This window comes from Rhizobium sp. PDO1-076 (genome assembly GCF_000247475.1).
Taxonomy (GTDB): domain Bacteria; phylum Pseudomonadota; class Alphaproteobacteria; order Rhizobiales; family Rhizobiaceae; genus Allorhizobium.
Map to the genome: position 1 here is coordinate 1 of NZ_AHZC01000221.1, position 43,820 is coordinate 43,820.

Consider the following 43,820-nt stretch of genomic DNA (forward strand, 5'->3'; position numbering starts at 1 on the left):
CGAGCTTGCGGCCGATCTCGCGGAATGCGGCCTGTTCGCCGGGAGAAAGGCCGTCACGGTTGCGCGTGCGGTGCTCTTCCAGCTGGACGATTTTCTGCGGTCTGGCGACCGGGCGAACCGGCTCCATGATGCGCAGCACCGGCGGCTCGACGGATCGGAACGGAGCCGACGGGATCAGGCTGAGCGGCTTTGTCAGGTCCTCGGCATCGGCATCGGTATCAGGCTCAATCACCTCGTTTGCCGTGTCTCCGGTCTGACGGTCGTCCGCAATATGATCCTCGGGCGCGCCGCCATCGATGTCGCCGGCCTTCGCCAGTTCCTCAACCGCGTCGTCAGCCGCCTCGGCTTCCGTGAACTCTGCCGGGGCCTCATCGAGCGCTTCGGCCTGCGTTTCGAGAAATTCCGGCGTCTCGTCTTCGAACTGGTAGGCGCGGAACTCGTCCTCGTCTTCCTCTTCCTCAACGGTCGTTTCAGGGGCAGCGCTCGCAAACACCGCCGGCGCATCCGCAACGATTGCGGCCTCGGGTGGCTGCGGCACGAAGGTCAGGCCGGTGGCATGCGGGTCCTCGACCGCATCGCCGACGCGCACGATGCCGAAGCCGCGGAAGCCGTCGAAATCGCGATTGCGCGTATAGGTCGGCAGGGCGGCCAGATCGACGGGAACCATCAGGCTGGTACCTTCGGCCGGCCAGTAGATCGTCTTGCCGGACCAGGTGTCGCGCTTTTTCAGCAATTCGCCGATCTTGCCGTCGGGGTCGAGATTGAACAGGGCGGCGAGATCGGAAAAGGCTACGCCGTTGATATCGGCCGCATGTGGGCCGACGGCCTCGGCGAATTCGCCCGACACCTCGCTGAAGCGGCCCTCGGCATCGATCTTCCAGACAAAACGCGAGGCGCGGCGCGCACGCGAGAAGACGAAGGGACCGTCTTGCGAGACTTGCGAGTTTTGCGGGTCTTCGGTCGCGACGACCGGGGGCTCGCTCGTGTCGGCGGGCACCGGTTCGGCCGCAATCGGCCCGCCCGGCAGATCCGCCGGTGAAGGTACGAAGACCGTGTCGTTCGACGCAAGGGCGCCGGAATGCTCTGCCGTTTCGACGGCTTCCGCAAAGGCTGCTTCTTCACGCGACGCGTCGTCCGCCGCGATCTCGGTCGCCAGAGCGACCGGCGGCGCGTCTGCCGCTTCGACTTCGATGCCGACTTCGGTTTCGCTTACCGTGTTGCTTTCCACGTCGCTTTCCACGTCGCTTTCCACATCGCTTTCCGCGTCGCTTGCCATGCCGGCAGCCTCGTCACCGATCAGCGGCTCCGCCAGATCCTCAGCAACACCCTCGCCAACATCGTCCACGACGGCCTCGGCCTGGGCGTAGCCTTCAGCCTCGATTTCATCGGCAGGCATGTCGGATGCCGCATCGCCAATAACATCGCCAACAACATCATCAGCGGTCGTCACTTCGGCGGGCGTCGCAACGTCGCCGGACAGTTCATCACCATAGCTCTCGACGGAGCCAAGCGCGTCGGCTTCGATTTCCTCGGCCGAGACCTCGATTTCCTCGATCGTGCCGATCGCGGCAATCACGCTGTCGAAGGGTGCCGAGGCAAAGCCGCCCGTGTCGGCGGCCGCAGGCAGCGCATCGATGGCCTCGGCGCGGGCGGTTTCTGCGCCGATGTCCGTGGCGCTGTCTTGCGCTGGCATTTCGGCATCCACGAAGGACGTCGCCGCAACCGGTTCGAATGCCGCTGGGCTGGCCATGTCTTCGGCGATCGCCACAGGCTCCGGTGCGACGGCTTCGTCGATGGCAGGCATCGAGTTGGAAGGCATCGAGTTGGAAGGCATGTCGCCGGCAGTCGCTTCCGCGGCAATCTCTTCTGCAGACGTCTCTTCCACGGCAGGCACCGCGGTGACCGGCTGCGCCGGGGCGGGCTCGGGAGCGGTAAATTGCTCCACCACCGTCTCTTCGACGACGGCAGCCTGCACGACTGCTGCTTCCACGATCGCTGCTTGCGCCACCTCTACCGGCCTAACCTCCACTTGTGCGGCAGGCTCGGCAAAATCGGCGCTCGGGTCCATCTGGCCGAGAATGGTCTCGACGGCAAACAGCAGATGCAGCGCCGGCGCGTCCGAGATCTTGCCGATCGCCGCCGGCAGATAGCCACGGCCTGTCGGGATCGGCCGCTTGACCAGACGGTCGCTCTCGCTCGATGTCAGCTTGACCAGAGTCCGGGCCGTATGCGGTGTAATGCCGAGAGCGGCGAACTGGCTGGACGAGGCCACGACGTGGCCGTCGCCGTCGAACACTGCCATATGCGTGTCGGGATCGTCGAAGCCGGCCATCAGTTCCTGCGCCAGATCGACGAGGCTTGATGGCTTGCCGATCGGCGGGATCGCCACCAGCACGACCGGCTCGCCGCGTCTGATCTCGACAAGTTCGGCCACCGCCGTCACCGGCACCTTCTGGAAGCCCGATGTGATGCGCAGCATCAGGTTGCGGCTGTCGCCGGTCTTTGCCAGTTGCCGCGCTGCCGCCTCGATCTGGCGAAACGTCACATCGCTGCGGTTCGGCCCTTCCTCGAGAAAATCATAGATCGAGGCGCTGCCGAAGAAGCGCGCGCCGGCGCCATTGGTCCACAATACCCGTTCCAGCTTCGGCGAAAACACCATCAGCGCTTCGCCGCGCGAAAGCCGCGGGCGGATCTTGTCGTTCACGGCGACATCGATGAATGGGTATTGAGCTGGCATCAGCGGACCTGTCGTTTCCATTGCCTTCAGGCACAAATTAACAGATTTTTAATAGCTAGCGAGGCCCCCCGGGTCCAGCAACGCGGTTTTGTTTCGGAAGGTAAGGTTAATCCGTAGGCATGTTCGCACGGAAAATTTCATATTGCAGTGCACAATAATATTGCAATGCACCATCGAAGGTGCTATATAAGCAATATCAGTGCAAAAGAGGGGTCCGCAAAAACCCCACCAGATGAGGAAATGCGATTATGACCAAGGATATCTTCTCTTTCACCGCCTTCGATCCGTCCAAGATGCAGGAAAGCCTGCGTGACTTCGCCGAAAAGGGCGCCGCCCAGTCGAAGGACGCTTACGCCAAGCTGAAGACCGCGACCGAAGAAGCAACCAAGACCGTCGAAGCCACCGTGCAGACCGCCCAGGCCGGCACTGTCGAGATCGGCCTCAAGGCCATCGACGCGCTGCGCACCAATGCCGAAATGTCGCTCTCGCACATGGAAGCGCTGCTCGGCGTCAAGTCGGTTGCCGAACTCGTCGAACTGCAGACCTCCTTCATCCGCAAGCAGGCGGAAGTGACGGTCGAACAGGCCAAGTCGATCCAGGAAACCGCCAAGAAGGTCGCCGAAACCGTGACCAAGCCGGGCAAGGACGCCGCCGAAAAGGTCATGTCGACCTTCAAGGCCGCCTGATCCAGCCGATCGGGCGATTTCATCGCTTGAAATAATTCTGAAGGGCCGGGCAGTGATGCCCGGCCCTTTTCACATCCCCCAGCCTTTTTCGCATACCCGGGCCTTTTCACATTCGATGCAGAAAAGGCTTGAAAAAGATTCCGTCTGCTCGTATGTGACCCCTCGACGGCGTCAGCGACGCAGTCATGTGCGGTTGTAGCTCAGTTGGTTAGAGCGCAGGTTTGTGGCACCTGAGGTCGGAGGTTCGAGACCCCCCAACCGTACCATTTTTCTCCACTGCTAAGTCGATATTTCGCAATGGCTTACCGGGTGTAGCTTGCCGCGCGAATTTGCAATTTTGACAGCTCAAACTGCAAAAACCACTTTTTGCAACTATATGTCAAACTGACGTTCCTCAAAGAACTGTTCGACCCGACCAGATGCGGCTTGAAGCTCGCCATCGTGACATCTTCTGCATGCCAGATCGGAGGTCGTCCCCTGCCGGAGTACATATGGCAAGCGCACTCAATAGAATGTAGGTTAGGCGAAACATTCAATCTTGTGGGCCGGCCATCATGAAGCTGACATTGTCAAAGAAATGCGCGTCCCTGTCACCCTTCGAAGCCAACCTTCCCACCTTCACCCTGGTCACCGGCCTGAATGGCAGCGGTAAAAGTCAACTTTTATCCGGTATTTCCTCAGGTTCTATCTTCAACGACGTCTCCCCGGTTCCATCAGATCGCTTCGGAAGTCCAGCTCCTGAATACCGGACACCGATCGCTCTCTTCACAGCTGAAAGTTTTTCGGGACATTTGTCTCAGAGAGGAACGGATGACTTCAATGGCCTGGCTCGACGCGAGCGCATAGGTAGAAAAGTAGCACTTACTTTCAAGCAAATCCGTGAAGAGTGGGTTGCATGGGGGCGATCGCGAGGACTGGACACCGATGAGCTCAAAAAAATCACGATTCGTGCGCATTACCATTCGCGTGAAAAATCGGTAATTGCGCGGCATCCGGTGATCGAGGGACCGGAGACAGAAATTTTGCTACTGCTGTCAGACCTGCAGGCTAAGGCTGTCCCAAAGGAAACCATTGAGCCCAACACAGGACCTGATTTCGGCAATGGCCTAATCGGAAATGCGGAGGGCAGGTTAGGCCTGCCGTATTTTCTATTAAGCGAAGAGGACATAACTCATAAAGCCCTAGATCCCACGCCCTTCTTTCGGTCTTCAATCGGACCACTGTTCACACGATACCGCAATCTTCAGCTCCTAAATCTAATGAGGCGATTGCAACAGGAGGAAGGAGAGGAAACCGAACTGCCCCTTACACCGGACGCGTTCAATGAGCGATACGGACCGGCTCCTTGGAAGGTAGTAAACGACACCTTACGCCAGCTCGGCGTTGACGCTACCATCGCGAGCCCATCCCCCACGGAATTCGATGAATACATTCCAGTGATGACCACTCAAGATGGAGCAGTGTTTCCTCCTGACGCAATGTCGACTGGAGAGCGGGTTATACTCAATCTGGCACTGTGCGGGTACCAGGTCGGGAATACTAGCGAAAACATCGAGCCATCGAAGTTGGTTTTGCTAGATGAGGTCGACGCACCTTTGCATCCCGCAATGGTCAAGATCTACTTGGATATCATCGATACGGTCCTTGTCAGGCACTTTCACATGCACGTTATTGCTACGACACACTCCCCGTCTACGGTCGCCCTTTTTCCTGGAGATACCGTTTACGTGATGAAGAAGGGAGTCTCTGGCCCTCAACCTGTAGCGAAATCAGAAGCGATTGCAGATCTAGTCTCTGGCGTGCCTACCTTATCCGTGGCCCTAGAAGATCGTCGTCAGGTCTTCGCGGAGAGTCCTGTCGAAGCAAACAACTTGGATCAGCTTTATCAAATACTTCGTCCCACGCTGAAGTCGCCGATATCCTTGCAATTCATCGCGACCGGCTCCAAGCACGACAATAGCAGTAGAGACAACGTTCAGCGCATTGTGCGGAGCCTTGTTGACGCAGGGAACAAAACAGCTTTCGGGTTAATTGACTGGGACTTAAAAAACATCCCCACCGACAGGGTCAAAGTACTCGCTCCTGGCCGCCGATACGCCTTAGAAAACCTAATACTGGATCCCCTAATCATAGCCTTGGCGATCTATAGGAAGCATCCCGACGTCACCGATTACTACGGCTTCGATGAGAGCACCAGTTTCACGGATCTGTGGCGACTTGATCCGACCATATGCCAGTCAACCGCCGATAAGGTCACTGAAAGGGTTCTGGGTTCCGCTCCTGAAAAATGCGTCGAATGCAGATACTGTGGCGGCCTAACGCTTCAAATCGACGATCGATATCTCCGGATGAATGCGCACAAGTTGGAGAGCGATGTGGCGAGAGCGTTTCCGGTTTTCGATAGTTTGACACGAGGCGGATCCGGGAAGCTAACAAACCACATGATCGAACTAATTTTGCGGGAACTTCCGGCAGTTGTTCCGTTGGAGGTGAGCGAAGCGTTCTTATCGCTCATCCACGCACGATAACGCTCCTGTCCTCTACCTTGCATTTGGCCAGCTCCGTTGAGCTGCCGCTATAACGCCAATCTCAGGTCGTCTCGGTGCAGCTTGCTGCGCGAAATCGGAACTTCGACACGCTGATCCGGAATTACAAAAATTCCGAACGCGTCGTCGCAGTGTCTTCAGCATACTCTTGAAGACAGTTTACGGCTGCCGGAATATCGAAAAAGATTAGTAGTTCATCGTGCATTGCCTCAAAAGACACGGCGCAGAGGTGGGCCACGGCGCTGTGGATGACGAACTGCGGCGCAGTCCCGTTCTTCAAAGTAACGTCAACCAAGGAACCTTCGGCTGTTCTGACCATCGAGTGCTTCACCCAACGGTTGGGGTGGATGCGTAGCCATCCTTCGACAAGCGTAGCACCGACGAAACTAGCAACATATCTACTCGCATTCTCATGGCATTTGCCCTCAATGCAACCCCATTCGATCAGGGAACTTACATTGGACATGTCGTAGACTTCTGCCTTCCCTTCGTTGAGTGCGCGCTCCAGTCCCTCAACAATTATGTCATTCGGTGTCGGCATTGGGAACACTCCAACTACCCGCCCGGCGGGTAAAACTTCACCTGCCACATCAACATGGGACCGTCGATTTTACTGGCGAAGACCAGCTACCGAGGTGGGAAATCCGGTGGATAATAAAGTTCCCCAACCCTGTTGTCCGGCAGCAAGGCGAACACCCTCACGTCGCGTCCGACAGCGTCGGGCAATGTAAAGCGGAAACCAGGTCGGTGGCCATCAAAAAACGTAACGCCGTCTTCTACAGCACGGAATTGATGCATCGGCGCCTGCGCTTGGACAAGCTTGCCATCGACAAACACAAGGACCGACAACGCAGTCCGATTGCGGACCCGGTCCAGCGCCCAGCCGCCGATCTCTAATAATTCGCCGGTTGCCCTGACTTTGGAAACCCAGCCTTGCCGCTCATCAGTCACCGAAAGCCGAACACCGTTCAGATTCAGGATAGTGTTCGGCCCGGCCTGCTCGAGACTGCCGTTGTTGCTGTCGAATGCAAATGCGGTCGGGATGATCTGGTCATAGGAGCGCGTGAGAACTGCTCCACCGGCAATTGTCAGTAGCAAGCAGGCGGCGACATAGCCGAAGCTTTGGGAATTGTTACTCACTCCCCTGAAGGCTGCCAGGATCGGGGCCTCGACGTACCGATACACAAGCCAGCCAATCAGAATCGCTGCCAATATCAGCAACGCGGCATAGATTGCGTGAACTCCAATCGTGTGCGGCATGTCAGCCAACAATCGACGCAGGGCGAGGAAGGTAGCCAAGTGGGTCAGGTAGATCGAGTATGAGGCGTTTCCGAGTTCAATCAGCCATGGTGGAAAGTTACGTTCTCCCATCTTCATCTCCAGAGCCACCATTCCGTAGACAATGAAGATGGAAGCAAATCCAAATTCGATGACACGGTGCCAATCGAGGTCGACACTCAACCGGCCGGTCGCGTTCAAGGCGATTGAAACGGCAACCCAAGCGAGTCCGAGCACCAGGGACGGCACTGCGAATCTAGTTTCGTGGCGAAGGGCTAACACACCGACGACGCATCCTCCGATGAACTGTAGGTTCAGAGGGCTGAAGATGGCCAACTGTTCCAGAAAAGGGAGGTCGAGGGCGTGACCCCCCAAGATGGAGCACGTCCAAAGAATGAGGACCGGTGCAAACACCTCCCGTCTCACAAAAAAGAAGAGCAGAAATGAACAATAAAATAGTAGCTCCCAGGAGAGGCTCCATGCCTGTGGCACGAAGCAATTGTGTATGTCTGGGATCACAAGATTGGTCTGAACCAAAAAAGCAGACTGGAAAAGATGCCAGAATGCACCGGTATCGACGCAATAGTCATCCTTCAATAGGCTGTAACTGATCCAGGCGGCAGCAATCCAGACCACCCAGTAGACCGGGAAGAGACGGACGAGCCGCTTCCGAAGATAGGATGCAGCGCGTGTTCGATCACCTAGTTCACGATGATGAACCCAAGTTATGATGAAGCCTGAGATCACAAAGAAAAGATTCACACCGCCATACCCGAAAAAATACAGCAGCGAAAAAAATGGTGTCTCGACCTTGTCCCCAAGGTATATTTCCACAGCGTTGAAGTGGTAGATCACCACCACAATCGCAGCTATGGCCCTGAGTGCCTGAATGCTGTTAAGCCGGACCATTCTGTCCCAATCCCGCATGCTGTTCGTTTGTGTGCCTTATCCCATGCCATAGGCACACCGCAATAAGCGCTATCCGCAATGGGAGGCGCATCAAGGCCAGTTGATGTCCTCAAACGCTACCATGGCCGCGTGTGCATCGACTGCTGCCGTGATGTTGACCTTCGCGCCCAGACGAACCGCTTCGATCTTGGCACCAATGACCAGCCATTGCTTGTGCGCAATGTTAACGACAGCGGCGACGCCAGCTATGTCGGCCGCAGTAATCCCGACCTCTGCGGAAAGCAGCGGATAGTCACTTGCCAAAGGTGTCGCTGCCGCGATGAACCTTAAAGCTTCGTCGGCTTTTTGCTGGTAGGTCATTGCCTGCCCCGCTCCCATGGTAATGTACTTCAGCCGCTCTTTCTCGGCAGCATTGTCAATTGCGAGCGTAAGGGAGGCTTTCAGTTTCGCAAGATCGACCGTAGGTACACGGGCCTGCGGGAGGCCGCTGTCACCGGCAGTGATTTGGGCACCGCCATTCTGCGCGGAAAGTAACGCATCATGTTCGGTATCCGTTATCGCGACGACATCAGTTGGAATGTCAGAATTGACGCGGGAGTGATAAAACCCACCTGTAGAAGGGGAATAGTAGTACCCATTAATCATCTCAATACCCCATCGCTATCCAATAGCCAAAGTCGGCAACCGCAGTCGAAAAGTTGTTGGTAGATATGCATTGGAAGGTGCTGGTCGTGATGTTGCCAACGCCAAAAACGGCGACCTGAGATGCCTGAACCGGCGCACTTTGATCAGACACCACAAGGGAGCCGACTACTGTTGGGAACGTGACTGGGAAGGTTACTGTTACGACTGCAGACGCTGACGTAGCAACCGTTCCCCACTGCATAATCAGTCCGTTACCGAGCTTCGTCCAGCGCGAAGCCGGGGAGCCAGAAACCACATTCGCCGGGGATGTGAGGCGCCAGTAAGTCCCATCATAATTGAACTCGTTGATGCCAACGCCGATATCTCCCGGTGAGAGCGAATTCTCAAAGGGACGGTAGATGCTGATCGCGCCGAGTCCATTGACGTTGAGGGTTGCGAGGGTTGCGGTGTTTGCATTGATGACGTTCAATCGGATGGTCATCCCAACCGTCAGCGCCGCAAGAGCCGGGGTGAAGGTCGCTGTCAGAGCGTTTGCTGTTCCACCGGCTGTGGAGTAGGTCCACTTTCCAGACTGCGCGTCGAGCGCGAGTTTCTCGACGTATGCGCCGGCTACTCGTTCGAAGACGCGCCCGTCCGGCAAGCTGACGCCATGCCCGTCAGGTGTCGTTGTGTAAGCCCAGGCGGAACCGTTCCACTCGGCGATCTTGCCGACGTTGGTCGCCCATATGCCCGTAGCACCGGTCGGGATGAGATAGGTATCACCGGCCACCGGTGCGCCAGGTGCCGAGGACAGCGTCATAGAGATTACAGAGGTCCACCGACGAGTCCGGCTCCCGAAGGAAAGACCCATCAGTTGCAGTGCCTGATACAACTGGGTCCAATCTCCCGGATCGAGCACCAGCCCAGCTGCCTCGATAACTTTGATCACTTCCTCCTGGGCCATATTGAGCCAGAGTGCCGTTACCTCGGTTCCCTCCTGACCGACTTCGAGATCTTCGTCGATGAAACCGCGACGACCGCCGCCGATATCGATGGTGCCAGCGCCATTAACTCGATCCATCAGGATCCTCCATATGAAAAGACAACGGTAGTATGAGCCGGCTTTAAGCGCCGGATTTCACACTCGATCGAAGAGACGGCAAAAGATCCGAGGCTGTGTCCGGCACGGCTGGCGCCGGCCTTGAAGTTCACGACGGAAACGAGACCAGGGATGTTGACCTTCCATACGAACTGGCATCCCTCCGGACGCAACCGCTGGCCAGCGCGAAGCCCGCCAGCCCGTGACGGCCAGTATTCTTCGACCGTTATTGCGACGCCGAGGCGCGCGGCCAGCGAGACGAAGTAAGGGATCGACTGGCCACCACGAGCAGTCCAGCGCTGATGTGCCAGACGGCGGCGCTGATCCACATTCAGGTTGCCCTGGTCACGGCCGCAAGGGTCCGGCCCAAGGCAGCGCTCGAAGTCGGTGAGCAGCGCATTGGCACTGCGAGGATCCGTCTCGCGCATCAGATCTTCTGCGCCCTGCTCGACGTCTGCGAGTGCGGCTGCGATGGCCTTGAACAGGCTGTCTCTCACTCCGCCGCGCTTGCCCAGGCCCCAGCCGGTGGCAAACTTTCGGATCAGGCTTGCGGTGATAGCATCGACGGTGCGGCTCATGCCGGCACCCATGTAATGACGCCTGGAACCGGCTGATGTGTGCTTGCGAGCGTGTAGCTTGCGGCCGGCACGACCAGGTCATGGGCATATTCGCCGCTGGCGGCCGAGATCGCTTCGGAAATCCGGCTGTATTCGATCAGCGCGCCGATCGGGCTGTCATTTTGACTGTCGTCATCGTCGCCGATCGTGGCGATGTAGCGGGTAAAGGCTTCGGTCACGGCAAGGCGGGTCGCTGCCGTGTCCGGACGCAGACGAACGGACAAAGGCACGGCCTCCAGCTCGGCCGGGATAACAATAGCTTTCGCGGTAACCGGACGCACACCTGTCGCGCTGGATTGCGGGCCGAGGTGGGTCTGCATTGTCTCGATTTCGTCTTCGGTTGGCACACGCGCCGCGCCGTCCTCGTCCTTCATCACGACGACAACGCCAACCGATCCGCGCCCAATCCATTCAGGAATGACCTTCACTGCCAAAGCGTCGGCAACTTCCTTCACCCAAACCGGATAGTCACCGGCAGCGCCGCCATGCGGCGGATTGCGGATGCGCTCAAGATATGCCGCCTTCAGCTCATCCGGCGTGAGTTCATCGGCTCCACCGGCAAAGGCCGTCGATACGGTCACTTTCGTGATTTCTGGATAAGCGACCACGGTGGAGAGCCTGATGCCTGCCTCCAGATTGCCGGCAAGGCCGGCAGTGGTAGCGACCGCCGAAACGACGATGGTTCCGCCTGGGCCGATAGTGGCTGCAGCCGTCGTCTCGTAGAGCTGGCCATTGCCGGCGGATAGCGCGATACCGGACGGCAGCGCCGTGGTCGGCACTCCCTCGATCAGCACCGAGCCGACTGCGAGGATTGCCGGACGCCCATCGACACCCCAGACCGATGAATGCCGGCGAATGTATGTTTCGTCGTCGGCACTGTCGGGCATGTACTGGCGAGCCCACCAGGCCTGATGGTCGTGAACCTCGCGGATCTCCGGCGCAACAGCGCGCAGGATCTGGGAGAAGACACCCGATTTCGAACGCACGGCTAGCGAAACCTTGCGCGGGTCAGCATCTGGCCTGAGGACAAGGATATTGCCCTCAAGGGCGGATGCGATGCGCTCGAAGATGGATTTCGCACGTGGGATGATCCAGGGCATCAGTCCGCCACCCTTCTGGTCAGGGAGACACTCGTATCCTCGACCATCACACGGTAGCCCAGCACGCCGGCACGGACCCACTCGACCTCAATCTCGGCTGGCTGGCCTGTCTCTGCTTCAATCCAGCTCAAGGCCTCTTCAAGCCATGCTTCACAGAGCAGCCGCGTGGTCTCGGTCTGCTTGGCGCGGTCGAGCAGCCAGAGTTTGGATCCGGTCAGCTCACCATTCGGGTCGAAGGCATCGCCGATCGCGCCCCGGCGCTCGGAAAAGTTGGAAGGAGCTAGAAACTGCGATCGGCCTTCCGGCAGGGGATCATCCGGATCGGCACGGCGATCGAGGCCAACTGACATGATGATGGCCGGGATCGGGGTGAGATCGAGCACAAGATCGAAGTCGTCGCCGAGCGTGAGGTCGCAGCGGCGGGCTTCCGGATCATAGTTGATGGCGAGATCGCAAAACATGGCGCGAAGCTATCGCGCGCGCGGGGGCCTGATCATGCCCGCCTAGGCTGGCGGCATCAGCTAACCGGAACCTCGGTGAAACCGCTGCCTTCGACGATCCCGCCATGGGTATGCGTATCATCAACGCGAACGCCATTCACCTTCAGGTAACCGCCATCGATGTCAACGCCGGCATTAGTGATCGTAAACGTCAGACCGCCAATCGTGCAGGTAAAGGAAGACGCTGCCTTGACCTCGATCCCCCCTGACGCACGGACAACGATCAGGTCGCCACCCGCATTGTAGAGCGCGGCGTCTTTCGGACTGAGGCCGCCCAGGCGCTTCGACGGATTGGCAATCTGAAGCAAGACCATGTCGCCTTCATCGCCCCCCAACTGCCAGGGCGATGGCAACAGCGCCATCCTCCGGCGCACTGGTCGAGACGCCATATTGCTGCATTACCTCGACATCGGTGCGCCAGATCCCGTCGGCCACCTCGATCGAGGCCGTCTGGGTTTCGCCATCGTCCTTGATGTCCTTGACCGTGACGCGGCGTGCCATGCCCCGGAGTTTGTCGTCAGTTTCCTTGCTCATAGGGCAGACGCCGTTCCGTCGAGCTTGCCGGACGCCTTGGCTTTCGACTTGCTGGACTTGTTCTTTCGGCGATTTCCTACTGGTTCCTTGTCGAAGGCTTCCGGGCTTTGATAGGTCAGATCGGTCGCAATGCCGGCGCTGTCTTCGCGGTAGACGACGCGCGAGATCAACAGATCCCGATCGACATCGAGGAAGGCATCGGAGACCGATGCGATCTGGTTGACCGTCCAGAGCTGGCCGCTCGCCTCGTGGCCTTTCACCGTGTGGGTGAACTCCTCGCCCTCCGCACGGGCCGTCCGGTTGAACCAGTCGGCCTCGTCCTGGGCTGACACGTTGTCGGCCTTTGAGCGGGCCAGATAGACGATCGGGCGATGGCGGGTGATTTCGTCATCCTTGCTGCGGCCGGTGGCAACTGTGCCCTTGCGCTCCTTTTCGGTCGCAGAACCATCTCCATCCTCGCGATCGTCCGCGCCGATCGGCTCGGCAGTGGCGTCCAGTGCGGCAGCGCCACGCTGCTTGCCGGCCTTCTCGCCCTGGCCGCGCACGATGGTTTCGCTGTAGCGCCCTTCGTGGCTGAAGGTTCCTCTTGAGAACAGGACATTGCCGGGAAAGCGCAGCTCGGCCGGCGCTCTGGTCTGGCCGGTGCGGGTGATCACGATGCCGCCGACGCCGTCCGACAGCACCAGCGCGTGGCGGGAGCGCGCGCCCTTCTCGATCGCCGAGAAGCCGGTTTCAGCAAGGTCGAGGCTGTAGCGCTGGAACGGTTCGCCGGTGTCGATCTCGGTGCGCACCGACAGGCCATAGGGCTTGGCAACGCGCGCCGCCGCTTCCTCAAGCTTCACATTCTTGAACTCGGCCTCGTCTGCCATGGCAGCACCATCGATCAGGTCGCCGGTCATGTCGCGGCCGCTGATCGTGATCGAGGTCTGTCGTTCGCTGGCTTCTGCCTCTACACGCTCGATCGCGCCTTTGAGCACCAAGCGTCGGCCGATCTTGATCTCGACGGAAGGCCCCGGCTTCAGTTTGCGGACGGCCGCGTTGGACGCAAAAGGCAGCGCGTTCATCGAGCGCTCGGGATCCCTGAACGTGAAACTGAAGGCACCGGCAAAATCCTTCAGGTCTCGCGTAACCTCGCCAGACAGCCACTGGTCATAGGCAACGCCGTCAATGGTCAGCTTGATGCTCTTGGCCATCAGCGGATCTCCAGCGCTTCGATCGTGCCGCTCTCGATGATCGCGGGATGTCTTGGACGATTGCGGGCAACGATGTCGAGATAGACATCCTCGATCCGCTCCGGCGCATCGCCCGCGATATGCTGGGCCACCTGCCATGCGTCCTGGTCGTTGTCGGCCGAGAAGGTCAGCACGTCGGGAAGGCGTCCGATCACTTCGTTGATGTCGATCACAAGAGCGGCCGAGACACGGCGCGCGGCTCGGATGAGATCGGAAGAAGCCGACTGATAGGTCTCCGCACCAAGATCTTCGGCGCGATCGACCAGAGTGCCAAGCGCTGCCGTCATCATGGACCTGTAGCCTGCCGCGTCCCGTCGAGATTCGAACTGGGCATAGGCGGACTGCTGGGCAGCGGCCGCCAGCATCCGGGCCGATGCATATATAAAGAGTGCCGCGTCGGTGTCGGATGGTGCCGACGAGGCAGCAAGGTTCAAGCCTTGCGCGAGTGTACTGGCAACGCTGATCCGTGCCTCTGCCGTGGGCTGAGGCGCTGCCGTCGACATGGGCGCAACGGCCGGTTCAACCACAACTGCATTGAGGATATCCCTCGCGGTCTTGATCCAGGCATCAAAGGCAGCGGGTGTGCCTGGGACAGTTGCCGCAAGCGCCGAGCGGATCTGCGGTAGAAGCTTCAGACTGTCGGCCGGCGCGGTCATGTTGCTGACGATCGACGTGACCACGCGTGCTGATCGATTGACGGCCGCTGTGCGAACAGATGAAAGAACCTTCGTTCCGACCAGGGCCGTCAGCAGTTCAGCAGCTGAAGACAGGCCGGCGATGCTGTCGGTCAATCCGGACACGACGGATGAAAGACCAGAACCGGCCCGAACCCGCTTCACCCGCACATTGATGCGTGCGACCCGAAGCTCTTTCGAGGAAAAAGCGATGCTGGCCGGCTCTTCCAGGATGACCGACATCGGGCCAAGCCAGGGATGGATAAGCTGTCCTGGTCCTGCCGTCTCAAAGGCCCTTTGAAGCGACTTCACCTGTGCCTTGTAGTCGTCGCCAATGATCAGCGCATCGATCGTGATGTAGGCCGGCAGCACACCGAAATCGTCGTAGGCGGCGGCATCGACACCCGGAAAAAGATACTCCAGGACACGCCGGCCGACTTCGGTGGACGTGTCGAGGAAATGCAAGGTCCGGCCGCGATAGGATCCAGGCAGTAGGCCGGGCAGTGTGTCGAGGCTATCGAGGATCATCAGCGCCTACCCACGGCACGGCCGGTGTTGATATTCGGCGACGGCGACGACACACTGGTGTTTGTTTCGGTGACCTTGCCCGGACCCTCGACCTTGACGGTGGTTTCGGCATTCACGTTGAGGGTTTGCGGTGCAGCGCCCTGCGGCGGCATCATGCCCTGGTTGGCGGCTTCGGGATTCGCCGGAGTGCCGCCGCCGCCCATCCAGGCTGGCAGAGACGGCCAGCTGATCAGGCCACTCAGATCAATTTTGCCGATGGCATCCAGGATGCGCTGACCAAGTCCGCTGAAGAAGCTGATGATCTCATCGACCACGGCCTTGATTGCATCGACCATTGCCCGACCGGCACGCTCGCCGGCAGTCCTGAAGGACGCCTCGGCTTCGGCCGAGTAATCGTTCATGGTGAAGATGTCGGACAGGAAGTTGCCGACCATGCCGGGAATGGCTTTGATGAAACCGACGATCTGGTCTGCCAGACCCTTCACCTTGGCAAGCACTGCTGCGATCTGCGCATCGTCGAAGCCCAGCATCGTCGAAGCCCAGCATCGTCGCCAGATCCTTGGCGGCATCGAGATGCGCGTTGGCGAATACCGCCCCGATCTCCGCGATGCCGGCAGTCAGCTCGCCGATCGCGCTACCGATGACCGAGGCAAAGCCCTGGACGAAGTTCTTGATCGGCTCCCAGTAATTGTAGATCGCAAGGCCGACAGCCGCGATTGCGGCAATCAGTGCCCAGATCGGCCATGTCACCGTGGCGACGGCCGAGCCGATCGCCGAGAAGACCCCGACCAGTGTCGAGACACCGGGAACGGCCATGGCCACGCCCCGAAGGCCGACAGCCAGGCGCGCAAGCCCGCCGAACCTTGCACCTTCCATTGCCGCCAGTGCGGCCTGCAGCGCGATGGCACTGCGGGCAGCGCCCCAGAAATATCGGCTGACAGCAAAGGCCGCGCGGCCCGTGCCGATAAAGGGCATGGCGAGCGCCGACATGCCGGCACCAAGGATCGGCAGCACGACACCAAGGGCTCCCAATGCCGCGACCAGGAGAAGTGCCACCCCGGCAAAGGCGAGCGTCTGGCGCACCATGCCGCCGGTTTCCTTGTCCAGCTCGCGCAACCATTTGATGCCCGCCATAAGGTGTTCGTTGATCTGCGGCATCCATGTGCCGAAGGCGAGGCCGACTTCGCGGACAGCCTGGGCACCGGTTTCCTTGAAGGTGATCATCTGCCGATTGAGGCCGGCCATCTGGGTCTCAAAGTCCGCATCGATGACAGCGCCGGTGGCCTTGGCCACATCTTCCTTGATCCGCTTGTACTCATCGAGATTGCCGAGCATCGGGATGAGGAAGTCCATGACCTGCATATCGCCGAAGATCTCGCCGAGCTTTCCGGCGCCGTAGATCTTTTCGAGCTGCTCGCGCACATAGCCGAGCGCGTCGGCACCCTCCAGGCCGTTGGCCTTGGCCTTCTTCATCAGCCCATCGATGTCCTTTCCGGACATGCCGGTGAGCTTGGAGATTTTCTGAACGACGGCTTCGATCGGATTGATGCCCTTCAGCGCCGCATCGCGCATGACGGCCTCGATATCGACGCCGGCATCCTTGAAGTTCTTGATCGTCGCGGGTGCGAGGATCTTGGCGAGGAAGTTCTTCAGGTTGTTTGCTGCCTCGGCCGGGTCCGACGTTCCCTTGCGTGCGATCTGCAAGGCAGCACCGAGGAAGTTGACCGCCTCGCGGCCGGTCACGCCGAACTTTGCCATCTGGCTGGTCAGTGTCGGGAAGTACTTCGCCATGTCCTTCAGTTCGAAGGAGCCGAGCTTGCCGGCCGTCACCAGCGCGCCGAGACTGTCGTCGAGCTGCTCGGCCGGAACGCGCAAGGTCTGCAGCAGGGAGGTCGCGACCGATGTCATGTCGGCGAACTCGGCATTGGCGGCAGTCGCTGACCGGCCGATATCGCCGATGGACTTGTCGATGAGTTCCTTGCTGACGCCGGACGCGATCATTTCGCCGGCACCCGTGGCGACCGTGTCGGAATATTGCCCGATCGCCAGCGCCAGATCCTCGTATTCAGTCTTGGCCTGATCTGCGAAATTGAAGGCAGCTTCTCGCGTCAGCTCCATCGTGCCGGCGATATCGAGCATCTTCTGCTGAAACGCCGCCGCCTGGTCGATGGGGCCGAGGAAGCTGATGCCGGCGACGGCCGCACCAAGAATGCCAATCTTGCGGGAAAAGGAAGCGATGCCTTCGAGCGACGAGCGCAGCCGGCGCAGCGGACCCGACAACAGGTCTCGCATGCGCACGATGACATCAAGGTTCATATTGCGAGAGGACATGACCACTTCCCGATTGGAGGTGGCCGACGCTATCGCGCGCGCGCAAACGTGATCATGCCCGCCGAAGCGGGCATGCCTCAGTTTTGTTTCTGAAGGTCAGCAACCTGTTTTCGCCAAGCCATCACGCAGTTCCACCAGAACAAGGCGCGGGAGGGTTCAAAGTCCTCCAGCTCGGCGGCGGTAAAGCCCGTGCCATCGGCAAGGGCACCGAAGATTATCGGCCAGTTTTCCGGCCACTGTTCAAAAAATGGTTGATGATCTTGCCCCCATCAACGATGTCGGCCGCATCGAGCTTGTCGAAGATGGCGTTCATCATGGCTTGCATGATGCGGGTCGAGCGGCCGAAGGTGACCACGGTATCCTTTTCCTTGCCCGCATTCGCGATCGCCTGGATGTCCGCGCCCTTCAGCCGGTGGAAGGTCAGGCTGTCGTAGACGCGATCACGGACCTTGCCATCCTTCTTGGTGGTAATGGTCACGGTTTCCAGGAGAGGCAGGGTAACGCTGCCGTCGTCATTGACCTTCGCGCGCTTGGGCAGCTTGTCCATTTCGTCGCCGCCGTCTTCGTCGATGACAACGGTGTCGCTATTGCCGCCTTCGTCCACGATGGTCGTACTCTGGTTTTCCACCACAACCGTTTCCAGATCTTCATCCAGATCGATGTTCATGTTCTTGACCACCATTACGCTACAATCTCCTCGCCAGCGCTGGCCGACCAGGTCAGCTCAATCTTGCCGCCTTCGCCGCCGGTGATCGTCGGAACGTCACCGGAGAGAAAGGCGTCGTAGTGGACGAAGGTCTGGCCGGTATCGCAGACCACCTGCAATTCGCCTTCGCCGGTGTCCCAAGTGTTGCCCCAGCGCTGACCGCGTTCGAGATTGATGACCGCCTTGGCCTCGGCTCCCTGGAATTCCTCCGCCCGTCCGACCTTGCGGCCGAAGGTGACGGGGTTGTTTTTCATGCCGCCAGGGCGGTACGACGCGCCTTTCTCGACGGAGAGCGTGCGCCCCCGCCAGACGATATCAACGATGCCCAGTACCTGTGTCATCGGTTGTTCCTTTCGAGTGAGGGGTTAGACCTGGAATTCCAGCGCCTGGGCAAAGACCATCAGATTGCCGACGATCTGCACCTGCGGGCGGCCTTCCAGACGATTGCGATCATCCGTCGATCGGGCGAAGGAGCTTTCCTTGACCGTGCGGGTGACATCCTCGATCCAGACCTTCTCGCCATAGAGCTTGCAGCGGCCGGCCCATGAGGCGTGCATGCGTTTCGGCGAGACGACAGCTGTGCCGGGATCCGCATCATTGTCGAAGCGGGAGACAAAGGCAGCGTCACTGTCGTCATCTATGAGCTTCGAACGCGGATACATCAGGCTCACATAGGTGGACCAGTCGTAGCGGATACGGCTCATGGTCGCCGGCACCATGATGTCCAGCCAGGCGCGATCGGCGGTGCCGAGGCTGGTTGTCTTGTAGGTGGTGATCATACGGCTGATCGAGACCGAACCGTCCGACAGGCAATTGAACGTCGTGATGCCGGTGCGAAGCAGGAGATCGTTTTCGCTGTCGATGAACTGGTCGACCGGATCGGGCGCTTCGACGCCGGGAAGAACCAGCGAGCGAAGCTGGCGCGCCGGGTCATTGTTAAGGTGGAAGACCGCGATGCCCATCATCGAGGCTGCAATAGCCCAGGACGAGGTCGCGCTCTTCTTGAGACCACCGCAGGTGAGGAAAGCATTGTTGGTCAGAGCGCCGAATGTGCCCAGCTCGCCGAACGTGCCGCGCTTGCAGACGAAGGCATGGCAATCGAGCTTCGAGGTTGCAAGGTAGCGAACGCGAAGCCACTCCGCCGCAGCCGCCATGTTGGTGGCGTCGTTCCAGGGGAAGGTCAGCTTGGTGATCCAGGTGTTGGCGACCACGTCCAGTGCCGCCTGGAGGAGCGGATTGCCGGAGCCGCCAGACATGGCAACAACCGTGATCGTCAGGCCGGCCGGGATGGGCTCGTTCTTCGTATCGACGCGCAGGTCGATTTCGTTGCCGACCTCGCCACCGTGACGCGAGGTGACGGTCACGACGCCGGCGACAGCAGCAGCCGTGGCGACCATGTCGAGATCAGCCGTGATTGCAGCCACCAGTTTGGCGGCAAGCGTTGTCGGCGTGTCGGTCGTCAAAGCCGTGATCCGCACCTGACGGCCGCCGATCTTGAAGCGGATGGTGCTCGCTGCCGCAACCGCACCGACGAACGTGAATGTGCCGGTGGCCTTCACGGCACCGCCGGCGTCGGGCAGAGCCATGACATAAAGCGGCGTGTATCGGTTGGCCTTCTTGAAGGCGGCGACCTGTTCGGCACCGATCGAACCCCGACCGAAATAGCCGATGCCTTCTTCGGCACGGGTGATCTGCACCATCTGGCCGGCAGCGAGTATGCCGGCGGCGAGCTTCTGGCCAACGATCAGCGCCTTGTCCGGATAGGCAAAGATGCCGGCGGTGCGATAGTTCGCCCGGATCTCGACCAGGACGGCCGGTTCGAGGCGATCGACGGGGATTTCGTTGAAATCCATTACTTCTCTCCTTCAGTCTTCTTCGGTGCTGAGACCGCGATGAGGTCGCCATCGGCCATGCGCCGGCGGGTATAGTGGGTTTCCGGGTCTTCCATTCCTTCGGTCGGCCACGGCGTACCGTCTTCCTGGGGAACCTTTCGACCCTCGGCCGGAGCCAGATATGCCTTCTTCGCCATAATCACTCCTGTGGTGGCTGGATGCTGTCGTTGATGTCGCCGGGTCCTGCCGAGCCGTTCACCGACCACGTGATGTCGAGGGCTTCAAAAAGCTCCTGGGACGTGATCGAGAAATCGGCCGGGGAGGTGACAAAGCTGAAGGTGAAATCGATCTGCGAGATCGCGATATCGTCGTCGGCATAGCCCTCGGCGATCAGGCTGGAGACCTGTGTCACGGTCGTGGTGCCGACGCCCTGGAAACTCGCACCATGGAGAATGGCCATGCCGACATCGGTCATGGCATCCATTCCGATGTCCTGCTTGTCGCCTTTGAAGCGGGCTTCAAGGCCACTTGAGACGCGGTTGATGAGGATCAGACGCCACTGCATGTCACCCTTGAGCTGGCGACCACTGCTGTCGTCTGGCTTCATCCCCGCCCAGGCGAGACCGAGGAAAGGTGTCATTCGCACGACGCGCCTGAACTCACCTACGCTGAGATTTTGCGGCACGCGGTCGATCGTGAACGGGTGTTCCGGGAAAACCATTCTAAGCCGCCCCCTGATCAGCGGCTCCTGGCGACGGATGGGTGCGAGTTCGAAACTGGTCATCAGGAAAACCGCAAATTGTCGGAGGTCATCATGCGACCGCGATCGGAGATGCGCGGGCCGGAGCCGACCTGGTCGCGGCCGGTCACCTGGGCGGTCGGAACATCGAGGTTGACCAGCTCCTTCGAAATGCTCTCAAGCCACTTGATGACATCGGCGCGGCCCTTGGCCATCTCCTCGGACGGTGAGGCGCGCTCGGTATCGGAAAGGTCATAGCGGGCGATGATGCAGGTGGCCCGCACGATCTCAGCCGGAGGAGCCACGATCGGGACCAGATAGCGCCCGCGAATATAGCCGTCGATCAAGGCAGTCGCGTCGGTGAGCGCGGTGTTGACCTTGGTTTCGTCAACCGTCTCGGCCGTGCGGTCTTCCGGCCGGGACAGCCGGATGATCTGGGTCTCGCCGAAGCGGGCGATCATGTCGGAAACGGTTGCGTACATCGAAAGGATCTCTGTGGTTGGGTTGTGAGGCTGGCCGCAAAGCCAGCCTCGAAGTCAGGCAGTTCGGACAGTGCGGCTAGCAACGCCGTCGCAAATCGATGAGAGAAAGGCCGTTGGTGGCATAGCTCTCGGCATATTCCGGCTTCAGCGGTGCGAAGCCGGCAAAGGCAATGACCGGCTTCGGAGCATCGAGCTTCGGCAGGATGGCCACATGGTCGCGCATGACAAACGCATCCAGGGAGGCGAAGTCGAGGTGGGTCAGGTGGTAGTGGTAGGCGTTGGCGGCCCGGCACTCGACATCGAGCGGAATGGTTTCCGCAGATGCCGGGGCGGAGATCAGGATCGCGCAGGCAAGTGCCGCAAGCGTGCCCAGGATACTTCGAAGGCCATAAAACTCACGCATGTCAGTCCTTTCAGGCTTGGTTGAAGAAGGTAGTCTCTCCGCTGGAACTCTCAGGCGGGACCGGCCAAATCACCGGTCCCGCCCAGCGGCCTTGCTCTCGGGGGTTATTTCTTGGTGGCGGCTTTCTTGTCCGCCTCGGCCGATGCGAGCTTCGCTGTCAGCTCGGCGATATCTGCCTTCAGAGCATCGACTTCGACCGAATGGTCTATCCGAATCTTCTCGATGCGCTCCCGTGCCTTTTCAGCGACGGCAGTATCGAAAGTGACCTGAAGAGCGTCCTGCAGCGTGGCGAGCTGCTCGGACACCTTGGCTGCAACGGCGCTGTCGAAATCGTCGCCCGAAAGCTGAACGCCACCCGCGCCGACCGGCTGGACGATGAAGCTCGGATCGTCTTTGAAGGCCTGAAGCTGGGTTTCGGTCCAGTGACCCTCCTCATAGATGGCCGAGGCTGTGTGAACGATGCCCTGGCGGCGCATGCCAGGAGAAGTGCAGATGATCTGGATTTGCGACATTTCGGGTTCTCTCTTTGTGTTTCAGACTGCGGGCTTTGAGAAAGCGGCGGCAGCGCCGTTTTCCGAAAACCCGTCGCCGGCTGGGAGGAGGAGCGCCGGCGACGGCTTCCGGCGGGGCAGAGTGCCCGCCGCTCCGGAGATCACGCGAGGTGCGGAATGACTTCCACTGTCGCGGTCTTGGCCCAGACGTTGGTCTCACCGCCATTGATCAAGGCCGCTTCGACGACCTTGCGAGCCTGCGTTTCGAGCGTCGGAGGAACGAGCAGCTTGGTCGGGCGGATCGCTTTGATCTGACCGTCGCGCTGGCGAATGGTCTGCATCGCGGTACGGGCCGTCACATAGTTCGCCTCGGTCAGTTCCAGCTTCGACTTGTAGGCAAGCTGCCAAAGGCCAAAGCCAGAATTGCCGCGTGTGTCCGCACCCCAGGTGTACTCGTTGCGCCAGAAGACGTTCGGATCCGTTTCGGCAAACATCTGCGTGAGCTTGATCGGTTTGCGGCTCTGCCAGATCATGGGCTTGATCACCTGGGTGTCATCGACCAGGTACCAAGCCGGCTGCGCGCCAGCCGAGTAGTTCGAGACGGAAATCTGCCCGCCCTGCTCATTGTAGCCGGGGTGATCGGTGTCGAAGTAATACTGACCGTCGTAGCACTTCGAGATCTCGCCCTTCTTGAACAGAGGCCAGACAAGGCTATCCGGGAAGGATGCACCGTCCTGGCCAAACTGCGCTGCTAGGTTCGAGAAAATCCCGATCTGATCGTCTTCGATCTTCTTGCGCGGAATCGTGATTGTCTTTTCAAAGTCGCGGTTCTTGATCGTGTAGAGGTCTGCACCAATGTCGTGCGCAACACGGTCGCCGAACCACTCGCGGAAGCCCGGCAGGTCATCCAGGCGTGGATATTCGTTGGCAGCCGTGGTGGACTGCACCGTCATGGCCACGCATTTATAGAAGGCAGGCGTTGCAGCCATCGACTGGTTGAAGATCGTTGAGAGCGAGGTGTAGATGCCTCGCAGGTTCGTCAGGTTGATATCCATTTTGGCCCCTTAGCGCGTCTTGAGCCAGACGCCATCGGCGTCAATGGCGTCGATGGTGCCGGCGACAAGCAAAGCGCCTGCCGTCAGCGTGAAGGTGTCATCGGCCGACGCATAGACCGTCTTGCCGATGTCGGCGGGTACGGCGCCAGCGAGCGGGATGAGGGTGACGCCCTTCTTGGCGTTGATCATCTGGTCGCCCGTTGCTCCATCACGGTTGTCGATCGCCTCTTCAGCAAAGCCAACGAGCGCAACCGCGCTGACGTGACCGGCCGGGACAGCGGCCATCGCTGCCGTGACACCGATCATGGTGCCGCCGAAAATGCGGACGCCGGTGAGAACGGGGTAGCCATAGGCATCACCTGGACGCCACTTGCGACGAATGTCTGTGGTAGCCACCATGTTACTGACCCTTTCCGAAGAGCGCCTTGTGCTCTTTTTGGAAGGCTTCCGGATCGACACCCATCATGGAGGCGACCGAGAGTTCTTCGCTGGTTGCGGTTTCACCGGTTACGGCCGGCTGACGATTGCCGAGGCCACCGGCGTTGAGTGCCGGCATCAGGCCGATCTCGGTCTCCACCTCGGCCGGGTTCTTCATGTGGCGGGCAATAAAGTGGTCGCGAAGGGCCGGCACGAGCTTGGTCGCGTTGATCGCGGCATCGACGACAGAGACTGCGCGCTCTTTCGAAGTTGTGGTGACAAGCTCCGTCAGGCGAGAGTTCAGCGAGGTAACCTGCTCCTTCAGATCCGCGTTCTCGGCGGCAATCGAAGCCGGCGGCGTGGCCTTGGCCTGGAGAGCCGTAACCAGGGCATCAGGTGCCGTCGTGGCTGCTACGCCGGCGACTTCCGCGAGGCGCGGCAAGAGCGCCGTATGTGCGGCCTGGGCAGTGTGAGCCGCATGAGCCGCCGCAATGATTGCAGCGTCGTCTGCGGTTTCCGGTAGGCCGAGGGCCTTTCGGAGCGCTTCGAGATCCATCGTGTTCTCCATGGAGGTTGAATGAAGGGAAGTCAGGGAAGTCAGATTGGGGTCATTCGTCAGCGCCACGCTCTGCAGCCGTTGAACGACGAACGGTGGCTTGCGAGGATGCGTGAAAACCGGCGAGAGGTAGCCGTAGGCTTTCTCCCCCATCAGCGAATGCCCAGCCGGCGTCCACTCAACGCGCGCCCAGATGCCGTCTGTTCTCGACTGCATCTCAACGATCCAGCCGCGTGCTGGCGAAGAAAAGCCTTGCTTACCGGCGAGATCGGTTGAGTGGTTTTCGTCGATCGGGAGCTTGCGGCCTTCGGAATTAAACCGGCCGACGACCTCGTCCGGATTTTCGAGGAAATACGGGCCGCGCCCGTCAACACCTGTAAAGCGACCAGACGGAAGGACGTGCAGCCATTCAGGCACTTCGGTGCCTGCGGATTGAAGAGCGATCGTGAAAGTCGAAATTGAATTACGCATGGGCAATGTTTGCCATGCAGCCCGACGCTAGATCATGCCCGCGACGGCGGGCGATAGGTCAGGATGAGGGGAAGCTATCGGCGCGCGTAGCGCTCGAGGAAACCGAACACCGTTTCGGCGACCATGGTTTCGTCTTGGGAAGATATACCGAGGTAAGGGCGCGCGGGCAAGGTGACGCTTTTGGCGAAGATCACACGGTCGCCCATCCGGAAGACGAGTGCCTCCCCATTCTTCGGCTTGATGGTTCCGCCGAGCTGATGGATGCCTCCATAGATGACATTGGTGCCGACGCGCACCTCGTCGCTGGTCGCCCGGGCATTGATGCTGTCGCGCAGCCGCCCGCTCTCGGTAAGGATCCGGCTATTGCGCTTGGTCTCGGCATAGTCCTGATTGAGCGTCTGCCACGCCTGACCGTCCGGCGACTTCTGGCTGACGAAGCGCATATGGGTAGATCCAACGATGCCGACGCCGATCGCGCGCATCAATGGCGTGGTGTTGGTCATCGCGCGGCCGAGCTGGTCGAAGCCCCGGCGCACTTCTTCATCCAGCACCTGGAATGTCAAAGAGAGAGCCGCACCGCTCATCAGCGGGCCTCGCGGATCAGCTTGGCCAACAAGACGCGGGATTTCGTTCCGTCTCGCTCGACCTTGACATTTGCGCGCCAGCTATCGCCGTTGACCGTCTTCGAGATCGAGAAGTAACCTTCGCCGCGATCCTCGACCTTGCCATCCTTCACTAGCTGGCGCGGCACCGTGGCGTAGGCATCGGCATCGATGTTGTCGCCGGCATTCGTCCGGATCGTGTCTGCCAGAAGACGAAGTTCGGTGCCAACCTCGACGCCGATCGCGCTCGCCACCTCGTCAGCATGGACACCGACTGGCGTCCAGCTTCCATCCGGCCACTTGCCGTGCAAAGCCGAGTTTACGAAAGCAGCGGCATTGGCCTCTCTGGCGCTGACAGCTATCGGACCAGGCGCGGTTTGGCGCAACCACGCTTCACCCGGATTGTAGGCGAAGGACGGGTCGACACCACGCGGCTGATCTGTGCCGAGCTGATCGAGATCCGGTGCGGAATCGAAACCTTTCTTGCCCAGGCGACGGAGTGCCGGCATCGAAACGGGTGTGACGAAGCAACCGCATCCAAAGCCGTTTGGCGGATACATTGTTTTCCAGGCTGGATCGGTAGCGGCAAGAACAGTGCCGTTCCAGCTCTTATGGTCAAGGCGGGGATGCAGTGCACCGGAGTGATTGTACTGCCAGCCTGGGAAAGCTTCGAGCGTGTCCGGATCCGTGAGCTGCGCTAAGCGGCCGGCCGCATGAGCCGTCCTCAAGTTGGTTTCAAAGATGGTTCGGGTGCGCCAGCCACGATCGCCCTTGTAGGACCAGCCGTGGCCTTTCACGATCTGATCGAAGTCCTTGCGAAATTCTTCGAGCGTGGTGCCCTGTTCCAGTGCTTTGGCAATCGACGACTGGAAGTCACCAACAAGCGCCTCCGTGTTCGCGCCGGCGACCATGAACATCTTCGAATGCGCCGCATCCCAGACATCGCGCCAGCTCTTCGTCGGGATCGCTGCCTTCTCCCGAAAAAAGGCGATTGCCTCATCAAACGGCTGATCGAGCGCAGATACCGTCGTCACCATCCTCGCCGCACCCTCTCGATCATTTTTGAAGGCGTTTTGAAGCCCTTGGGCGCGCATGAGGGGCTTGGCACGAGGGTGCGGCCCTGATCGGCCGTCTGTGAGCCTCTGTGGCCCGCTATCATGATCTTGCCTTCAGGTCGTCGATGAGCGCGGCTTGGCCTGCCAGATGCGCAAGCGCCATGCCCTTGGCCATGGTTTCCGCCAGTTCGTCGGGCGCGAGGTTGAGTGCAGCCAGGCGCTCGCCTGCGTCCCTCAAATCGCTCGCCTGGAAGAGGGCTTTTCGGACCTCTTCGATCATTCCGTTCATCGCCGCCGCCGTGTCCTGGTCGAGGCGGCTGGCAAGGATTTCGACCACGTCCGCAGGCTCGGTCCTGGCATGGACAGACTGAAACAACCTGTCGAACGTGGCAGATGTGGACGCGTGCAATGCCTTAGCACTTTCAGCGCGCGCATTCGGTGGGGCGGAAGTGACGGCCGGCCGGCCGCCGACGACCTCCGCACCATCTTTCGGTGCGGGAATGCCCAGGCGGTCACGAAGCCAGCTTGCATCAGCGGTCAGCCCGTGGGGCGCAAGCTTTTCGAAAGCAGATGAAAATAGCTCGATCGGCACTTCATCGGGGCGGCCGATCCGCAGGATAGGGTAATGATCCTGTGGTCCGAAATTGAAAGAGACCATGTTCGGAATCAACTGCTGACTGAGCGTGTCTGATCCGTCGAGCGCGTCTGAGCGTTCAATGTCCTCTTGAACCAGGCGGTGTTCTTTAGCCACGGCATGGCCACCCGATACGGCATCAGTCGTGGTCGTCTGGCCAAGCACCACCTTGGAAATCTGCCGATCGAGCCAGTCGGCACGGCGCTCATACATATCAGTCGAGCTGCTCTTCGATCCGACCTCATGAAACTCGATCAGCATGTCGCGGGGAACGATCGCGGCACAATCGCCGGCAATGCCGGAGACAGCCCGCCACAGCACGTCTTTTTCCGCCTCGGTCGCGCCTCGGCCATACTTGCCGATCCGAATAGGCTGGCCATAGTTCTGGCAGAAGATGGCCCAGTCCTTGACGCTGTAGCTCTTGAACAGCCAGCACCACACGGCCACGCGAGCCAATCCAGAGCGGATCGTCAGGCCCGATTTTGCCTTCGAACGATGGACGATGAACTTGTGGGCAGGCAGCGGCAGCTCACCGGTGCCATCACGTAGAAGAGGGGTTTCTCCATCCGCACGATCGAAGGTGAACCAGCGCTGCGTTCTCCAAGTGAGCCGACGCGGGCACAAATGCCCGTTGTGATACTGCCAATCCACTTCGGTAAACGAGATGCCTTTGCCGATAGCATCCAGAATGTCGAACAGGTTGGAGCGAAGAATGCCATCATCTACCCATGAGCGAATGAAGTCAGCATGCTTCTTGTGCTCGGCGCTGTCCGAAGCGGCCTTCACCGTGATCGGCAACTGCGCGACGGAATGCTTCCGGGTCGCAAGTTGGGCGAGGTAGTGGGGTTCGCGCTCCTCGATGTCTTCCGCCAGCTCGAAGTATGCCTCCGGGTCGCCCTGGTCGGCAGCGCGCAGAATGCGGGCAAGCTTCTCCGGTGTCATGCCATCCGCCGGATGTCCGGACATCCACTGACGCACGCCGCCGACCTGGGCACCGGCCTTGTCTTCCGTCAAATCACGCCCAGCAACGAGATTGCCAAGCCAATCGCGAACTGCACCCATCAGATTGATCCTCTCAAATAAACGTCAGTGGTTCGGCGACGATCGTCATCGGGCGGCGGGCCACCGTTATGGCCGCGCGTCGTGCCTGCGGTCTTGCGGCCGGTCTCGTACTCGTAGGCGATGGCGTCCTGGCTGCTGGCAAACCATGCGAGCGCGCCGGCCGGAGCCGTGTCGCCATGGCGATCGAAGCCATCGACGCCCTTGGTCGAATGTTCGTCCGGCACCTTGATGATGCCGTTGACATAGGCGAGGCCCTGATGGTCGGCGATGATGTCGGCATCGTAGGGAAACAGAAGGCTCTTATCGCCGAACGCTTCGATGTAAGCCGGCATGTTGCTGGCGTACCATTTGGCCGAGAACATCACCTCGTGGATGTTTTCGCCCCAGCGCTGACGCGCCTTCTCCGCGAGATACTGGCCGTTGCCTCGCGCATCGAGCGCGCCGCCGATCAGGCGCGGCAAACCATCGCCGATGTAGAAGAGAATATCGCGCTGCTGGTCGAACGGAATGTTCTTCAGCTCGACGACCAGGCGCGCGCGGCGAACCAAATCAGCGCCGATCTCGAAGACCACGACTGCGGTCTTGTCTCCCGATCGGGCAAAGTCCTCGCCGAAGCAATGCTCGCGCTCCGGATCAAGGGCATCGAGAAGCGGCTTCAAGATGCCTTCACAGAACTCGTCTGCCTGCTCGGCGCGAGCATCATCGTCGAGGTTCTTGAAATCGTCCGGACGATCCCAGCGCACGACGGCCGGCAGATCCCGCGACATGCAGCTCTCGATTAGAACGCGGGTCATGGCAGCGCCCTCGGCCTCGGCCGGGATGGCGTCCAGTTCCTGCTTCATCTTTGCAGTGCGCGTGCCATAGGAGGCGCGGATCTGCGCTTCCCACTTGTCTTCCTTCTCCTGTGTCCACTCTTCACCCTTGATCAGGCAGACGCGCTTGTAGAGGCCGTTCTTGACAGCATCGCCGAAGGTGTAGGTGTGGACGCTGAACGGGTTCTTGCCGGCGCGGGCTTCCTTGATCAGCTCGTTAAACGGGCTGCTGAGGCCGTTGTGCGAAGAGATGACGCGGATCCGGCCACCCCAGATCAGGAGGGCGTTGACCGCGTCCAGCACGTCGCGAACGTCGCGGTGGAATGCTGCTTCGTCGATGACGACGGTGCCCTGAAGGCCGCGGATGTTTTCCGGCCTGGATGACAGCGCCTCGATGCGGAAACCGGAGGCAAAGCGGATGACGTAGCTGGAAATTGCCTGTGTGCTGCCGTCTGCCTTCTGGTCGAAGAAAATGCCATCCTCGATCGTCAGCATTTCCTTGGCGACGGTCTTGGCGAAGTGTGCGGCATAGCCGATGAATTCGCGGCCCTTTGGCTTGGTGTCGCCGATGTAGAAGACATTCTGCCCACCGGCCGATCGCTGGGCGGCGGCAATCAAGGTGCAGTCCAACGCCTCGGCAAAGGTGATACCTGTACGTCGGCCCTTCTCGCAAATCTTCAGATCACTGTCGTCGTCGATCCAGTCTTGCTGATGCTCCATAAGGACGCCAGCGGCCAAAGGATCTAGATCATCGGGAACGTCGCCGCCACGCAGAAACTCTTCCGGCAACTTCTCCGGATCTTGGGACAGAACGGGCGGGTCGATCCACTGGCCATGCGGCAGACCGGGCAAAGGTGCCTGTGTCATGCGCCGTCTTTCTTCTTTGGACGGACGCCGAGGAACTCAAGGCGGGCGCGGGCGATGGCTTCTTTCGAGATGCCGGGTTCGGAGGACAGCGTGTCGAGGGCCTTCTCGGCGTTGGCCTTCATGTCCGATTCGACGCGACGAAGTTTGTCTTCGGCTTCCAATTTCTGGCGCTGACCTGTGGATGCGGTCTCGGCAAGCGCGAGCTGACGAAGTGCGGTTGCCGCATCTTTCGCTTCCTTGAAGCTCATCCCGTCATCGACCGCGTTTTCCATGACCTCGACCAGCAGTGTCTTCAGCATCCGCGTCGAGGCCTGGGTGAGCTTGTCGGCGTCCGCACCGTTGGTGCCGGAGACCACGGCGTTGGCAATCGCCTGGGTGCGCTGCATCTTGTTGGTCAGTTTGCCCAGGCGCAGATTGTGCCGGTTGAAAGATGAGAAATGCGGAATATCGAAATCAATGCCAAGCTCGCCCTGAAGCGCAATCAGCTTCTGGCGGAACTCGGCATAGACTTCGGTCTGGGCGCGCGGTGTGTTCGCCAGCTCCTGAAACGCCCAAGCGACGATGCCCTCGCACTCTTCCGGGAGGAGGTCGATAGAAGACGGCCGAGGACGCATATGAGGTGCCATGAGTTACTCCGCATCGCCTGGGTTCTGGATGCCGGCGAGCTGATGCCGGCCTTCGACATGGTCGCGACCGATGCGTGTGAGCACTGCGCTGGTTTCGCTGCCCTCCGTGCGTGTCTTCACCGCACCGGTGTGCTCTTCCATCCAGAGAAGCTGATTGCAGATGTAGTCACGCGACTTCTTGTAGGAGAAGCGCTCAAGGCTTTTCTGGATCAGGAACGTGTTCGTGGACCCACCGGAGCGAGGATCGGCAAGGTCTTTCAGGATGATCAGGCGGATGTTTTCATCAACCCACTTTTTGTAGTCTTCGGCCAGCATGGCGTCCCTCAATTGTTATGGCGGAGCAGGAACTCTTCTACGCGACGGGTTGCCCGTTCCGTCGCCTCGGAGGATTTGGCAATGAGGGCGATATCGCCCTTGAGTTCCGTCATATCGACCTGCAGCTTGTTGACGGTGTCCTTGTTCGGCAGGTGTTTCAGCTCACCTTCGATCGCCTGGATGCGGCGATCGTGCTCGATGAGCTTAGTTTTCGCGCCATCGACACTGCTGGTGAGCATCTTTTCGCCCGAAGAAAAATAGCCTTTGGCATGGCCGAGGATGGCGATGACACTCAGCACGATCCCGAGATATTGCATGATTTCAGTCAAGGTCATTTCAGGTAGGCTTCCTTTTCCACGATGACCTGACACTCAAGGCAACGGGTCGCTGACGGATGGACGCGCCGGCGCGCCTGTGAGATCGTGGCACCGCAACCGCACTGCTCCCGACCCTGTTGTTTCAATGCGGCGCTGGCCGCATTGATGCGGGCTTGCCGTTCCTGCTCGACGCGCTCCTCGCCAATTTCCCGGTCAAATTCACTGTACATTCGAGCCTCCGACGCTAGCCGATCGGCGAGTTTCACAAACGCGCAGCGCGGTGCGATCGGCGCCCCAATTCGTCGCGATCTCGATTTCCGTGAGATCGCGATCGGGAAGGACGACGGGATCGGGGCAAGGTTTTTTCGCCTCGGCAGGCAATTCCTTTTCAACGACGGTCTGAACCAAGATCGGCTCCCTATCGCTTGTTGAGCAGGCGGACCCGCTCGCGACCAAGACCACGGCCAGGACCGCTGCTATTCGGCAAAGCCGCATTCTGTTTCTCCAGTTCAACGGCACGCGCTTCAGCGTCCGCGATCTGGTCGCGGGCTGCGTTCTGGGCTGCCATGGTTTCTCTGAGGTTCGTCGCAATCTTGGCCTGTGCCTGGGCATTCATGGTCTCGACCTGGGCGCGCCAGTAGTGGTCGCGTTCGGAACGGGCGAGCGTCGTGGCATCGCTGACCATGCCTTCGATCTTCGACACAGTGCCGAGACCAAGAGCGGCAATGGCAACGACTGCGGCAAGCACGCCCGCGATCAGCAGATAGGTCCGGTTCATACGCCGCCCTCCGTATCACTCGATTTCGCCAGGGCGGCGTTCCTGAAATCCATCGATCCTGAAAACCGGTGGATGCCGAGGGTCGAGGCAATCAGCATCACCATGGAAGGCACGGCCGTGGCACCGAATGCCACCGCCTGCTCGGAGCCACGCATGGCCCCGATCGCCAAGACCAGGATGACGATCCAAGCCAGAACAAAGGAGGCCCAGATGTACAGCCGCGAGGTGGAATAGGAGGGCTTATTCACCGGGCACCTCCATCGCCACCAGCGCCAGCAACGCGCCGCTGCTGATGCCCAGCGCGGTCTCTGAATAGAACAACAGGTGCGGTGGTTTTGGCTCCCAGGTCTCGAAGACCAGGGAGGCACCGAGGGAGACGACGACCAGGACGATCAGGCAGGACACAAACAGTCTGATCATCGGTCAGCCCAGCGCCTGGAATGGTGGCTTGCCTGCCAGTGCCAGTTCCATTTCAGATCGCGTCTGCGGGCCGACCTTGCCGTCTGCCACGATCCCGCGCGACTTCTGGAAGAGTATGGTCGTCATCTCGGTGTTGTGATCGAATGCATCCCCATCCAGCAGCGGCCCTGCCATGGGGATGGTCTTGCGCCACGCCTTCAGCCGGTCTTTCCAGTCGGCAACTTCAGGACCGAAGTCGCGGCGCTTTAGGACCGCGTCGAGGATCGGCTTGAAGCCCTTCGAACGACCTTCAAAGAGGTAGTCATAGACCTTCGAAGCATCGAAGCTTGGGCATGCTTTGTTGGCATACTCGTTGTGGCCGGAAAGCTTCTTGATGTTGAAGCGGTCTCGCAGTTCGACCAGCTCAGCCAAGAGCGCGCTTGCCTGGGCTGCGTTGCGCGTATCCTTTGCGGTCTTGCCGTCGCGGGCAACACCTCCGGCGTAGACGACGCCGAGGGATCGCTCGTTATGGCCCTCGCAGTGCGCGCCAATCTTGTCGAGCGGCCTGCCCGCCCAGCGCTCACCGTTCAGGCCGATGACACGATGGTATCCAATGCCGGACCAACCCCGCGCACGGTGCCAACTGTCGATCTCGGCAACCGTGACTGGCCGACCTTCCGGGGTCGCGGTGCAATGGACAATGATTTCGTTGATGGGGCGCATCTGGCAGTCCAATTCGAAGACGTTGAATTGAACTGACTATGCCCGCCTGGACGGTGACAAGGTCATGCCCGCCGAGGCGGGCAGGAACTAGAAGAGGTCCATTTGGCGGGTGTCTTTGGGCTTTGTGCCGCGCTCCGGGTTCGCGGTGCGTGCCCGCTTCATGAGCTTTTCAAGGCCGGTCTCGGTCAGGCCGAGGCGGCGGGCGATATCGCGGTTGCCAAGTCCGGCTTCGCGGTAGCGCAGTGCCCGGAACTCGCGGGCAAGAGGAACCTTTATATAGCCGCCCGGATAGACTTTGGAAAGACGGCTTGCAGTCTCCAATCCAATTGTCGTCGGAAGCTCCGATCGGCCCGGATCTGCCGGCACGTACAGGCGCATGCCGGCATGCGCTTCGACTAGGGCAAAGAAGCCGTCGTCGCCGAGAGCCTGCTTGAGATCGCCAACGAAATCCTCGCTCATGGACGCGCTCCCAGCTTCAGGCGCGCTTCAATCTGGATCTGTCGAGCGGTCAGAAGCGCCAGCTTGTGTTCACGACGGATGCGGCTATGGGCATCACACCCACCACGGCCGAGCTGACGCCGAAGCTGCTCGCGCTCACGCTGGATAGCAACGAGTTCGGGATGCTCGAAAAGAGGCAGGGTGCTGGCCATGTCAATCAACCTTCCATCGGATGATGACGCCCTCGAAACGGGAGCCGGGGTTTTCGGAGCGCCAGAAGCGGCCCATGGTTTCGCGGGCCGTGGCACCGATCAGCGATCGGGGAGCAAGGCCAGCCAGGCGCGCAGGGTCGAAACCGTCCGAGATTGCAAAGGCCTCGATCTCGTCACGGTGCAGCGGCGTGCCATCGACCTCGATATAGGCAATGCCCGCTGGATGAGGTCCGACGACATGGTCATGAGAGGCAGTACGGCAATGCAAACAGGATCCGACATGATCTTGCGGCAGTGACGGGTGCGCATTCCGGTAAAGAGCTGTATCGGCTCGCCGATATGGGCATGGTGGCGGCGGTGGCCACGGATGGTGTGGCTCTTGCTGCCGTCCTCGATCTGCGGCGCGAAGTATGTTTTGAAGCCATAGGCGACCATCACTCAGTCCCCTTGCTTGATAGGCAGGCACGGGTGATGATTGGGGCATTCAACGGGGAGGAAGAACTTTGAGCACCAAAAACGATAATCGAGCGACCGCGACCGCAACCATCATACTGCTGCTGATCGTTCCAATGCAGGCACAAGCTATGGATATGGAAAGCCTTCAACTTGCCAACGCATTGGGCAATGTCCTTGCATCGGAGGAGCCGTGCGGCCTTCGATATGATCAGGCTGGGATAGCCGAATTCGTAGCGAATAAAGTCAGCGCCGAAGATATGGGCTTTGCATCGTCGCTCAATATACAGACGATGGGAGCGAAGGTGATGATCAATGAGATGAGTGAGTCTCAGAAGACGGCGCACTGCGCACAGACAATACGCGTTGCAAAGACCTATGGGTTTATCAAGTAGAGCCGTAGCAGCCTCTGCGATCGCCCTCTCACCTCGGACTCCCGAGCCCTCTATTTGAAAATCATCCTGCGCCCAGTTAGCTCTCGGCTGCAGCGACGTGGAAAGCCCCAATCTATGCCGATCAGAATGATCACTGGCCTCGTACTGTCCGTAGCCACAACTGCCTTTGGATTCTTGATCGGTATGGGAGCACAGCAAGGCACTTTCGTGGTCTGCGCCGAAGCCGAAGCATGCGTTCGTGAATGGATTTCGGCGACGAGCGGCTGGGCAGCGGTCTGCGCGGCCGTTCCCACGATTCTCTATCTGTCCAAGCAGATCCGGGACGCAGACCGTCATCAACGCACGAATTTTGCTATCCAGCTCCGACGACATCGACTTCTGGCGATGGGGGTCGCGCAACTTGCCTACGTGGTCCTCAGCCAGATCGAACTTGCGCTCAGTAAGGTAAAAGAAGGCGAAGCGCCTGACATTCGAGATTGGAACAAAGAACTCATTGAGGAGATGATTAGGCACCTGCGGGGCACTAATCTGCAGAGCTTCGAGGACGAGATCGCGTTCCCTGTTTCCATCGGCGCATACGGAATGGCGCTTGTTGTGGAGAGAGGTTACGCGGGAGATGATGTCACTTCTTTCGCTGCCCCGAATATCGTGAATGAGTATTTCGAGAACGTCGCGCGCCAGGCGGAAGAATTCCTTGCAGAGACCCGCAAGATCACTGAGGCGAGTTGACCTGCGCACAGCCAAAGACGGCATCGTCATTCGCATTGCTGCCCCCCCTCCTTTTTCAGTCTCCTCACCCGCGCGCCCAGGGCGTTCATCACCCGGCGCCAGTCGCTGTCCACGAGATGGCTCAGCACCTGCGCATCTTCCCGGCCGGACAGACGGATAGCTTCCTGGTCAAACCCCCAGCGAGTGATGAGACCGCAACCGGGATAGAGAATGCTCCACTGCGCCCAGGCGATCTTCGCACCGTCGCGCTGCATCCAGTCCCAACCATTGTTGCTACCGAAGCTCACCCGCGCATCCCTATTTAGCCAAGCCTTCAGCGCCTCGATCGCGGCACGTCCGTCTTCGGGCTGGTGTAGAAAGCGCGTGTGATCGACACCGGTCTGGCGCTTGACGAAGGCGAGCAGCGCCGTGTCGCGCCGATCGCGGACGAGGCCTAGGTTGTAGCCGGCGATCCAGAGCGCCTGCAGCTTCTTGGCATACTTGCCGGTCAGACCCTTTGCCGGCTTGTCGGGTGCGGCCTGGAAACCGTCGCTGCGCAGAACGGTCAAGACCTTCTGACGCTCGGCCTCGGTCATTTCCTTCGTCGAGGTCTTGCCGGTGATGACCTGCAGCTTGGCGCGGTAGGTGTCGTCGTCCAGGCCGAGGCTCTTTTTAGCCACGTGTATAGCTGCGACTGAGCCACTCATAGCTGTCCAGCTCCACTGACGTTGTGGCAACATCCGAAAACGCCGAGCCAGAGTGATTCTATTGAGGATTTGAAGTGCCGCATAAGTCGCAGATACTGAAACTGGTGGTAGTTGTAGCCGCCGCTACCATTCTTCCAGCAGTCCTCTTCGGAGAAGCTCGCACGGTCGATGGACAAGCAGGAGGCGACCCATGGAGAAACTTCTTCCTTGATTTTCAGACCTTGGTGGGCGGCGCTCTCGCAGTGTTTGCCGCCTGGCTTACGGTCGACAAAATGGAAAGCACCGACCTGAGAGCTCAGAAGCGGCACGAGGAACTGGTACAACTGAGCCTTCGCGCAGACCGCTTGAGTATTGAGCGTCTTCTCTTCCCCCAGCTCTCGGAGCTGCGGGTGATTTACAAACGCCTGAAGCAAATCGAATTGCCAGAATTGGATAACGACTTCACGGTTGAGAACGATTTCCCGTCCATAAACTACTATCGTGCCAGCTACTTCGCGGCATTTGAGGCGAACCCGTTGGTGACCGAGCTCGAAAAGCTCCTTGCCAGGCCGACTTGGGTTAGCGCAGAGAGGCTCTTTACGGGCCAGATGTCTTTTCATGTCCAGATATTGGGCGAACTTCTCGCCCCACTCCAACGACATTGCGAGCAGACCAACAAGTACAGTAACGATGGATCCAACTTGGGCATCTTCGTCATGGACCACCTCATCGAAAGGTGGAAAGAATTCGACCGCGCAATCCTCGAAGGTCTGCCAGGGGATATTCGCTTGGTTACACGTCATTTGGAAAAAGTGATTCTCGAAATGGATTCGTTGGCGCGTACCTATCGCGTCCCAACCTAATTGACTTCTCATCTTAGCCCCCTGTCGATCTGGCCCGCCAAGGTGTGAAGGTTAAGCTCATCAATGACCCAAGATTTGCGACCGACGTTGGCGACCATCCGGGCGTACGTCTCACCCTCGCGCTCCACCAAATCATATTCAGCGACACGATATTCCTCGACCAGCATGGCAAGTATCCGCTCTTGGCGAGTGAGTTCGGGATGCCCCTTCTCCATCATCAGGCCCTCACGATTTCGCCAGATCGACGGTCACCGCCTGCCACTGATCTTCGATCGAGGCGCGGCGGTAAAACCGGACATACTGTTTGGAATAATTCACGCGCTCGGCATCCTCGATCGCTCGCATGGCGTCTTTCCAGCGCGGATCCTCGATCTGCAGGCGCTTAAGTTTCTTGATGCCGGCAACATCGATCTTGCCGGCCTTGGCGGTATTGAAGGCTTCAGTGATCAGCGCCTGGATCTGCTCCGGGCTGTCGGCCGTCAGTTCGTTCAGATACTCGTCAATCAGCAGTTTGGCGGTCTGGAGCTGCGGGCCGAAGTCGATGAAGTCGTTGACCGCGACCTGGACGCGCAGGAGGCCGTCGAAGGACTGATAGGTGCGATTGCCCTTTTTTCCGCCGACCTTGACGCCATACTCCTGGTCGAGGAGCTGATCGTAGCCGTCGAGATCTTCCATCGTGTGGGCACGAAACCGGGCGATCTGCGCGGAGATATCGTCCGCGTAGCCCATGACCTTGCGAACAACTTCATCCTGCAGCTTGTCGGCCGGCTTGATCAGGTTGACCGGGACGAAGTGACCTTTGGCATCGGTCATGCAGAGTTTGCCGCTCACCATCGTGGTGCCATCGGACAGGTTTTCCAAAATTACAGCTTCCATTTTCTGTTCCTTCAAAGTGAATTTTTGCAGCCCTTGAAGGCTCGGCGAACGTGCGTCGAAGCCAACAGGACTTTCTTGAGTGCAGGCTGTTCATCGCGAGTACCGAGGCCATTTTCGTAGCGCGTGTAGGCCTCAGCCAGTTCTCCGCAGGCATTGATCAGTGCCTTTGTCAGGTCTTTCCGCTTGGGAGGTCTGACCGCTCGTGTCTGGGACATCAGCAGAGCTACGCGCGGTTCCAGGGCATCGACGATGTCGTCGATCGGGATGAAGAGGGTGACAGCAACGTCGGTCATGCCGCGTCTCCACCATCGGGAGAGCCAACCACGCGAAGAGCCGGCCGGCGACGTGGCATCGGAATGATGACACCCGTGTAGGCCAGCGGTGCGGGATCGGGGCGATCGGCCTTGATGCGCAGCATCTCGGCACGGATCTCCAGTTCCTCTTCCTGGTTGCGTGTCAATTCCTCGATCATGCGGAGGTTCCGCAGGAGCGTTGCGACAGTCTCGGTATCCAGATGGACACCAATGTTTTCGAAGCGGCGGAATGAAGCGCAGACGGCGCGCAGCATGGCCGATGGGATAGGGTCGCAGTTCATGAGCGCTCCCCTTTTCCGAATGCCGGCCGCACCACATTGCCTTCGACTTCCGGCAGAATATCCGCCAGATGCCCGGTTGCTTCCTCTTCCAGGAAGGTGCGGGCCCCACGGCCGGCCTCGTTGTCACGATGGCAACGCACCTCGATTTCGAGGTTGGTGGCCAAGGCCTGCAGAGCGGTCAGAACCTTGACCAGCACGATAACCTGTTCCTGATCCATGCTGATGCCATCGGCGTCGTCCTGGACGCTGACGAAGTCGTTCAACAAATCCTGCAGGCCAGAGCTAAGAGGGGAAATGCTGAGAGGAGCCGCGCTCATAGGATGTCCCCCATGTCGCGGTTGCGCCAAGAGGCGACCAGATAGTTCATCGTCAGCTCTTCGCCATTGCCGAGCGCAGCCATCATTGCCGCCTTGATTGTCCGGTCGATGTTGCGAAGCGCGCCCGGCTTGGTCGCAATGCCGTGCAGGAAGGTGACGCAATCCTTCTCTTCGATCCCCCAGGCGCGAATGAGCATGGCAGCGTCCTGGACCGGATCCTTCTCGCGCTTCAGCCGGCGATCGAAACGTGTGGCGACCTGGGCGCGGCTGGCGACAGAGCCTTTGTCCTTGATGAAGGAAACGGCGGTGTCTTCGTTACCAAGGAGCGCTACACCGCATTTGTAGATGTCGACGAAGTGCCGGATCTGGTTGACTGCATCCGGAACGAGGTTCTGCGCTTCGTCGATGACGAGGAGCGTGCCGTCGCCGATGCGTTGAAGCTTGCGGCCGATGGCGCGGGCAAGCCGGGTCGGATTGTGCTCCTGAATGTCCAGTTCTGCCGCCAGCTCCACCAACATGCCGTGAACGGTCTTGGTGTTCGGGCTGATCGTCGCCAACCAGGCATGCGGGCGGGTGTCGCAGAAATGGCGTGCCGTCGTTGTCTTGCCGGAGCCGGAGGGCAAGGTGACGGCGGTGAAGCCAGCAGTCATCTGGGTGAACATCAGGACGTTGAAGATGTCCTGCCCGACATTCGTCTTCTGGAACGGAGGCGAAACCGGAATGCTGGCAGCGATGCTGGCGCTCTCTTCCAGCGCTTCCAGCCAGTTGCTCACCTGCTCGTTGATGTTGGCCAGTGTGCCCGGATAGTTACCGTTCGACCACTGCGAGAAGGTGCCGTCCTTGATACCGGCGCGGCGGGCGACCTCGGCCTTGTTCCAGCCGTTCGCCTGGGCAGCGTCCATGACTCGGGTGAGCAGCTTGCGCCACAACTCGACATCGTCCGCAGGGTGACGCTGGGCGAAATCCGACGCGACCGTCGGGAAGCTCCACGCCTGGATTGTGCTTTTTGGTTTAATCATCTAAAGGTTCCTTGCTGATTGTCGGGCGGGTCTTTGGATCCGCCCTTTTTTTTGGAACCGTACTCGGTACATGTCGGCTCTGTGATTGACGCCCGGACGCACTACCTGCCGGGCGATCCCCCTTTCGGGAATTTGAGAATGGCGGCATCGCCACCGGCCAGGCGCGCAAGGCCCCGGCTGAAACTGTCTTCAAACTGCTGATCGTCGATCTCACCTGCAGGCAGCTGCGCAAGGTTCGTCGAAACCGGTGTGCGGGTGATCAGGCGGGTCACGGTCGGACGTGCCGGCTTCGGTTGCGTGACCTTGTCGCTGCGGCTCATGAGATCCTTGAGCTGCAGATCGGACAGACGCCTTGCGCTCTTCAGCGCGGCCGTGTCGTCCTTCTTCTTGGTCGAGCGGGCGCGGGCGATATCGCGGGCTGCGGCAGCGCAGTCGAAACCGCTGTTGTCGATGCAATCGGCATCGCAGAGGAACCGGCCCTGCGGGTCGTAGATCTTGACCGAGCCGTGCAGGTTCGAAGGGTCGAAGCGAACGGTGAGCTTCTTGCCGATCCACTGATTGAGCGCGCTGTTCCAGTATCGATTGTCGAAGAGATGGATCGCGCCATCTGGCTTGCGGGCTGTGATCGTCTCGGCGGTCAGCATCCAGAGCGAACGCTGCGATGGGCTGGCATAACGGATGTGCTGGTTGGCCGGATCCTCGACACTGGCGGTAAACACCTGGTCGAAGCTCTTGCCCTTGGCAGTCTCGGTCTTACGTTCCTCGCGGGCGTTATGCTCTTCGATGCACTCGGCGACATGCCTCTCCAGCTCGTCGAGCGGCACGGCGCTCTTGCCGTAGTTCTCCGGCTTGTGCTGCGTGCTGCGGCCGGTGTAGCAGCCAGCCATTGCCGGGTGCTTTGAGATGTTCTCGGCAAGGTCGCCCCAACCGCGCTCGATCGGCTTCGACTGTCCGGAATATGGATTGACGAAACGTGCCTCGATGCCGAGCGTTTGCAGAAGACCGGCGACTTCGTCCTCTGTGATCTTGAAGCGATTACGGCGCTTGGCACCGCCGGAGATCTTTTTCGAGGCAAAGGCCTTGCCGTTGTCCATGTAGAGGCGCGCTGGGATGCCATGCGTCTCGATCATGTTGCCGACGATGGTGCGGACGGCTTCCCAGGTCTCGGCCTCGGCAAGTGTCCAGGAGAGGATCTTGCGGGAATAGATGTCCTGCGTTGCCATCAGGTAGACGCGGCCCGGCTTGTCGCGGCCGGGGAAGGCAACATGAAGGTCGAGCTTGTGACCATCCGTGTTGACCATCTCCATGGCAAACAGATGAGCAACAGACCGGCGCTGGGCCGGGAACAACTTCTTCGCGTCTTCTTTGCCCTTGCGGGCAAGGATCTGGACTGCCCTAGGAACCCAAATATCCATGCGGCGGCGCAAGGTGCGCTCTGCGGGAATTGGTGCCCAGCCCTTCTTCTTGGCCACGGCTTTCATGCGTCGGTAGCAGGCCGAAAATGCTGGACCTTCCGCGCGCAGGAAATCCGAGGCGAGAACGTCCCAGGCGCCCTGGTGGACAGGCGCAAGGTCAGGCTGGATGCCATCGGCGATCGATGATGTCGAAGGTGCAAGTGCTGCCAGCCAGTCGGCGCGGGCATGGCCTTCGAGCAGAGCCACCCAATGGTAGTAGGTGCGAACGCTGACATCGGCTTTGCGGCAGCAATGCTTGATCGCGTCGAGCGCCTTGATGCCGGAGACCTTCATCTCCTCGACATCGACAATGATCGCTAGACGGGCCTTGCAGACGGACTTCTGCTTGTCCGTCAGCGCCTCGAACTTCTGCCAGAGCAGGCGTGTCTTCTCGGCGCGGCCGGTCGGAAGCTGCGCATTCAGGAATGCGAGTTTCTGACGGGCGACGGACGGCAGGAGCGAATAGTGATATTCGAAGCCGCCGCCGCCTTCGCGGCCTTCCTGCTTGCGGATATTCTCCGGATGGGCGCGCCAGCCGTGTCGCACGATGTGTCGGGTATATCCCGGCGCATCCAGCGGCATTTCCGGCAACTTCGCGGCCACCATCTCAGCGACTGTGAACCACTCTTTCAAGGCCGGCCTCCATTTCGACGAATGTTGACCGGCGTGGCCTTCAGCACCTTGAGCTGATCGGCCAGAACACGCTGTTCCTGTTGGACGCGGGCGATCTCTGCTAGGCGGGCTTCGTCGCCTTCGAGAAGGAGAAGCCCGTCGTCGGAAACGATGATGTCCCAAAGCCAGACCGCGCCGGTGGCTCGGACGAAAGCCTTGAAACGGATCAGGCTGATGTCGTGGGTCGCCTTGCTCTCGGCGGTGTAGGCATCGAGCGCGGCCTTCGAGATGGAATCGAGCCGGAGATAGTGGGCCATTCGAGCGGCGATCGTCGGCCGGTCATAAGGGCATTCGCGGATAGCCCGCGCCATCTCCCGCTTTAGGCGTGACCGGAAGCGATCGAGGTCGAGACTGTCGGTGGCGGTGCGCGACGGGAAGACGGCGGTCGCGAAGAAATCGAACTGTGCAGGATCGCGCTTCATTCGGCGGCCTCCAGAAACGAGAAGTCGCTCAGCGTGCCGATATGGTCGAGGACACGGCGCAAGGTGCTCGCCTCGGCTTTGGCCAACAGCGCGCTGACCTTGCGGAAGATTTCCTCCTGAGGATCGACCTCAGCTTTCGGGCCTTTGAGCCACGTTAAAACCGGCTTCAAATCGCCGTTTTCGCGGAGCGCTGCGGCAACCTTGACCTGATCGTCAGCCGGCAGCTTGGCCAGCTTCAGCAGGGCTGACTGATCGTTTTCGGCGGCGGTACCGCGCACGGCCGCACGCAATGTCGGGTGCAGGTTTTGGCCAATGCGGTTGACCAGCTTGTATGTTTCCGCACCGAAACCGAGGCGATTGCAGACATGGCTTGAGAGTTCGCGACCGCCGGAAAATACCGAAGGGTAATCATTACCCTTCGGGGATTTCGCACCGACCTTCAGGTTCTGGGTGCGGTCGATCTTGCCGTGCTTCTCTTCCCAAAGCTCGCGGTACTTCATCACGAAGATGGCGCGATCGAGTGGGTTCAGCTCGTTGCGATAGAGGTTTTCGGAGATCTCCAGCAACTGCGCCTCGACGGCGTCAGCCTCGACGATGATGGCGTCGATCTCGGTCCAACCGAGCAGCTTGGCGGCTGTCGTGCGATACCCGCCAGCGACCAGTGTGAAGGGCGTGGCCCCTTTGTTCTTGGCCGGCGTGCGGCGGATCATGATCGGGCTGATCTGGCCGCGTTCGGACAGCGAGGCGGCAATGGCCTCGACGTTGTCGCTGTCGATCGGGCGGAGCCGTTCGCCGATATGGATGTCGGCAATCTTGGCGCGGATGAACTCAGCCATTATGCCGCGTCCTCAAGCCCAGCAGCTTCAGTCAAAGCCGTCATGAAGAGGTCTTGGGCGCGGGCCGCGATCCGTCCGTAGGCTCTCTCGAAAACCGGGTCATACATCCGGTCATCGACGGTGTTGACCGCGCCGAGGATGGTCGAGCGGGCGAGCGATAGGAGAGCCGCCAAGCGACGGCGCGGAACGATGAATTCCACCGACAAGATATGGATCGCGATCTGTCGCGCCAGCTTGGCGTCGAACATGTCCCTGGGCGGGTCGATGACATGGGCAATAGTGAGGTGATTGAAGTGCGAACGGCTGGCGCGGTAGCAGGCTGAAACCATCGCCTGCAGGCGCTCTTCTTCAGAATATGGATTGAGCATGAATGTCTCTCAAAGCTGGACGAAAAGGGCGACCGCCGCTGCCACGAGACCGGCCAGTGCTACGCTGAACAAAAGCACCAGGTCGGCCACGCGGCAGACGGGGGAGGACGACGGAATGAAGGGGTTTCGACTGTCGAATTCGGCACGCGTTTTCGTCATTGGCGAGGGTCCGGAAATGCGGGATTGTCGGGGTGTGGTGCTGGTCGATCGGGTCTGACAGCCGGGGACATTGTCCCTGCGACGAAGGTCGCGGCAGGCTAGAGCAGCGGTCGGGCCAGCATCACGCATCAGGCTGCTGCCTTCGTCTTTGCGTCGAGGAATTCGGGCGCAAGTACAGTTGAGCGTGACTTGGGATAGCGATCCGGAAACAGTGTCTCGACGGGCACCTCAAGGAAGGCGGCGATAATCGATTCAGAGTTGCTGTTGGGCCGTGTCCAAATGGTGCGGAAACCGCCTGGGCTGACGTTGTTCAGTTCGGCGAGGCGGGTTAGTGTCATGCCTCGGCGACGTAATTCGCCGAGAATGGCATGACGGTCCCATTTCTGGGGCTTGGCCATCCGGTACTCCTCTTGGCGGATGTTGGCGCATCCGCTTTTTGTTGATGGTATGTGAGCAATCGCAGCCCGCTTTAGCTGGCTGCTTAAGAAGGGATATTCCAAGTTTGGAACGCAGTCAATTCCAAGTTTGGAATTTTTGATAGTGATGGCGAATACCGAGGATCCAGATGATCTGGCCTTCAGAGAGCGCGTGCGCGATCTGATTCAGGCGC

Annotated in this window: 59 protein-coding genes, 1 tRNA gene and 1 pseudogene; 7 read left to right on the forward strand and 54 right to left on the reverse strand. The window is 59.9% G+C overall.

Going from position 1 to position 43,820, the window contains the following annotated elements; genetic code table 11:
* Nucleotides 1-2,737: pseudogene (locus PDO_RS29265) on the reverse strand (hypothetical protein); the annotation flags it as partial.
* Nucleotides 2,738-2,985: 248 nt separating this feature from the next.
* Between PDO_RS29265 and PDO_RS12795 the strand changes: the two are divergent.
* From PDO_RS12795 to PDO_RS12805, 3 genes are all read left to right on the forward strand, one after another.
* Nucleotides 2,986-3,423: a phasin gene (locus PDO_RS12795; protein WP_007602225.1), complete on the forward strand. Its 438-nt coding sequence runs from the start codon at nucleotides 2,986-2,988 to the stop codon at nucleotides 3,421-3,423.
* 189 nt (nucleotides 3,424-3,612) lie between these two features.
* A tRNA-His gene (locus PDO_RS12800) sits at nucleotides 3,613-3,689 on the forward strand.
* A gap of 288 nt (nucleotides 3,690-3,977) precedes the next feature.
* On the forward strand, nucleotides 3,978-5,951 hold the full coding sequence (locus tag PDO_RS12805; protein WP_007602226.1) for an ATP-binding protein: 1,974 nt from the start codon (nucleotides 3,978-3,980) through the stop codon (nucleotides 5,949-5,951).
* A gap of 121 nt (nucleotides 5,952-6,072) precedes the next feature.
* Here the strand turns inward: PDO_RS12805 and PDO_RS12810 are convergent, their stop codons facing one another.
* From PDO_RS12810 to PDO_RS29090, 40 genes are all read right to left on the reverse strand, one after another.
* Nucleotides 6,073-6,510 carry a hypothetical protein gene (locus tag PDO_RS12810; protein ID WP_007602227.1) on the reverse strand — a complete coding sequence of 146 codons (438 nt, stop codon included), beginning with the start codon at nucleotides 6,508-6,510 and terminating at the stop codon, nucleotides 6,073-6,075.
* Between the two features lie 86 nt (nucleotides 6,511-6,596).
* Entirely contained in the window at nucleotides 6,597-8,156 is a 1,560-nt protein-coding gene (locus PDO_RS12815; RefSeq protein WP_007602228.1) for an acyltransferase family protein, read from the reverse strand.
* A gap of 90 nt (nucleotides 8,157-8,246) precedes the next feature.
* The gene (locus PDO_RS12820; RefSeq protein WP_007602229.1) at nucleotides 8,247-8,801 is read right to left on the reverse strand and encodes a hypothetical protein; all 555 of its coding nucleotides are present in this window, start codon (nucleotides 8,799-8,801) and stop codon (nucleotides 8,247-8,249) included.
* Between the two features lies 1 nt (nucleotide 8,802).
* The gene (locus tag PDO_RS26725; protein WP_007602230.1) at nucleotides 8,803-9,861 is read right to left on the reverse strand and encodes a gp53-like domain-containing protein; all 1,059 of its coding nucleotides are present in this window, start codon (nucleotides 9,859-9,861) and stop codon (nucleotides 8,803-8,805) included.
* A complete protein-coding gene (locus PDO_RS12830; protein ID WP_007602232.1) occupies nucleotides 9,861-10,469 on the reverse strand; it encodes a YmfQ family protein in 609 nt (202 codons plus the stop codon). Before PDO_RS12830 ends, PDO_RS26725 begins: the two co-directional genes overlap by 1 nt.
* Nucleotides 10,454-11,596 carry a baseplate J/gp47 family protein gene (locus PDO_RS12835; protein WP_007602235.1) on the reverse strand — a complete coding sequence of 381 codons (1,143 nt, stop codon included), beginning with the start codon at nucleotides 11,594-11,596 and terminating at the stop codon, nucleotides 10,454-10,456. The genes PDO_RS12830 and PDO_RS12835 overlap by 16 nt, the downstream gene beginning before the upstream one ends.
* Entirely contained in the window at nucleotides 11,596-12,057 is a 462-nt protein-coding gene (locus tag PDO_RS12840) for a phage GP46 family protein (RefSeq protein ID WP_007602237.1), read from the reverse strand. Before PDO_RS12840 ends, PDO_RS12835 begins: the two co-directional genes overlap by 1 nt.
* Before the next feature lie 56 nt (nucleotides 12,058-12,113).
* Nucleotides 12,114-12,410, reverse strand: a complete 297-nt coding sequence (locus PDO_RS26730) for a hypothetical protein (RefSeq protein WP_141649900.1) — start codon at nucleotides 12,408-12,410, stop codon at nucleotides 12,114-12,116.
* A gap of 7 nt (nucleotides 12,411-12,417) precedes the next feature.
* Nucleotides 12,418-12,630: a phage baseplate assembly protein domain-containing protein gene (locus tag PDO_RS26735; protein WP_007602241.1), complete on the reverse strand. Its 213-nt coding sequence runs from the start codon at nucleotides 12,628-12,630 to the stop codon at nucleotides 12,418-12,420.
* Nucleotides 12,627-13,823, reverse strand: a complete 1,197-nt coding sequence (locus PDO_RS12850) for a phage baseplate assembly protein (RefSeq protein WP_007602243.1) — start codon at nucleotides 13,821-13,823, stop codon at nucleotides 12,627-12,629. The genes PDO_RS26735 and PDO_RS12850 overlap by 4 nt, the downstream gene beginning before the upstream one ends.
* Nucleotides 13,823-15,064 (reverse strand): DNA circularization N-terminal domain-containing protein, encoded by a 1,242-nt coding sequence (locus PDO_RS12855; RefSeq protein ID WP_007602245.1) that lies wholly within the window; start codon nucleotides 15,062-15,064, stop codon nucleotides 13,823-13,825. Before PDO_RS12855 ends, PDO_RS12850 begins: the two co-directional genes overlap by 1 nt.
* Nucleotides 15,064-15,399 (reverse strand): hypothetical protein, encoded by a 336-nt coding sequence (locus PDO_RS28340; protein WP_037073880.1) that lies wholly within the window; start codon nucleotides 15,397-15,399, stop codon nucleotides 15,064-15,066. The genes PDO_RS12855 and PDO_RS28340 overlap by 1 nt, the downstream gene beginning before the upstream one ends.
* Nucleotides 15,368-17,395: a phage tail tape measure protein gene (locus tag PDO_RS12865; RefSeq protein WP_007602247.1), complete on the reverse strand. Its 2,028-nt coding sequence runs from the start codon at nucleotides 17,393-17,395 to the stop codon at nucleotides 15,368-15,370. Before PDO_RS12865 ends, PDO_RS28340 begins: the two co-directional genes overlap by 32 nt.
* A 214-nt stretch (nucleotides 17,396-17,609) precedes the next feature.
* Nucleotides 17,610-18,077 carry a hypothetical protein gene (locus PDO_RS12870; RefSeq protein WP_007602249.1) on the reverse strand — a complete coding sequence of 156 codons (468 nt, stop codon included), beginning with the start codon at nucleotides 18,075-18,077 and terminating at the stop codon, nucleotides 17,610-17,612.
* Nucleotides 18,077-18,442: a phage tail tube protein gene (locus PDO_RS12875; protein WP_007602252.1), complete on the reverse strand. Its 366-nt coding sequence runs from the start codon at nucleotides 18,440-18,442 to the stop codon at nucleotides 18,077-18,079. The genes PDO_RS12870 and PDO_RS12875 overlap by 1 nt, the downstream gene beginning before the upstream one ends.
* Before the next feature lie 24 nt (nucleotides 18,443-18,466).
* Nucleotides 18,467-19,954 carry a Mu tail sheath family protein gene (locus tag PDO_RS12880; protein ID WP_007602254.1) on the reverse strand — a complete coding sequence of 496 codons (1,488 nt, stop codon included), beginning with the start codon at nucleotides 19,952-19,954 and terminating at the stop codon, nucleotides 18,467-18,469.
* Nucleotides 19,954-20,130 carry a DUF2635 domain-containing protein gene (locus PDO_RS27195; protein WP_007602256.1) on the reverse strand — a complete coding sequence of 59 codons (177 nt, stop codon included), beginning with the start codon at nucleotides 20,128-20,130 and terminating at the stop codon, nucleotides 19,954-19,956. Before PDO_RS27195 ends, PDO_RS12880 begins: the two co-directional genes overlap by 1 nt.
* Nucleotides 20,131-20,132: 2 nt before the next feature.
* Entirely contained in the window at nucleotides 20,133-20,717 is a 585-nt protein-coding gene (locus PDO_RS12885) for a hypothetical protein (protein WP_007602257.1), read from the reverse strand.
* Complete coding sequence (locus PDO_RS12890; RefSeq protein WP_007602259.1) at nucleotides 20,717-21,154, reverse strand: gp436 family protein; 438 nt, start codon at nucleotides 21,152-21,154, stop codon at nucleotides 20,717-20,719. Before PDO_RS12890 ends, PDO_RS12885 begins: the two co-directional genes overlap by 1 nt.
* 76 nt (nucleotides 21,155-21,230) lie before the next feature.
* The gene (locus PDO_RS12895) at nucleotides 21,231-21,557 is read right to left on the reverse strand and encodes a hypothetical protein (protein WP_007602261.1); all 327 of its coding nucleotides are present in this window, start codon (nucleotides 21,555-21,557) and stop codon (nucleotides 21,231-21,233) included.
* 104 nt (nucleotides 21,558-21,661) lie between these two features.
* Nucleotides 21,662-22,069 (reverse strand): hypothetical protein, encoded by a 408-nt coding sequence (locus PDO_RS12900; RefSeq protein ID WP_007602263.1) that lies wholly within the window; start codon nucleotides 22,067-22,069, stop codon nucleotides 21,662-21,664.
* Between the two features lie 140 nt (nucleotides 22,070-22,209).
* Nucleotides 22,210-23,103: a Mu-like prophage major head subunit gpT family protein gene (locus PDO_RS12910; protein WP_007602265.1), complete on the reverse strand. Its 894-nt coding sequence runs from the start codon at nucleotides 23,101-23,103 to the stop codon at nucleotides 22,210-22,212.
* A gap of 9 nt (nucleotides 23,104-23,112) precedes the next feature.
* Nucleotides 23,113-23,502, reverse strand: coding sequence for a hypothetical protein (locus tag PDO_RS12915; protein ID WP_007602267.1), 390 nt, complete (start codon nucleotides 23,500-23,502; stop codon nucleotides 23,113-23,115).
* A 1-nt stretch (nucleotide 23,503) separates the two neighbouring features.
* A complete protein-coding gene (locus PDO_RS26740) occupies nucleotides 23,504-24,547 on the reverse strand; it encodes a phage protease (protein ID WP_052023450.1) in 1,044 nt (347 codons plus the stop codon).
* A 74-nt stretch (nucleotides 24,548-24,621) separates the two neighbouring features.
* On the reverse strand, nucleotides 24,622-25,131 hold the full coding sequence (locus PDO_RS12925; protein WP_007602271.1) for a phage virion morphogenesis protein: 510 nt from the start codon (nucleotides 25,129-25,131) through the stop codon (nucleotides 24,622-24,624).
* Complete coding sequence (locus tag PDO_RS12930; RefSeq protein ID WP_007602273.1) at nucleotides 25,131-26,186, reverse strand: phage head morphogenesis protein; 1,056 nt, start codon at nucleotides 26,184-26,186, stop codon at nucleotides 25,131-25,133. The genes PDO_RS12925 and PDO_RS12930 overlap by 1 nt, the downstream gene beginning before the upstream one ends.
* Nucleotides 26,187-26,304: 118 nt before the next feature.
* Nucleotides 26,305-27,900 carry a DUF935 domain-containing protein gene (locus PDO_RS12935; protein ID WP_007602275.1) on the reverse strand — a complete coding sequence of 532 codons (1,596 nt, stop codon included), beginning with the start codon at nucleotides 27,898-27,900 and terminating at the stop codon, nucleotides 26,305-26,307.
* On the reverse strand, nucleotides 27,900-29,579 hold the full coding sequence (locus PDO_RS12940) for a hypothetical protein (protein ID WP_007602277.1): 1,680 nt from the start codon (nucleotides 29,577-29,579) through the stop codon (nucleotides 27,900-27,902). The genes PDO_RS12935 and PDO_RS12940 overlap by 1 nt, the downstream gene beginning before the upstream one ends.
* Nucleotides 29,576-30,205 (reverse strand): phage protein Gp27 family protein, encoded by a 630-nt coding sequence (locus tag PDO_RS12945; protein WP_007602279.1) that lies wholly within the window; start codon nucleotides 30,203-30,205, stop codon nucleotides 29,576-29,578. Before PDO_RS12945 ends, PDO_RS12940 begins: the two co-directional genes overlap by 4 nt.
* 3 nt (nucleotides 30,206-30,208) lie before the next feature.
* Nucleotides 30,209-30,520: a VpaChn25_0724 family phage protein gene (locus tag PDO_RS12950; protein ID WP_007602281.1), complete on the reverse strand. Its 312-nt coding sequence runs from the start codon at nucleotides 30,518-30,520 to the stop codon at nucleotides 30,209-30,211.
* Nucleotides 30,521-30,528: 8 nt separating this feature from the next.
* Nucleotides 30,529-30,855 carry a DUF2730 family protein gene (locus PDO_RS12955; RefSeq protein ID WP_007602283.1) on the reverse strand — a complete coding sequence of 109 codons (327 nt, stop codon included), beginning with the start codon at nucleotides 30,853-30,855 and terminating at the stop codon, nucleotides 30,529-30,531.
* Nucleotides 30,852-31,067 carry a TraR/DksA C4-type zinc finger protein gene (locus PDO_RS12960; protein WP_007602285.1) on the reverse strand — a complete coding sequence of 72 codons (216 nt, stop codon included), beginning with the start codon at nucleotides 31,065-31,067 and terminating at the stop codon, nucleotides 30,852-30,854. Before PDO_RS12960 ends, PDO_RS12955 begins: the two co-directional genes overlap by 4 nt.
* Complete coding sequence (locus PDO_RS27200) at nucleotides 31,057-31,245, reverse strand: hypothetical protein (RefSeq protein WP_244426438.1); 189 nt, start codon at nucleotides 31,243-31,245, stop codon at nucleotides 31,057-31,059. Before PDO_RS27200 ends, PDO_RS12960 begins: the two co-directional genes overlap by 11 nt.
* Nucleotides 31,246-31,255: 10 nt before the next feature.
* The gene (locus PDO_RS12965) at nucleotides 31,256-31,615 is read right to left on the reverse strand and encodes a hypothetical protein (RefSeq protein WP_007602287.1); all 360 of its coding nucleotides are present in this window, start codon (nucleotides 31,613-31,615) and stop codon (nucleotides 31,256-31,258) included.
* Nucleotides 31,612-31,863, reverse strand: a complete 252-nt coding sequence (locus PDO_RS12970; protein ID WP_007602288.1) for a hypothetical protein — start codon at nucleotides 31,861-31,863, stop codon at nucleotides 31,612-31,614. The genes PDO_RS12965 and PDO_RS12970 overlap by 4 nt, the downstream gene beginning before the upstream one ends.
* Nucleotides 31,856-32,035, reverse strand: coding sequence for a hypothetical protein (locus PDO_RS12975; protein WP_007602289.1), 180 nt, complete (start codon nucleotides 32,033-32,035; stop codon nucleotides 31,856-31,858). The genes PDO_RS12970 and PDO_RS12975 overlap by 8 nt, the downstream gene beginning before the upstream one ends.
* A 3-nt stretch (nucleotides 32,036-32,038) precedes the next feature.
* Entirely contained in the window at nucleotides 32,039-32,737 is a 699-nt protein-coding gene (locus PDO_RS12980; RefSeq protein ID WP_007602291.1) for a peptidoglycan recognition protein family protein, read from the reverse strand.
* Between the two features lie 87 nt (nucleotides 32,738-32,824).
* Entirely contained in the window at nucleotides 32,825-33,196 is a 372-nt protein-coding gene (locus tag PDO_RS12985; RefSeq protein ID WP_007602293.1) for a hypothetical protein, read from the reverse strand.
* On the reverse strand, nucleotides 33,193-33,387 hold the full coding sequence (locus PDO_RS12990) for a hypothetical protein (RefSeq protein ID WP_007602295.1): 195 nt from the start codon (nucleotides 33,385-33,387) through the stop codon (nucleotides 33,193-33,195). Before PDO_RS12990 ends, PDO_RS12985 begins: the two co-directional genes overlap by 4 nt.
* 1 nt (nucleotide 33,388) lies before the next feature.
* The gene (locus PDO_RS29090; protein ID WP_244426439.1) at nucleotides 33,389-33,655 is read right to left on the reverse strand and encodes a hypothetical protein; all 267 of its coding nucleotides are present in this window, start codon (nucleotides 33,653-33,655) and stop codon (nucleotides 33,389-33,391) included.
* Nucleotides 33,656-33,681: 26 nt separating this feature from the next.
* Here PDO_RS29090 and PDO_RS29095 point away from each other — a divergent pair, with 26 nt between their 5' ends.
* The 3 genes from PDO_RS29095 (at nucleotide 33,682) to PDO_RS13005 (ending at nucleotide 34,964) form a co-directional block, all read left to right on the forward strand.
* The gene (locus PDO_RS29095; RefSeq protein WP_244426441.1) at nucleotides 33,682-33,894 is read left to right on the forward strand and encodes a hypothetical protein; all 213 of its coding nucleotides are present in this window, start codon (nucleotides 33,682-33,684) and stop codon (nucleotides 33,892-33,894) included.
* Nucleotides 33,891-34,235 (forward strand): hypothetical protein, encoded by a 345-nt coding sequence (locus tag PDO_RS13000; RefSeq protein WP_007602299.1) that lies wholly within the window; start codon nucleotides 33,891-33,893, stop codon nucleotides 34,233-34,235. Before PDO_RS29095 ends, PDO_RS13000 begins: the two co-directional genes overlap by 4 nt.
* A 114-nt stretch (nucleotides 34,236-34,349) precedes the next feature.
* Nucleotides 34,350-34,964, forward strand: a complete 615-nt coding sequence (locus PDO_RS13005; RefSeq protein WP_007602301.1) for a hypothetical protein — start codon at nucleotides 34,350-34,352, stop codon at nucleotides 34,962-34,964.
* A gap of 26 nt (nucleotides 34,965-34,990) precedes the next feature.
* Here the strand turns inward: PDO_RS13005 and PDO_RS13010 are convergent, their stop codons facing one another.
* On the reverse strand, nucleotides 34,991-35,623 hold the full coding sequence (locus PDO_RS13010) for a regulatory protein GemA (protein WP_348225825.1): 633 nt from the start codon (nucleotides 35,621-35,623) through the stop codon (nucleotides 34,991-34,993).
* A 101-nt stretch (nucleotides 35,624-35,724) separates the two neighbouring features.
* Between PDO_RS13010 and PDO_RS13015 the strand changes: the two genes are divergently transcribed.
* On the forward strand, nucleotides 35,725-36,492 hold the full coding sequence (locus PDO_RS13015; RefSeq protein WP_007602305.1) for a hypothetical protein: 768 nt from the start codon (nucleotides 35,725-35,727) through the stop codon (nucleotides 36,490-36,492).
* A gap of 8 nt (nucleotides 36,493-36,500) precedes the next feature.
* Here the strand turns inward: PDO_RS13015 and PDO_RS13020 are convergent, their stop codons facing one another.
* The 12 genes from PDO_RS13020 to PDO_RS13070 all read right to left on the reverse strand — a co-directional run bounded on the left by PDO_RS13020 (nucleotide 36,501) and on the right by PDO_RS13070 (nucleotide 43,608).
* Nucleotides 36,501-36,710, reverse strand: coding sequence for a hypothetical protein (locus PDO_RS13020; RefSeq protein WP_007602307.1), 210 nt, complete (start codon nucleotides 36,708-36,710; stop codon nucleotides 36,501-36,503).
* A gap of 7 nt (nucleotides 36,711-36,717) precedes the next feature.
* Nucleotides 36,718-37,368 carry a DUF3164 family protein gene (locus PDO_RS13025; protein ID WP_007602308.1) on the reverse strand — a complete coding sequence of 217 codons (651 nt, stop codon included), beginning with the start codon at nucleotides 37,366-37,368 and terminating at the stop codon, nucleotides 36,718-36,720.
* A gap of 11 nt (nucleotides 37,369-37,379) precedes the next feature.
* The gene (locus PDO_RS13030) at nucleotides 37,380-37,661 is read right to left on the reverse strand and encodes a hypothetical protein (protein WP_007602309.1); all 282 of its coding nucleotides are present in this window, start codon (nucleotides 37,659-37,661) and stop codon (nucleotides 37,380-37,382) included.
* The gene (locus PDO_RS13035; protein ID WP_007602310.1) at nucleotides 37,658-37,963 is read right to left on the reverse strand and encodes a hypothetical protein; all 306 of its coding nucleotides are present in this window, start codon (nucleotides 37,961-37,963) and stop codon (nucleotides 37,658-37,660) included. The genes PDO_RS13030 and PDO_RS13035 overlap by 4 nt, the downstream gene beginning before the upstream one ends.
* Complete coding sequence (locus tag PDO_RS13040) at nucleotides 37,960-38,280, reverse strand: hypothetical protein (protein ID WP_007602311.1); 321 nt, start codon at nucleotides 38,278-38,280, stop codon at nucleotides 37,960-37,962. Before PDO_RS13040 ends, PDO_RS13035 begins: the two co-directional genes overlap by 4 nt.
* A complete protein-coding gene (locus PDO_RS13045; RefSeq protein ID WP_007602312.1) occupies nucleotides 38,277-39,299 on the reverse strand; it encodes an AAA family ATPase in 1,023 nt (340 codons plus the stop codon). The genes PDO_RS13040 and PDO_RS13045 overlap by 4 nt, the downstream gene beginning before the upstream one ends.
* Before the next feature lie 101 nt (nucleotides 39,300-39,400).
* A complete protein-coding gene (locus PDO_RS13050; protein ID WP_007602313.1) occupies nucleotides 39,401-41,386 on the reverse strand; it encodes a transposase domain-containing protein in 1,986 nt (661 codons plus the stop codon).
* Nucleotides 41,383-41,847 (reverse strand): hypothetical protein, encoded by a 465-nt coding sequence (locus PDO_RS13055; RefSeq protein ID WP_007602314.1) that lies wholly within the window; start codon nucleotides 41,845-41,847, stop codon nucleotides 41,383-41,385. Before PDO_RS13055 ends, PDO_RS13050 begins: the two co-directional genes overlap by 4 nt.
* Entirely contained in the window at nucleotides 41,844-42,683 is an 840-nt protein-coding gene (locus tag PDO_RS13060) for a ParB N-terminal domain-containing protein (protein WP_007602316.1), read from the reverse strand. Before PDO_RS13060 ends, PDO_RS13055 begins: the two co-directional genes overlap by 4 nt.
* Nucleotides 42,683-43,051 (reverse strand): hypothetical protein, encoded by a 369-nt coding sequence (locus tag PDO_RS13065; protein WP_007602318.1) that lies wholly within the window; start codon nucleotides 43,049-43,051, stop codon nucleotides 42,683-42,685. Before PDO_RS13065 ends, PDO_RS13060 begins: the two co-directional genes overlap by 1 nt.
* Before the next feature lie 9 nt (nucleotides 43,052-43,060).
* Nucleotides 43,061-43,210 carry a hypothetical protein gene (locus PDO_RS28630; protein ID WP_007602320.1) on the reverse strand — a complete coding sequence of 50 codons (150 nt, stop codon included), beginning with the start codon at nucleotides 43,208-43,210 and terminating at the stop codon, nucleotides 43,061-43,063.
* 128 nt (nucleotides 43,211-43,338) lie between these two features.
* Nucleotides 43,339-43,608 carry a helix-turn-helix domain-containing protein gene (locus PDO_RS13070; RefSeq protein ID WP_007602322.1) on the reverse strand — a complete coding sequence of 90 codons (270 nt, stop codon included), beginning with the start codon at nucleotides 43,606-43,608 and terminating at the stop codon, nucleotides 43,339-43,341.
* Nucleotides 43,609-43,820: the final 212 nt, after the last annotated feature.

Bases quoted from the DNA above. Each gene is read 5' to 3' on its own strand.
- PDO_RS12955 (WP_007602283.1), bottom strand. From the start codon at position 30,855: ATGACCTTGACTGAAATCATGCAATATCTCGGGATCGTGCTGAGTGTC.
- PDO_RS12960 (WP_007602285.1), bottom strand. From the start codon at position 31,067: ATGTACAGTGAATTTGACCGGGAAATTGGCGAGGAGCGCGTCGAGCAG.
- PDO_RS12895 (WP_007602261.1), bottom strand. From the start codon at position 21,557: ATGCGTGAGTTTTATGGCCTTCGAAGTATCCTGGGCACGCTTGCGGCA.
- PDO_RS13060 (WP_007602316.1), bottom strand. From the start codon at position 42,683: ATGGCTGAGTTCATCCGCGCCAAGATTGCCGACATCCATATCGGCGAA.
- PDO_RS12940 (WP_007602277.1), bottom strand. From the start codon at position 29,579: ATGACACAGGCACCTTTGCCCGGTCTGCCGCATGGCCAGTGGATCGAC.
- PDO_RS12930 (WP_007602273.1), bottom strand. From the start codon at position 26,186: ATGGTGACGACGGTATCTGCGCTCGATCAGCCGTTTGATGAGGCAATC.
- PDO_RS28630 (WP_007602320.1), bottom strand. From the start codon at position 43,210: ATGACGAAAACGCGTGCCGAATTCGACAGTCGAAACCCCTTCATTCCG.
- PDO_RS12840 (WP_007602237.1), bottom strand. From the start codon at position 12,057: ATGTTTTGCGATCTCGCCATCAACTATGATCCGGAAGCCCGCCGCTGC.
- PDO_RS12880 (WP_007602254.1), bottom strand. From the start codon at position 19,954: ATGGATTTCAACGAAATCCCCGTCGATCGCCTCGAACCGGCCGTCCTG.
- PDO_RS12935 (WP_007602275.1), bottom strand. From the start codon at position 27,900: ATGGGTGCAGTTCGCGATTGGCTTGGCAATCTCGTTGCTGGGCGTGAT.
- PDO_RS13020 (WP_007602307.1), bottom strand. From the start codon at position 36,710: ATGATGGAGAAGGGGCATCCCGAACTCACTCGCCAAGAGCGGATACTT.
- PDO_RS12980 (WP_007602291.1), bottom strand. From the start codon at position 32,737: ATGCGCCCCATCAACGAAATCATTGTCCATTGCACCGCGACCCCGGAA.
- PDO_RS27195 (WP_007602256.1), bottom strand. From the start codon at position 20,130: ATGGCGAAGAAGGCATATCTGGCTCCGGCCGAGGGTCGAAAGGTTCCC.
- PDO_RS12990 (WP_007602295.1), bottom strand. From the start codon at position 33,387: ATGGCCAGCACCCTGCCTCTTTTCGAGCATCCCGAACTCGTTGCTATC.
- PDO_RS12925 (WP_007602271.1), bottom strand. From the start codon at position 25,131: ATGAGCGGTGCGGCTCTCTCTTTGACATTCCAGGTGCTGGATGAAGAA.
- PDO_RS12965 (WP_007602287.1), bottom strand. From the start codon at position 31,615: ATGAACCGGACCTATCTGCTGATCGCGGGCGTGCTTGCCGCAGTCGTT.
- PDO_RS12850 (WP_007602243.1), bottom strand. From the start codon at position 13,823: ATGGCCAAGAGCATCAAGCTGACCATTGACGGCGTTGCCTATGACCAG.
- PDO_RS26730 (WP_141649900.1), bottom strand. From the start codon at position 12,410: ATGGTCTTGCTTCAGATTGCCAATCCGTCGAAGCGCCTGGGCGGCCTC.
- PDO_RS12950 (WP_007602281.1), bottom strand. From the start codon at position 30,520: ATGCTGGCCGAAGACTACAAAAAGTGGGTTGATGAAAACATCCGCCTG.
- PDO_RS12910 (WP_007602265.1), bottom strand. From the start codon at position 23,103: ATGGATATCAACCTGACGAACCTGCGAGGCATCTACACCTCGCTCTCA.
- PDO_RS12820 (WP_007602229.1), bottom strand. From the start codon at position 8,801: ATGATTAATGGGTACTACTATTCCCCTTCTACAGGTGGGTTTTATCAC.
- PDO_RS13005 (WP_007602301.1), top strand. From the start codon at position 34,350: ATGCCGATCAGAATGATCACTGGCCTCGTACTGTCCGTAGCCACAACT.
- PDO_RS12870 (WP_007602249.1), bottom strand. From the start codon at position 18,077: ATGGTGGTCAAGAACATGAACATCGATCTGGATGAAGATCTGGAAACG.
- PDO_RS12830 (WP_007602232.1), bottom strand. From the start codon at position 10,469: ATGGGTGCCGGCATGAGCCGCACCGTCGATGCTATCACCGCAAGCCTG.
- PDO_RS12945 (WP_007602279.1), bottom strand. From the start codon at position 30,205: ATGGCACCTCATATGCGTCCTCGGCCGTCTTCTATCGACCTCCTCCCG.
- PDO_RS13045 (WP_007602312.1), bottom strand. From the start codon at position 39,299: ATGATTAAACCAAAAAGCACAATCCAGGCGTGGAGCTTCCCGACGGTC.
- PDO_RS13070 (WP_007602322.1), bottom strand. From the start codon at position 43,608: ATGGCCAAGCCCCAGAAATGGGACCGTCATGCCATTCTCGGCGAATTA.
- PDO_RS13040 (WP_007602311.1), bottom strand. From the start codon at position 38,280: ATGAGCGCGGCTCCTCTCAGCATTTCCCCTCTTAGCTCTGGCCTGCAG.
- PDO_RS12865 (WP_007602247.1), bottom strand. From the start codon at position 17,395: ATGTCCTCTCGCAATATGAACCTTGATGTCATCGTGCGCATGCGAGAC.
- PDO_RS12915 (WP_007602267.1), bottom strand. From the start codon at position 23,502: ATGGTGGCTACCACAGACATTCGTCGCAAGTGGCGTCCAGGTGATGCC.
- PDO_RS12890 (WP_007602259.1), bottom strand. From the start codon at position 21,154: ATGTACGCAACCGTTTCCGACATGATCGCCCGCTTCGGCGAGACCCAG.
- PDO_RS26735 (WP_007602241.1), bottom strand. From the start codon at position 12,630: ATGAGCAAGGAAACTGACGACAAACTCCGGGGCATGGCACGCCGCGTC.
- PDO_RS12815 (WP_007602228.1), bottom strand. From the start codon at position 8,156: ATGGTCCGGCTTAACAGCATTCAGGCACTCAGGGCCATAGCTGCGATT.
- PDO_RS12975 (WP_007602289.1), bottom strand. From the start codon at position 32,035: ATGATCAGACTGTTTGTGTCCTGCCTGATCGTCCTGGTCGTCGTCTCC.
- PDO_RS12805 (WP_007602226.1), top strand. From the start codon at position 3,978: ATGAAGCTGACATTGTCAAAGAAATGCGCGTCCCTGTCACCCTTCGAA.
- PDO_RS12900 (WP_007602263.1), bottom strand. From the start codon at position 22,069: ATGTCGCAAATCCAGATCATCTGCACTTCTCCTGGCATGCGCCGCCAG.
- PDO_RS12835 (WP_007602235.1), bottom strand. From the start codon at position 11,596: ATGCCCTGGATCATCCCACGTGCGAAATCCATCTTCGAGCGCATCGCA.
- PDO_RS26725 (WP_007602230.1), bottom strand. From the start codon at position 9,861: ATGGATCGAGTTAATGGCGCTGGCACCATCGATATCGGCGGCGGTCGT.
- PDO_RS12885 (WP_007602257.1), bottom strand. From the start codon at position 20,717: ATGACCAGTTTCGAACTCGCACCCATCCGTCGCCAGGAGCCGCTGATC.
- PDO_RS13055 (WP_007602314.1), bottom strand. From the start codon at position 41,847: ATGAAGCGCGATCCTGCACAGTTCGATTTCTTCGCGACCGCCGTCTTC.
- PDO_RS28340 (WP_037073880.1), bottom strand. From the start codon at position 15,399: ATGGTCGATGCAATCAAGGCCGTGGTCGATGAGATCATCAGCTTCTTC.
- PDO_RS12875 (WP_007602252.1), bottom strand. From the start codon at position 18,442: ATGACACAGGTACTGGGCATCGTTGATATCGTCTGGCGGGGGCGCACG.
- PDO_RS12985 (WP_007602293.1), bottom strand. From the start codon at position 33,196: ATGAGCGAGGATTTCGTTGGCGATCTCAAGCAGGCTCTCGGCGACGAC.
- PDO_RS12795 (WP_007602225.1), top strand. From the start codon at position 2,986: ATGACCAAGGATATCTTCTCTTTCACCGCCTTCGATCCGTCCAAGATG.
- PDO_RS26740 (WP_052023450.1), bottom strand. From the start codon at position 24,547: ATGCGTAATTCAATTTCGACTTTCACGATCGCTCTTCAATCCGCAGGC.
- PDO_RS12855 (WP_007602245.1), bottom strand. From the start codon at position 15,064: ATGATCCTCGATAGCCTCGACACACTGCCCGGCCTACTGCCTGGATCC.
- PDO_RS13030 (WP_007602309.1), bottom strand. From the start codon at position 37,661: ATGACCGACGTTGCTGTCACCCTCTTCATCCCGATCGACGACATCGTC.
- PDO_RS13065 (WP_007602318.1), bottom strand. From the start codon at position 43,051: ATGCTCAATCCATATTCTGAAGAAGAGCGCCTGCAGGCGATGGTTTCA.
- PDO_RS12810 (WP_007602227.1), bottom strand. From the start codon at position 6,510: ATGCCGACACCGAATGACATAATTGTTGAGGGACTGGAGCGCGCACTC.
- PDO_RS13025 (WP_007602308.1), bottom strand. From the start codon at position 37,368: ATGGAAGCTGTAATTTTGGAAAACCTGTCCGATGGCACCACGATGGTG.
- PDO_RS13035 (WP_007602310.1), bottom strand. From the start codon at position 37,963: ATGAACTGCGACCCTATCCCATCGGCCATGCTGCGCGCCGTCTGCGCT.